This is a genomic window from Granulicella sp. dw_53 (genome assembly GCF_018449545.1).
Taxonomy (GTDB): domain Bacteria; phylum Acidobacteriota; class Terriglobia; order Terriglobales; family Acidobacteriaceae; genus Edaphobacter.
In genome coordinates this window covers 57,672-115,342 of record NZ_JAAVUR010000006.1, presented here as the reverse complement: position 1 = coordinate 115,342, position 57,671 = coordinate 57,672, and the positions used below count along the sequence as shown (strand labels likewise).

Sequence of the window (57,671 nt, the reverse complement as noted above, 5' to 3'; positions counted from 1 at the left end):
GCGATACCCCCGCCGCACGCGAATCTGCCAGTCCATGCTCGCGATCCGGTCCTTCACCACATTGATCGCCCGCCGCACCACCGGCGTCTCCGCCAGCCTGCGCAGATTCGCCGGAGTAGGCTTCGGCAGCGCACTCTGCCCCATCCGCCCCGCCGGATTGTAAGGACTCAGGATCGAAGGCAACATCGCCGTCTTCCGTTCCCCCTTGGTCGCATCGCCATCCCCCGCCGCAGCCTCAACCCCCACAACCCGCCGCCAAACATCCCGCACCTTCGCCTGCATCCCCATCCCTCACCCCCCAAAAAATCCTTAGCCCAAATAAAAAAAGGCACAGCCAAAAGGCCGCGCCAACCGTCTCGATCTAACCCCTAACCCCTAACCCCTAACCCCTAACCCCTCTATACCCTCAACTCAGCTCTGGCCGTCTCCGCCATCCTGGCCAGATCGTTCACCGTCATCACCCGAATCTCCTGCCGCTCCATCGCCTCCACGCCAAACCGGTACCGCTCCGTCGCCTCATCCGCATCCTCTTCCGCATCCTTGCCAAACGACACCAGCCGGAGAGGTTCCACCACCGCCGTCAGCTCCAGCCTCGCTCTCTCCACCCGCGCCACCCCATCCCGCAGCTGCGGAGCCGAGTAGGCCAGGACCTTCGCCGTCTCCACATCCCCCTCCAGCGACACCGCCTGGAACATCCGGATCAGCCCGTCTGCACCCGCCTGCTCCACACCCACCCGGTACCCGCAATCGATCCGCATCGGATCGCCGGCCCGCGTATACGTCGCCGCCGCGATTCGCTTCCGCATCAGCCCCCAAACCCCGGCCCGCTCGAACTCCGTCCGCATCGCCCCCGCGATCGCCGCCCTTCCCGTACGCTTGCGCTCTACCTTCACCTTCAGCGGCTCCACGTACATCCGCATCAACTGCTCCATCTCCGCCGCCATGCTCTCCGCCAGGCAGGCCTTCACCGGAGTCACCTGCAGCGCATTCGAGAGCGTGTCGGAGAGCAGCTCCATCACCAGCTTCGTCTCGCCCGTATCCGAGCGCAGCCGCGCCGCAATCTCTCCCTCCAGCGACTCCAGTAGCCCCACATCCGCGTCGGCGTCCATGCACCGCACCCGGCTCCAGTCGCGCGTAAACCGCACTGCCGCCGCGCCGCCAGCCGACGGCCCAGCCTTGCGCAGCACCACCCCGATATTCGTAAACTCGCCCTTCACCACATCCGGCACATACCGGATCAGGAAGAACTCGCACGCCAGCCGCTCCATCAAGCCCCTCACCCTACATTACAAATTTACCCGCCTCACCCAGCTTCGCAAACTCCTCTTGTACCCCCACCGTCTCCCTCCGCACCCACATCGGTAACGGCCTCCGGTCCGAGTCGCGAAACATCCCAATCAGCTCTCGCACCCGCTGCCGCCGCATCAACATCTGCTCCACCAGCCGCTCCAGCGTCGCCGTATCCCCGCCGTACCACTCCGGCGGAACCTCCTCGGCGATCTCCCACAGCGTCCCCGCCTCCATCGCCTCGATCCGGCTCAACCACGGCTCGAAGCTCTCCCACCCCGTCACTCCCGCGTACACCGTGTTCCGTTGGTACACCCCGCGCAGCAGACTATCCGGAAACGTCCACTCCCCGCCATTGAAGCAGTACCCCTGGTCGATAAAGCTGGCCCGATACCTCCGCTCCCGTGGCCTCCTCTCGAAGACCGCCTGCCGCCCATTGCAGTTCCCCGCCCACTTATCGAGACACAGCATCCCGGCGAACTCCCCCAGGTTGCGCACCTCCTGCAACTGCGGCTCCGGCAGATAGTCCACCACCTGCCCCGGCATCAACCCACCCACAAACCTGCTGCCGAACTGCAGCCCCGCCCGGTACCGCTCCCGCCCATTGCGTGGCAGCTCGACGTGCATCTCGGGCGAGTTCGCCACCAGCCACTCCGTCACCTCCACCACATCGCTCGCCGGCACCGTCAACCCCACCGCCGCCGCCAGCCGCGTCGCGATCAGCTCATTCGCCAGCACCCGCAGATGCTGCGGATTGTTCTGAAACTTCACCACCCAAAGATTCCCATCCGCCCCCAGCATCAACTGGCTCTGCGCCCCACCCCGCATCCGACGAATCGCCTGCACCGCCAAAACCGCCAAAACCAACCTCGCCTTAGCAGAATACGTGACGCCAAATTCCTCCCCGCCAAAACCGCGGGTGCCCCATCCTTTTTGCAGTCTCACCGCAAATAGGGTGGGGTATCGTGCGAAGCACGACCGCCTTCCTCACCCGACCCCAACCGTCCCGGGTGCCCCATCCTATCCGGCAGCCTCATCGTCGGATAGGGTGGGACGTACAACGCCAGCTCTTGGTTCTCCTCGCCCAACCAAACCAAACTTACCTCCGCCGCACCAACCACTCTGCCCGAACCGCCTGCGCGACCGCCATAGCCATCAGACAATCGTCATGTGCACCATTCGCCGCCCCTGTCCTTCCTCCCGCATGACTCACAAAGCTCCGGCACTCCGCCAGCAGCCTCTTGCTGGCGAAGATCCAGGGCGACTCCACCAGCAAAGCCCCAATCCGGCTTACCATCCCCGGCTTGTTCCCCGCCGTCGTCAACCACCCCGCCATACCACCCTGAGCCCACACTCGCGAGTACCGCTCCACCGCATCCAGATATGCCAGCACAGCAGCCCCATGATTGTTCCGTTCCACCGCAATCAAGCTCTCCCGCCCCATGCCATACTCGCGCCCCAGCTCCGCTGCCACCCGAGCCAGCTCCAGCACCGGAAGCCGCTGCTGCAGCTCCGCGCACTGCAACCCCGTCCTCAGCTCGATCACCTGCACTGCCGCGAAGTCGCATCCGCACCGACGCCCAGCAAGCCGCAGCCATGGAGCCTCTCCTCCAGCCCGGAGCGATCGTCGTCCTCGATCGCCACTACAACTCCCTCGCCCCCTACCGCGCCCACCAACCCAACCTCTACGCCGTCCGCTCCGGAGCCTCGCTCGTCATGCGCTTCATCGAGCTGGACGAAGGCAACCTCATCCTCCGTCCCTACTCCATGACCTTTCCCGTCCAGCTCCTTCCTCTCGCCGCGCAAGAGTCCCCCTCCGACTACATCGTCGGTCGCGTCTGCATGGTCTTCTCCGAGTTCTAGAAACTTCACCGTTGCTTCAACCACAACAACCCAGCTTCAGAGAAGCCGGACGGATACGTCTGCATTTTTTTTGTCTTACCTGAGTCCTTCTTAGGTCGCCATCTGAAGCGAAGAAAAAAACAACGCCAGAATTCTTCATAACTCCACGAAGGCTTGAAATTCCTAAGAAAAGACTTACTCGCAGTAGTTACATCAAGCCAACCCGAGTAACTCCCCCGCGACTTACATCTTGCAAAATATTGCAACTGAGCTACCAAAAACATAAGTCGTTTACCGTAAATGACGACTTATAGACAGTAAATTAACCTTCCTTGCCTTCAACGCCAAACGATATAGCTCATCACGAGATTGACAAGGACCTGTCTCTGTTGAACGGACGTCGTAACTACGTTGCTCTGGCGATCGCGACTTACAAAGTCGCCACATCGCGAGACACACTGGCTCCGATGCACCCCCTCAGCAACACTTACACGTCCCTTATCGATTTGCCCAGGTAGCTATGGGATCTAGATTAGAAAAGAGATCGTCGCGATGAAGAAGCTGGTCATGTTGTCCGTACTCTGTCTCTCCGCCTCAATCGCATTCGCCGAGGCACCCACAAACGCCTCCTCCGCTCCCACCAACGATGCAACCGAAACCGTAGCTACGCTGACTCCACCAGCCACCGACAGCTTCATGCAAGTCAAGGGACTAACCGGCGTAGACTCACCTCCTCAGAACGTAGACATCGGAGCCTGGGTCAACGCCGTCATCGCCACCCTCCCCACCGTGACGCAGAACGGACAGACCTGGAAGCGTGGTTCCGTCACCATCCCTTACTACAACGCGGCAGGGAACTACGACTTCAGCACCACCATCGTGCTCGACTCGCCCTACGTCAATCTGCACTGCGAACCCGGCGTCATCTTGACCTACACCGGCTCTGGAGACGCCATTCGCATTCGCCCCAGCGCGCTGGTCTCAGGGGCTGCGCAGACCCAGCCTAACCAAGGGCCCTCCGTCGACAACTGCTCCATCTACAGCACCTCGGCGACCGCCATCAGCGGCATCCACGCCGGCGACATCGCCAAGGTTCACCTCACCAACGTCGCAATCAACAACTTCAACGGCACACCCACCTCCTCCTCCTTCTGGTTCGACAACACCGCCGGCTTCACGGAAGGCCTGGCCCTCGTCGACATCACCTCCGGCAATAGCTCCATCGCCATGCGCTTCACCAACAGCGCCGGCACATCCTTCAGCAACAGCTTCGGATACACCTCCATCCGCGGCTTTCGCGCCGGCATCAGAACCAATCAAGTCGGCTTCTCCGTCGAAGACAACACCTTCCTCTACCACAGCTACATCGACGGAATTCTTGAGACCTCCGACGCCAGCGGCACAGTCATGTCCATCAGCGGCACCGGCAAAGTCGGCGGCAACCAAGGCGACGACGTACTGTTCATCCGCGCCGAGTGCGTGAACGGCTCCGGCTCCTGCACCGGCGCAACCCTGCTCAAGATGGGAGCCACCACCCAATTCACCGCCAACGGATTCATGAACGCACTCGGCGTCACCATGAAGACCAGCATCGCTACCGGCGCAATCTTCCACTGGCAAGGCACCACGCAGTTGAACAACACCGGCACCCGAACCGAATGGGCGCTCGACGGCAATCAACGCCTCGTCTGGGGCACCACCACCCGGGCACTCATCTCCCCCAGCAACCTCCGCGTCGACGGAAGCACCTACGTCTTAGGATGGTCGGTCAACCCCACCGCCAACGCCAACTTCCTTGGCATGTCTCCATGCGGAGGAGGAATCATGAAGCTGTGCATCGGCAACGGAACCTACGCGGACTCCTCCGCTCCTCTAAAAGCAGGGCAGATCGCAGCTACCCAATTCATCGGCAACTCCATCATCCCCACCCTCGCCCCAGGGCCCGGAGCAGGCACATTTCCCACCGGAGTCGCACTCACCCCCGGAAGCACCAACGTCTCCGGCACAGTGCTCTTCACAACCGGAGCAGCGCCCGCAGCCTCCTCCGCCACGATGTCGGTCCTCTTCGCAACTCCTTTGGCACAAGCCCCCAACGTCTGCATCCCCACCGCTCAAAATCAAGCAACCGCAACCGCACTGAACAACCTGATCATTACCTCGCCCGCCACCACCGGCTTCGTCATCTCCACCGGCCCAGTACCCCTGGCAGACTCCACCACCTACCAACTCGGATACGCCTGCTTCTAACGCAATCCTTAGGGCTGTCACTTCTCCTCGCTGTGGGTACCCGAATCTCCGGGGTGCCCGCAGCGCTTTGTTGTTGCCATTAATCTTGTCTTGTTCGTTTACACCGCCGTCCTGAGCGCAGCGAAGGCGAACGTATTTTTGTTTTCGCTCTGCCCTTACCGTCGATCTCGTCATTAGCTGTTGTTGTTGTCGCAGTGGCAGTTGTTTGTTGTTTGTTGTTTGTTGTTTGTTTTACGCCGTCATCCTGAACGCAGTGAAGGACCCCTGTATTTGTATTTCGCTCGAAGCGCCACACCACTACACGTTTTTGGAAATGCGAAAGCACCAACGGAAATACCACCGCGCCCGCCGTGTTAATTCATGACGAGAGAACTCATGAGGCCAAACACAACACGACAGACCGCACAGGGAAGTCAGCGATGACCACCGCTGCCATGCCTTCCATCCCCGCACCACACCCCATACGCCGAGCCAGTCCGCGCCAAGACCGCCTCTTCTTCGGAGGTATGGCGATCCTGCTCACCGCCTCCGTCGTGCTTGGATTCGCAAAGAGCTACTTCCTCGCCGGCACTATCCGCGCTCCTCTACCCAGCAAGATGATTCACATCCACGGAGCCATCTTCTCGCTATGGTTCGTCCTGCTCATGGTCCAGACCTTCCTCATCCCGGCAGGACGCCTGCGTTGGCACCAGCGCTTCGGTCTCTATAGCTACTATGTGGCCGTGCTCGTAGTTGTCTTCGGCATCCTCGCCGCAACCGACTCCCTCCGCCGCGGCGGCAGAATCGGCTCCAACGATCCCAACGTCTCCTTCGCCATCTCCTTGATGGACATGGTCTCCTTCTCGATCCTCATCGTGGCCTCCTACCTGGCCCGCCGCCGCCCCGAATCGCACAAGCGCCTGGTCCTCTTCGCCACGCTGAGCATCATGGACGCCGCACTCGACCGCTGGCCCTACGAGGCAGTCGGCTTAACCTTCGCAGCCCATAGCTGGGCCTACCTGGCCTTCCTCTTACTGCCCGTAACCTACGACCTCATCTCCCTCCGCCGAATCCACCGCTCCACCCTCTGGGCCGCCCCCCTCATCTACGCCCTCAACCAACTAAGAATCCCCATCGGCCGAACTCCCCTCTGGACAGCCCTCTCAAACGTCATAGCCGGCCAACACCAACTCCCATAGCCCATAACGTCCGGCCTCACAATCTCGTAACCCACGAAGCAGCACAATCCGGGGCAGCACAATCCGGGTGCCCCACCCTTTTTGCAGTCTCATCGCAAATAGGGTGGGGTATCGGGCAAACCGGGGTCCCCGACGAGCGTTTTTTGCTCGTTGGGGTGGAAAGCCCGACCGCACTCCTATCCCAACCTCCAAAGCCCAACCGTCCTCCTCACCCAGCCCCAACCGCCCGGGTGCCCCATCCTTCGCGCCTTTGTCTCTAGCGAAGGGTGGGATGTAAACCCCAACCCAGCCAAGTACCCACCTTCGACAGTCTCCTCATCGCTAAGCCGAGCACCCAACAAAATCTGTCAACCCCCCACCAACAACTTACACCTCCTCCAAAACCAGCAAACCCAAAAGAAACAGACACATACGAACCAAAAATATCCCCTAACCAAATGGCACTTTAGTTAACCTCAAACCAATAAAATAGATCTTAGAAACAGAAAAATAACAATCAAAGCATCGAAAGGCTAACCCCTTTTCCTGCACATATTTGGCCACAACCCGATTGTTTAGAGGAATTTAGCAAGGGTCCAGCCCCGCAACCCGCTGCTAACAAACCGCTTACACGCGGCATAGGGGGGGTGGGGGTAGCCCCGGCCAAATAGACCCTTGGTAAACTGGGGAGATGCTCTCCAAGCTCTACGCGAAGTGGATGTTCTCCTGGGAGACCGCGCTCACCACCCGGGACACCAACCGCATCGTCCGCCCCCTCGAATGGGGCTTCGACTGGCTCAGCGACTTCAGCCACGACGGTCCAGACGACCTTCAGACAATGGTCGAACTCAACCGCCAGATCGTCGCCTGCTCCGACGACTTCTTCGGCTATAAGACGCCGACGGACTTCCGCCTGGAGATGCGCCACCCGCAGCTCTTTCCCACCAACGTCCGGCCCGAGACCCTCGCCCAGGACGCTGAGCTGAAGCTCCAGGCCGCCATCGGCGAGCTCGAAGAGGCCGAGTTCCTCCGCTTCACCTCGCCTGTCGCCACTCCCTACCCGGAGAACGACGTCGTCAACGCCCGCTGGTACCCCGCTCCGGCGGAGAAACAAGCAGGCAAGCCGAAGCAGGCCATCATCGTCATGCCGCAGTGGAACGCAGACGCCTTCAGCCACAACGCGCTCTGCACGCTCTTCAACCGCTTCGGCATCTCCGCCCTGCGCCTATCGAAGCCTTACCACGACATTCGTCGCCCAGCCGAGCTGGAGCGCTCCGACTACGCGGTCAGCTCCAACATCGGCCGCACCACCGCAGCCTGTCGCCAGGCGGTCGTCGACATCCGCAGTTGCCTCGACTGGCTCGAATCGCAAGGCTACGAGCAGTTCGGCATCCTCGGCACCAGCCTGGGAAGCTGCTACGCCTTCATCGCCGCGGCTCACGACGCCCGCCTCAAGGTCTGCGCCTTCAACCACGCCTCGACCTGGTTCGGCGACGTCGTCTGGACCGGCCAAAGCACGCGCCACGTCCGCGCCGCCTTCGAGCAGGCAGGCCTCAACCGCGACCAGATCCGCGAGGTCTTCACCGGCATCAGCCCCATGTCCTACATGGAACGATTTGCCGCGAACCCGAAGCGGGTCCTGGTCGTCCACGCGACCTACGACCTGACCTTCCTGCGCGAGTTCTCCCTCGACGTCCTCGCCAACTTCGATCGTCACAAAGTCGACTACGTCTCCAAGGTCCTGCCTTGCGGCCACTACACCACCGGCGAAACGCCCTACAAATATATGGACGGCTGGTACCTTGGATCGTTCGTCTACGAATCCTTCAAGCGCCTCGCCCAGCAAGCCGTTGGCAAGGCCCCAGTTGCATCCACAGCCTGAGGATAAAATAAGCAAATGCCTATTGACCTGAATGCGACTCTAGCCGCCTCCGATCCCGAAACTGCCGCCCAGATTACCAACGAAATCGCACGCCAGCACGAAGGCCTGGAGATGATCGCCTCCGAGAACTTCGTCAGCCGCGCCGTCCTCGAGGCAGCCGGAACCGTATTCACCAACAAGTACGCCGAAGGCTACCCCGGCAAGCGCTACTACGGCGGATGCGAGTTCGCCGACGTCATCGAGACCCTCGCCCGCGACCGCGCCAAGCGCATCTTCGGAGCCGAACACGTCAACGTCCAGCCGCACTCCGGCTCGCAGGCCAACGCCGCGGCTTACATGGCGCTGCTGACGCCCGGCGATTGCATCCTCGGCCTAGACCTCGCCCACGGCGGTCACCTGACCCACGGCCATAAGCTCAACTTCTCCGGCAAGCTCTACCGCGTCGTCGGCTATCAGGTCCGCAAGGACACCGAGACCATCGACTACGACGAGCTGGAAGCGACCGCCGTCCGCGAGAAGCCGAAGATGATCATCGGCGGCGGCAGCGCCTATCCGCGCCAGTTCGACTTCGAGCGCATGCGCGCCATCGCCGACAAGGTCGGAGCCTACTTTCTGGTCGACATGGCCCACTTCGCCGGCCTGGTAGCCGGTGGAGTGCATCCTTCGCCAGTCCCGCACGCGCACGTAGTCACGACCACCACGCACAAGACACTGCGCGGACCACGCAGCGGAATGATCCTCTCCCGCCAGGAGTTCGCCGCCGGAATCGACCGCAGCGTATTTCCCGGCCAGCAGGGCGGTCCCTTGATGCACATCGTCGCAGCCAAGGCAGTCGCCTTCAAAGAGGCTCTGGAACCCGAGTTCGCCACATATGCCGCACAGGTAGTTACAAATGCCAAGGTGCTCGCGGAGGCGCTTGCCGCGAAGGGCTATCGCATCATCTCCGGCGGCACCGATACGCACCTGATGCTTGTGGACGTCTTCGAGAAGGGAATTCTCGGATCCGAAGCCGAGCATGCTCTTGGCTCCGCTGGCATTACCGTGAACAAGAATGCGATTCCTTACGACCAGAACCCTCCGATGAAGCCCAGCGGAATCCGGATCGGAACGCCTGCATTGACGACGCGGGGAATGAAAGAGCCAGAGATGAAGCTGGTCGCCGGATGGATCGCTCAGGCACTCGAGAATCACACCAATACAGGAAAGCTGGAGCAGATTCGGCATGAAGTAGCGGAGCTGGCCGAGCGCTTTCCGCTATACGAGTTTCTTCGCCAGGGCTGATGCGGTATCCGTCCGGAAGCGCGACTTCCGGACGGTAATTTCCTGTAGTTAGCATGGAAACGAACTTCGGAGATTCTCCAATTGAGGTCGTCTCCATGTAAGGTGGGTGGGGAAGGATCGGCTATGAATCTCAGCCTTTCCTGGACTTCCATCGGGCTATCATGACACCACGGATACCGCAGAGAAGGACAATTCCGTCAAAATGGTGAGGATTTTGAGCTGTCGTACTTGACGGTCTGGCTATTCGGAGATGCAATAGCAAGTCTCCGGTTCCAACCGAACTCGAGCGTGGAGAAGAGCAGATGACGATGGCAGTATTGACATGGCTTATCGCGATTCCGCTTTTAGGCGTGGTAACAGGACTCCGCACGTTTACATCGATCATGGTGTTGTGTTGGTTCGCCTACCGAGGCGATCTCCCGGTGGATGGAACATGGACTGCGTGGACGGGACATCTCGTTACGGCGGTGATCTTCTCTGTGCTGGCCGTGGGTGAGTATATCGGTGACAAGCTGCCGCGAGCCCAGAACCGCACGGCTCCCGCACCTTTGGTGGCGCGGGTGGTGGTCGGAGGCTTGATCGGCGCAATCGCCGCGACCTCGCTGGACGGATCCCTCTTCGAAGGCATCTTTTTAGGCGCGGCGGGCGCATTGATGGGAGCGTTCGCAGGCTACCTGATACGCCGGGACCTAGTGGAGAAGCTGGGTTGCAAGGACTGGCACGTAGCGGTAGCAGAAGACATCTTCGCGGTCGTATGCGCCGTCCTGGCAATGGGCGTTGTAACGGGATAGACGGCATTACGGACCGTTCAGTAGATAACGCTACAAAGCACATCGAAGCGGATGAAGTTTAGCAACCAGACTACGTTGCTAAACCTCATTCTGAGGTCCACTCAGATGCGCATGGGCATAAGGATGTAGCGGTACTTTACGTCCTCGTTGGCGTCTTCCGGACGCATCTGGCCGGCAGACTGGGCGTCTTTGAACTCCAGCCGCACCTCGCCTGTATTGCCGATCGCCTTCAGGAAGTCGATCAGGTACTGGCTGTTGAAGCCGACTACTAGCGGGTCGTAGTTGTACGGTGTCTCAATGGTGTCCTCAGACTCGCCCGCATCGGTCGATGAGGAAGAGAGCTTCAACTCGTTTTGCTCCAGCCGGATCTTGATCGCGCCCGAACGCTCGTCCGCGAACTGCGCGACACGCTGGATGCAGCCCATCAGATCCTCGCTGCGGACGATAACGAACTTAGTGTTGTCGCGTGGCAGGACGGCCTCGTAGTTGGGGAACTGGCCGGTTAGCTTGCGACTGGTCAATACCCTTCCACCGATCTTGAAGAACAGCGTCTGGTCGTCGTCGGCAAACTCCAGGGTCTCGGAGTCTGTATTGCTCAGCAGGCCGGAGAGCTCGCTCAACGCCTTGCGAGGGATCAAGGTCTTCTTCTCGCCCGAGACGCCTTCCAGGGTCTCACCCAGCTTCTCGATGTGCGCCAGGCGATGTCCGTCGGTCGCGACCATGGCCATGCTCTCGGCCTTCAGCACCAGCAAGGCGCCGTTCAGCGTATAGCGGGACTCCTCGTTGGAGATGGCGAAGATGGTCTTCGAGACCATGTTCTTGAGCGACGGCACGGAGATCTTGAAGGCGCCGGAGGCAGGGAACTCGGCGACCTGCGGAAAGTTGGCCCGCGCCATTCCAACCATCTTGGTGTTCGAGCGGCCCGCGCGAATCTGCACCCAGTGGTTGTCCATCAGCTTGATGGAGATGTCGCCCTCGGGCAGCAGCTTGATGTAGTCATACAGCTTGCGCGCCGGAATCGTGCACGCGCCGGGCTTCTTGACCTTGGCCGCGCAGCTCGTCTTGAGGCTCTGGTCCAGATCGGTCGCCGTGATGGTCAGCTTGTCGTCAGCGGCCTCGAAGAGGAAGTTCGACAGAATCGGGATCGTGGTCTTGCGTTCCACGACCGACTGAGCCGCCGTCAGCTCCCGCAGCAGCTCTGCGCGCGAGACGGTGATCTCAAGGTTTCCGGTTGGTGCCGCGGTCGTCTCGGGCTCTTGAGTAGCGCTGGTGGTCGCAATCGTCACTGTCGTCTCTCCGTTTGGGGGTTGCTGAAGGGTAGCTGGCCAAACTGTACACCGAATCGAGCCGATTCTGCACGTTGACGCTCTACTGCTTGTTCGATTCTAGGGGGAAGCGGTCTGCAGCGCGATAGTTTTCTTTGTGGAAAGCAAGGGTGCTTGTGTGTGACGCACGTAGGGTCTCCGGACAGGCAAAAATGGAAACGAGCCGCGTACTGCTTCTAAGAAACTAGATTTAAAAGAACTAAAATACTAGTAGTAGTACTCGTTGTCGCTTGAAAAGTGGATTTCTCTCCTATCTCATAGCAAATATTTAGGTTAGTACGCTATCCAGATTTAGAAAAACGAGCCGCGCAGAACGCAAGCAGAGGAAGACTGGCCGCGCTTCTCGAACGAACGATCCAGTTCTCCGAGTTCTTCACAATGCGTTCCGCGCCTTTCTGAGAAGACCAGGTGCGGAACGTGTATATCGAGTTGAAGTGCCACAAAAGGAATGTGTTTAGCGCGTCCACTTTTTTCACACAGTTGTCGAAACCCGGAGGATAATCGGGAGGTATTTCCGAGGCCCATTTTCATGAACGTCTCCATCTTCGGGGCCACCGGAGCGACTGGCAAGTTGTTAACCGAGCGCTGTCTGAGCGCCGGGTACACGGTCAGAATTCTCGCCCGGGATCCCCGCAGCTTCTCCCTTGCAGGCTATGTTGAAGCCATTACTGGCGACGCCCGTGATCTAACCGCAGTAAGACAGACGATTCGCGGAAGCGATCTGGTTCTCAGCGCCCTGGGTGCAAAGTCCTGGAAGCGGGAAGATCTGCTGGAGACTGCGGTTCCACTCATCATCACTGCGATGCAGGAGCAGAAGGTCCGCCGCATCATCGTCGTTGGCTCCGCCGGCGCGGTATCCACGTCTCTGGACAAGCAGCCCGCTTACCGCCGCTGGATCGCCGAGAACATCCTGTACAAGACCGCGCTGAAGTGGCCTGTAACGTCGCAGCGCGCCCAGTACAAGGCGCTCTCGGCCAGCAACCTGGACTGGACCATGGTGATGCCTCCCATGCTTCGCGATAGCGCCCCCCGCCGCAGCTACCGGATCGACGGCGAGGCGCTCCCACGCAACGGCGTAGGTATCTCTCGCGCGGAGTTGGCCGATTTTATGATGCTTCAGGTCAACGGCGCGGAGTGGGTGCGCCGGGGAGTTTATATCTCCTGGTAAGAAACAAAAACTCCTGCCGGTCAGGCAGGAGTTTGTTCGAAACAGGCTTCTTCTTACGGAATTTAGCTCAAAGTCTCCATGAGCTTGTTGAGTGTGCGGTTGAGATCTTTATCCGCTCGACGCTGTTCGTCGATCTTCGAGATGGAGTGCATGACGGTCGTGTGATGCTTGCCCCCGAACTGGCGTCCGATCTCAGGAAGCGAGGCTTCGGTGAGCTGCTTGGCGAGATACATCGCGATCTGACGAGGCACCACGATCTGGCGGGAGTTGTTCTTCTGCTTGAGTTCGGCGACCCGCATGCCAAACTGCTCGGCTACGGTCCGCTGGATGGTCTCGATGGTGATCTTGCGTACTTGCGTGTCGATGAACTGCTTGAGGCACTGTTGTGTGACCGCGAGCGTGATCTCGACCCCGTGCATGCTGCACCAGGCGATGAGCCGCACCAGAGCGCCTTCGAGCTCACGTACGTTGGTGCGTACGTTGGAGGCGATGAAGAGCGCAACATCGGTAGGGAGCTGCGTCTGTTCGGACTCCGCCTTCTTCTGGAGGATGGCGACCTTGGTCTCCAGATCGGGCGGTTGGATGTCGGCGATGAGTCCCCACTCAAAGCGCGAGCGCAGGCGATCCTCGAAGTCGGCGAGCTCTTTGGGAGGCCGGTCGGAGGCAATGACGATCTGCTTCATGCTCTCGTGGAGCGCGTTGAAGGTGTGAAAGAACTCCTCCTGGGTGCGCTCCTTGCCTGCGAGAAACTGAATGTCGTCGATGAGCAGAACGTCCACGTTGCGGAACTTATCGCGGAAGCTGGTCATCTTGTCATAACGGACCGAGTTGATCATCTCGTTCGTAAACTTCTCGCCCGAGACGTAGCAGATGGAGGCGTGGGGCTGACGGCGTTTCACATCGTGGCCGATCGCGTGCATCAGATGGGTCTTGCCCATTCCGACTCCGCCATAGAGGAAGAGAGGGTTGTAGGCCTTGGACGGACGCTCAGCGACGGCCTGCGCGGCGGCCATGGCGAACTGGTTTCCGCTGCCGATGACGAAGGCGTCGAACATGTACTTCGGGTTGAGCTGCGATGCGGCGCTCCAGTCGAAGCGGGATTGCTCCGGCATCGGGCCTTGAATCGACTGGCTGCTGAGACTGGGACGGCTAAGCTTCGAGCTGGGGTTTGGGGCGTTGGGACTGTGGCTTGGAAGCGGGGCAAATCCACCGTCTTCGCGGAGCTTTGGAGTGGTTGGATCCTGTTGCGGCGTGGTGAAGGTGACGGTTTCGATATCGAGGCCGAGGTTGTCGATGGCCTCCTGGATGAGGTCTGCGTAACGATCGCCTACATGCTGGAAGTCTGCAGAGGGAATACGCACGTAGAGCGTCTTCCCCGCAAGGTGCGAGAACCGCGTTGGCTTCAACCAGGTTTCATATGATTGCCGGTTGATCTTTTTTTCAAGAGCAGCGAGGATACGCACCCAATAATTCAATACGGCCGTTGCCGTCGGAACGAATGACATTCTTTAGTTTCCTTGTCTTTTTTCCCTGTCCCAACCCAAACTGTGTGCACTTTGTAAAACCCGCGGCGAAAGGAGCGCGGTGAAAAGCAATGGACATCCTTCCCCGCCATCAGGCGAGTGAAGATGATGCTGTGTTGCCAGAGGTCCCTCCGCCGGGGCTGAACCATTTCAGCGGCTTTGCGGAGAGGAGTTTGTTCAATATGCGGCAGAGTGCGGAGCAGCTGGACCTGCAGAAAAACGTCTTACTAAACGGGTTCGATAGTAGCACGGAAAACCAACCCCTTTTCAAGCTATCAGACCATAAAAAAGAAGTTGCACCATTCCCGGTGAAAGCCAAAAACATCGGTTGGATGCCCAACATTCGGCAACCCGCAGCCGGGTGGATTCTTTGCCGGAAGCGCAAACCTCGCGTATACTCAGAGATTGTTGCAACAGCCCAAAGATTGATCCGCGTAGATCGCCATTTTCCTAGGCCTCGCGATCAGCAAAAGTTCAGGAGTTCAGTGACATGCCGAAGCGTACCTTTCAACCCAACCGCCGCCACCGTGCGAAGACCCATGGGTTTCTTACCCGCATGAAGACCAAGTCCGGCGCCGCCGTACTGAGCCGCCGCCGCGCGAAGGGCCGTCACAAGATCGCCGTCAGCGCAGGCTTCCGCGACTAGTTCGCCGCATTGCGTTAGTTTCACTCTGATCTAACAAGGGCGACCGGATTTCCTCAGCCGGTCGCCTTGTTGTGTTTGCCTTTGCAAATGGTCGTCGATCTGCCCTATGTCTCCCACCTCCAATTCGGCTCTGCGACTGCGCAAGCATGCTGACTACCAGCGGGTCTACACCTCCAGCCGTAAGCAGTTTGCGAAGCAGATGAGCTTTTTCTACTCGTTGCGGCCTGCCGAAGGTCCGGATGGAAAGGCACAGCGGTGCGATACGACTGGGCCGCGGATTGGGCTGACGGTCGGCAAGGTGATGGGGAAGGCCGTGGACCGCAATCGCATCAAGCGCCGCATGCGCGAGTGCATACGTCGCAACGCAGGGCTGATTACCGCGCCGGTCGATGTGATCCTCCATCCGCGGCGTCTGGTGATCGAGCTGGAGTTTGCCAAGCTCGAACGCGAGGTCGCTCAGGTCTTTCGGGGAATCCAGGCAGCGATCGCGAAGGACGCATCGCGGCCGGAGAGCCGGTAACCCGCGATGAAGGATGCTCTGCTGCGGTTCGCCTTCGGATTCTACGGCCGGATCGTCTCGCCGATCCTGCATAGCTTTGGGCGATCGCGCTGTATCTATCTGCCGACTTGCTCGGAGTATGCGTTTGTGGCGATGCAGCGCTTTGGCGTGCTGCGCGGCGGCGCGATGGCGCTGCGGCGGCTGGGACGCTGCCATCCGCTGGCCGAAGGAGGCTTCGATCCGGTTCCGGAGCGCTGAGGCGCTCCTTGATACCTTTGCGAAGCATTCGCCGCGCTTGCAGCGCACTTTTCACAGAGCGCATTTATCATGGAAGTGACGCTACTTCGTCGAACTGGCGGTACTTCGTCCGCTTCAACGTGGTTGTCTCCTCGGAGCCGACCAGCGTCTTTAGTTGTGAAACGATCTCAATCGGCATCTAGATAGGAAGTCTCTCTTGGCAGAGTTTAAGAACCCCGGTCAACAAGGCGGGCAGGATAATAAGTCGCTTCTGGTCATGGCTCTGGTCATGATCACGGTCTTCTTCGGTCTTCAGTTCTACCGTTCGAAGAAGAATCCGCAGACGGCGTTGCCCAGCTCTACCCAGAGTGCTCCGGCCTCCACCACCAATCAGGCATCCGCGCCGCCGCCGAGCGCGGCTCCCGCGGCTGGGGCTGCTGTCGCCTCGCAAGCGGTTCCGGTCGTCAAGGGTACGGCGGAGTCGACCACGGTGGTCGAGAACGAGCTGTACCGCATCGAGTTCTCCAACCGCGGAGCGCAGGTAGTGAACTGGCAGCTCAAGCGGTTCACCGACAGCGACGGCAAGCCCTTGAACCTGGTTCATACGCAGGCAGCGCAGCAGTTGGGCTATCCACTTTCGCTCTATACGTACGACGCCACGCTGACGACCGCACTTCGCCAGGCGCTGTATGTTCCGTCGGCGACGGGTTCGCTGGCAGCTCCTGCTTCGCTGACGTTTACCTTCTCGGACGGCGCTACGCAGGTGACCAAGACGTTCTCCTTCGATGAGACCTACGTGCTGAAGGTCGACGTTCAGGTCACGCGCAATGGCGCTCCGGTGCGGGCGCTGCTGAGCTGGCCGGGCGGATTCGGTGACCAGAACAATGCGGAGGCCTACAACGGCGCTCAGATCGACCTGATGCGTGACGCCAAGGTGGATCATCTGGCGTTCAAGAAAGTCGCGGGCGGCGATACGCTGAACGGACCGATCGACTGGGCCGGCGCGAGCGATCCCTACTTTGCGGCGGTGTTTCTACCTGAGTCGCCGAACTCGGCGACGGTGGTGACGCTGCACAACGAGCTTGACGTCGCGAAGACGATACGCCGGACCGGTCTGGGCTCCGGATCGCCTGCCAAAGGCTCCGTGATGGTGCCGATTCTGGGAACGGCGCTGGGCGACGTCAGCGGACATACGGTGACGCGTATCTATGCCGGACCGAAGGCTGTGAGCGTGTTGAAGGCAATTCACGCCACCAATACCGATGTCACGCTGGAGCCGCTGGTGGAGTTCGGCTTCTTCGGCTACATCGGAAAGTACCTGTTCCTTGCGCTGCAGTTCATCCATGCGCACATCGCTCCGAACTGGGGCTGGTCGATCGTGATTCTGACGGTGCTGATCAACCTGCTGATTCTTCCGCTGCGGGTGAAGACCATGCAGAGCGGGTTGAAGATGCAGCGGATTCAGCCGCAGATGGATGCCATCAAAGAGAAGTACAAGAAGTACAAGGTGACCGATCCGAAGCGCAACGAGATGAACGCCGAGATCGTGAAGCTGCAGAAGGACAATGGCGTGAACATGTTCGGAGGCTGTATTCCGACGCTGATTCAGCTTCCTCTGCTATTCGCGTTCTTCGGAATGCTGCCGAAGGTAGTCGAACTTCGCCATGCGCACTGGTTCTGGCTGCCTGATCTTACGGCCGCGGATCCTTACCATATCCTTCCGATCGTCATGGTGATCAGCCAGTTCCTGGTGCAGTTCTATACGCCTTCACCGGGCGTCGATCCGCAGCAGCAGAAGATGATGGCGTTCATGATGCCAGCGTTCTCGGGCTACATGACCTGGAACTATGCCTCTGGACTGGCGCTTTACTGGTCGGTAGGAAACCTGATCGGCATCATCCAACAAGCGGTGATGAACCGCACGAGCCTGGGCCGCGAGATGCGTGAGATAGCGGCGAAACGCGCGCGGCGCAAGGCTGGAACGCCACCGACCTTGCAGGGACGAAGATAAAACGAGCTGATTGGTAATATCAATCTCGTGATGAATATATCGGCCACGGAAAAAGAGACGGTCAGCGGTGTGCTCCAGACGATCATCGGTTGCGCGGGGTTTCAGCTTAGTTTCACTGTCTCGGGGGACGTGGTTTCCGAGGGTTCAGATGGTTCCGGGGAGGATGGAGCTGCCGTTCCATCCGTCGCTAAGGACCGGATCTACGTCGAGTTTTCCGGAGCCGATACTCCGCTACTGACTGCCCGCAACGGGGAGCTGCTTCACGCGCTGGAGCATATCGCGGCGAAGGCGCTGCAGTTGGAGCCTGAGGATCACGACCGCATCTCCTTCGATGCCGACTCTTACAAGGCGAATCGCGACCGAGCGGTGAGCAGGGCCGCGGAGGAGGCGATCGAGGTGGTGCGGCGTACTGGCCGACCGTACTCGTTTCCGCCGATGACCTCGCGGGAGCGCCGGTTGCTGCATCTTGCGCTCAGCGGTTCGGGGCTTCCGACGGCTTCCAGCGGCGAGATTCCGCGCCGGTTCGTGGTTCTCTACCCGGAGGGGCATGATGTGAACACCACGCCAACTGCTCCTGCTCCGGTGCCGGTTCCTGACCGCGCTCATGCTATTCGCAACTCTTTCCGGCGGCGGTAGGGAGTCGAGGTCCCTGCGGTCTGATACTGAAGCCCCAGGTGTGTGGCTTCCCTGGTGGACCCCCTCCCCCCCTGTTTTGCGCAAAATCCTGATTTGGAGAGGCTTCGCTTTGGACTTCCGGACCGGTTTGGAAAGAACGTGGTGCTCTCTCCGCGCTGAGCGGAGCAGGAACTGATTTGATCTCTACTTCTATTTTAACGAGTGGGACATAACTAAAGTGCCACATGGAAGTCAATGATTTGCAAGTGGTTAGGCTGCTTTGGGGCTTGACAAGGGATTTTGCCGGGGATTTTTAGTGGCGTGGCTGTAAAGCCTGACTGGAGTTGGTTTAGGCGCGCCGCTAGTCGGCGTAGGCTGGTTTCGCTTTTTCCGCGAACGGCGGTGTGATGGCCTGATAGACGCGGCGATCGATCTCGGGTTGACCGTCGAGGTATCGGTGCCACTCTTCGGACTCCGCGACGCTCTTGATCATGGCGTTTCTCTGCTTGAGGAGACGGACCAGTCTTTTTCGGATGAAGAATCGAAAGGCGAGGCGCGCGGTGAAGCCTTTGGGGAGGGTGAACTCGATCTCGTCGCGGATGCGGGTGCCGTCGTTCATGGGGGCGAAGTGATGGTCGTGCTGGTAGGTCTGAAACCAACCCGCGGTAAGGACTTCGCGAAAGTAGATAAAGGGACGCCATGCGGAGACGAGGCTCTCGCTGGTTTTACCGCGGCCCTGCCATGTGATGCGGGAGCCGGGACCGATCAGCCCTTCGGTTACTCCGGCGATGGCTGCTTCGCCGGTCGCTGCCTTGTGGAGGTCGACGCTGAGGGAGAGTTGGAAGCATCGCTCTACGGGCGCATCCACCAGTGTCATCGAACGGATCTTTCCCATAGGCCCTGCTTCTACCTCGATACCGCTGATCTCACTAAGAGAGATTCTCTTTATGACCGGCTCGTACTGGCTCGATCGAAGATGTTGTTGATACGTTCAACAAGTTTAGATGCAAGAGGTTGCTCTTTGCCTCCGGTTCAGCCAGGCACATGGATTGGACGTGCCAAAAGCGGAAGTGCATCTATGAAAAAAGAGCTGCAGGTAAAAAGAAGAGACGCAGTTGTGCCGTATCTATTGCAGCGGCTCGGGTAGGTACTGCCTCCACTCTTCGCTCTCCGCGACCTGTTTGAGGGTTTGCAGACGGCGACGCAGGAGTTGGGTGATGTAGGGGACCATGATGTGTTTTGCTACCTGAGCCCCGGCCCACCCCAGAGGAAGCGAGAACTGGATGGTGTCGTGCAGGCGGGTTTGTCCGGCGACCTGTATGAAGGTGTGATCGTGCTGGAAGTGTTGGAAGCTGCCGCGGCCCATGGTGTCCTGAAAGTGGTTGGGGCGATCGTAGGCGGTGATGAGAGTCTGGTGTCTGTGCGGAAGACCGAACTTCCAGCCGTGCCAGAGGAGCTGGTCGTTGGGTTGGATGAGGCCGCTGAGCCTGCCGGAGAGAGGGCGCATCCGCAAGGTCTTCGCGACGAGGTCGATGCTGGTGGAGAGAAGAAAACAGCGATCCAGCGGCGCGTCGACGAGGGTGGAGTCGCTGATGGTATAGAGCAAGGGCGCCCGCCGTTCTTAACCGCCGCGCCTGATGGCGGACGATGATCTTCCCATCGCGAGGTCTATGGATGTGGATCTGTGAGTCTAGATGGCTATAAGGGCGGGGAGGTTTCCTGCTGGGCCTTTTCGTGGCAGGAGCGGCAGAGCAGTTGGGTGTTGGCCTCGGTGTAGCCTTCTATGGCGAGGAGGCGATGCAGCTCCGCGCCCTTTACGGGCAGGGGCGTGGCGCACTGGAAGCAGAGGCCGCGCTGAAACTTTCGCTTGAGCTCTTTGAGCTTGCGGCGTTGCGTGGGGGTTCCGCGCTCGTCGAACTCCAGGCGCTTAAGGATGTATCGCCTGAGCTGGAAGCGAAGGTCCGGGTCTTCGCCGGCGATTTGGTTGAGCTGCGTTCGTACCTGCTCGAGGATCTGAATCGCTTTGGCACGATCATCGTCACTCAGAGCAGGCATGATGTCTCCTGGGGCTGTTGGCTTGCGTGGAGCTGGCAGGTTTGTGTAAAGAAAAACGCTGTTTTCTTTACACAACAGAATTTGTGGTCAAGTTTCTTTACACAAACCTGCCGCTTCCACAGGAAGCCATTCCTATTCTTTAGAGCTCGACCGGGTTAAGTCCAACTGCTTTGGAGGCCTGTAGTCCGGTGGCGCGGGCGATGAACTCTTCCACGGTTACGCTGCCCTCGTCGCCCTTGCCGCGGGTGCGTACGCTGACGGCGTCGCCTGCGGCTTCTTTATCGCCCATGATGAGGACGAAGGGGACCTTCTGCAAGGTGAACTCGCGGATCTTGGCGTTCATCTTCTCGTTGCGGGCGTCTAGCTCGACGCGGAGGCCTGCGTCTTCGAGTCTGGCCTTTACCTTCTCGGCGTACTCGAGGTGCTTCTCGGAGATGGGAACCAAGCCGACCTGTACGGGCGCGAGCCAGAGAGGGAACGCGCCGGCGTAGTGCTCGATGAGCACGCCGAAGAAGCGCTCCACCGAGCCGAAGAGGGCGCGGTGGACCATGACGGGCTGATGGAGTTCGCCGTCTTCGCCCTTGTATTCGAGCTCGAAGCGCTTGGGCAGGTTGAAGTCGAACTGCACGGTGGAGAGCTGCCACATGCGGCCGAGGACGTCGACGAGCTTGATGTCGATCTTGGGGCCGTAGAAGGCGGCTTCGCCGGGGATGGTCTTGTAGGGGATGCTCTTGCGGTCGAGCGCGTTCTTGAGGCCGCTGATGGCGAGGTCCCAGTCGGCGGCGCTGCCGGTGTAGCTCTTCGGGTCGTTGGGGTCCCAGGTGGAGAGCTCGACCTTGAACTCTTCGAAGCCGAAGGTCTCGAGGACGCTCTGGGCGAACTCGACGCAGGCTACGACCTCATCCTCGATCTGCGAGGGAGTGCAGAAGATGTGGGCGTCGTCCTGGGTGAAGCCGCGGACGCGCAGCAGGCCGTGCATGGTGCCGGAGCGCTCGTAGCGGTAGACGTTGCCGAGCTCTGCGTAGCGGACGGGCAGGTCGCGGTAGCTGCGCGGGGAGTTCTTGTAGATGAGGATGTGGCCGGGGCAGTTCATGGGCTTGAGGCGGTACTCTGCGTCGTCGAGCTCCATGGGCGGGTACATGTTCTGCGAGTAGAAGCCCTCGTGGCCGGAGATCTTCCAGAGGTCGCGGCGCATGATGTGCGGGGTGTAGACCATATTGTAACCACGACGGATACACTCCTCGCGCATCCAATCTTCCATGGTCTTGCGGATGAGGCCGCCCTTGGGGTGCCAGAAGATGAGGCCGGAGCCGGCGACCTCCTGGATGGAGAAGAGGTCGAGCTGCTTGCCGAGGACGCGGTGGTCGCGGGCCTTGATCTCTTCGAGACGCTTGAAGTGGGCGTCGAGGTCCTTGGTGTTGAAGAAGGCGGTGCCGTAGATGCGCTGGAGTTGCTGGTTGTTCTCGTCTCCGAGCCAGTAGGCTCCGGCGACGGAGGTGATCTTGAAGGCCTTGACCCAGTTGGTGGAGGGGACGTGCGGGCCGCGGCAGAAGTCGACGAAGTTGCCGTTGCGGTAGACGGAGATGTCGTCGCCGGGCTGTGTGAACTTCTCGATGAAGTAGACCTTCATGAACTCGCCCTGGGCGGAGTAGTCGGTGAGGCCCTTGTCGCGTGATTCTTCGACGCGCACAAACTTCTCGTTTCGCGCGACGACCTCGGCCATGCGGGCTTCGATGGCGGCGAGGTCTTCGTCGCTGAAGGGTGTCTCGCGGTAGACGTCGTAGAAGAAGCCGGAGTCGGTGGCGGGGCCGTGGCCGAGCTTGGTCTCGGGGAAGAGCTCCAGGATGGCGGTGGCCATGACGTGGGCGGCGGAGTGGCGAACGACGCGCAAGGCGGCTTCGTCGTTCTCCTTGAGGAGCTCGAGGGAGACGTCTTCGGTGAGGGGAGAGGAGAGGTCGACCAGGCGCTCTCCGGCATGTGCGGCTCCGTACATAGCAGCCTCGGAGGCGACCTCTTCCGTGCCAGTAGTCTCAGGATTCGCATTCAGCGGGCGCACCCGGGCTACGACGACCGCTGCGGCGAGCCGGGGGGAGATGCTCGTTGCAACGTCGTGTGGTGTTGTACCGCGCGGAACCTCGCGCACTGAACCGTCGGGAAGCTGAATCCTAATCAAGTGTTAACTCCTATCGTGATCTACAAGCATATTTCCTTTGGCAACGACGCACCAACTGCGTGCCACCTTCGTGGCAGCCTGGTACCACGGATGGGCGTTGGAGGCAGCTTGGTAGCGGCCCATAATGGGAGGGACAACGAGTTAAAGTATTGAAAAATTTACGAGTCTAGATTTACGAGTCCAGCGATGGAACATAAGGACCACGAAATATAAGGAGCAGTCTATGGCTATGCAGGTCTTACTTCGGAAGTCGGATGAACGGGAAGATATTAAGTGCGGTGTCTGCGGGCAGGGCTTTCGGCTGTATTGGGAGCGCACCTCGCTGGAGGAGCAGGTGATCATGCGGGAGGCTGTGCTGGAGGCGCTGAGCAAGCAGCATGGGAGCGATTTCACCTCTGAGGTGCATCCTACGGCTCCGTTTACGGTTCCGGAGTGGTCGGGTTCTCCGCAGTTCTCGGGTGCCGCGATGCTTGGCGGGCTCTCGGGTTTTCACCGGATCGCGGATCCAAAATTAGATTCATAGGGGCTTGATTCGTAACGTATGATCTAAGTTCACTTAGTGCGTACCCGCAGGATTTGTTCCGGGGTAAGCACAATATTTTTGCAGCATTCACAGCCTTATCCTTCGCGGTGCTTACCCTTGGGGAAGCAGAAGCAGCGTGCCATGCCACTCCGGCATCTACCTAGAGACGCAAATCATGCGCTTAACGGAAGGAGATACCAATGCAAGTTGTGTGCCAACCCTCCCAAAGTTCGTCCGACGTCCGCTGTCCCGTATGCGGAGAAGGCTTTCTTCTTTATTGGGAGCGCACTAGCCGGACCGAGCGGCACGAGACCCTCGGGAAGATCCAGCAGGCTCTCAGTGACCACCACAAGACCGAAGCCGAGGGGAAAGCACACCCGGTAGCGGCGTTCAATATTCCCAGTTGGAGCGGACTTGCCCGGTTTTCGGGCGCTGCCCTGCTCGGCGGACTTCCCGATATAGCGCGCTAAAGTTTTGCAGAACCGGGGTGAGGCGGAAAATGTCTCCCCCGGGCTCTGGAGTTTGCTGCACAATGGATGCTTCTGACGACTCAACTCAGGAGCATCGCGGTGCAAACTCGTCCTTCCCCGTCTCATGGCGGTCGTCCAATCCTCGCCCTTGCAGCCTTCCTGATTCTTTGCTTTGCGGTCGCCGCGGTGGGCGCGGCTTCGGCGGCGCACTCGATCCCTACGTGGTATGCGGGGCTGGTCAAGCCGCAGTTCAATCCTCCGAACTGGATCTTCGCTCCGGTCTGGACGATTCTCTATACGGTGATGGCGATTGCGGCGTGGCTGGTGTGGCGGACTCCGCGGCGAGCGGGGCGCAGGGGCTCGCTGCAATCGATTGAGGATACGCAGGGCTCGGCCCGGCTGGATGCGCTGGTGGTCTTCGGCATTCAGCTTTTCTTCAATTTTCTGTGGACGCCGATCTTCTTTCACTATCACCGGCTGCTGGTGGCGGTGGTGGTGATTCTGGCGCTGTGGATCGCGATTGTGGCGACGATGGTGCTGTTCTGGCGGGTACGTCCCCTGGCAGGGGCGCTGATGCTTCCGTATCTGGGGTGGGTATCGTTCGCGATCGCTCTGAACCTGGCGCTGCTACGCCGGAACTAGAGGCTTTGGGCATTGGGGCAGAAAAATAGGACCGCGCCAGCCCGGCAACGGTCCATTGGTGAGTTGCAAAGAAAACTACGCCGTTTCGTGGAGGGTCGAAGTAGCACGTCCAGCAGGCACGTTCGCCTTCAGCCAGGCATTAGCGCGCCAGCGCCCGAAGAACGGAGCTACCAGAATCATGGAAAAAGCAATTGCCATTGCTACATGCATATTAATCTCCTCTTTCCGTTGCGGCCTGATGGCTTGCAATTCGGAAGCACCACGTTGAAGTACACCTTAGGCCCGATGTCTCCATCGGCGATGTATTCAATATCTCCTGCTTTGAAATGCGCCGCTATCCCACTTCCGTCTGAGGCATAGCACCTTTTGGTCAGAGCGGGGCCCCTTGGTGGTACAGCCTCCCGACGGAATGCTGCATCGCCTAAAATGTGGGTATGTCTTTGTCTTACGCAGTAGCTGTTGACCATTTGAACGCCCGCGGGCTGGAGTTGGCGCCTCCTCCTCAGTCTTCACCGGATGCCCCTCCCCGACCCCGTCCCAAGTTCGATCTCGACCATATGCGCGTTCTGGCTGCGGCCCTGGGTGATCCTCAGCGCAGCTTTCCATCGGTGTTGATTGCCGGAACTAACGGCAAGGGCTCCACTTGCGCTACGCTGGCGAGCATTCTGGCTGCGGCGGGCTATCGTACGGCGCTGTATACCTCACCGCATCTGGCAAGGATCAATGAGCGGATCCAGATCAGCTCCGCGGTCGATCCCACGGAGTATGCCTCAGCGGACGTTCCGGCGAGTGCAGGCCCCGGGGAGATGCACACCATCCCGGATGAGGACTTTGCGCGGCTGTACTTTCAGGTGGATCATGCTGGACGGGAGCTGGTGGAAGCAGGCAAGCTCCCCCAGGAGCCCAGCTACTTCGAGACGGTGACTGCACTGGCCTTCTGCTACTTCGCGGAGAGCAAGGTGGATATTGCGGTTCTGGAGGTTGGGCTGGGCGGGCGTTTGGACGCTACCAATATCGTCGATCCGCTGCTCTCGATCATTACGGATATCGCTCTCGACCATATGGACTTCCTGGGAACGACCATTGCGGAGATTACTCGGGAGAAGGCCGGTATCCTGCGGCCCAATGGCACGCTCATCACGCTGCCGCAGCATCCGGAGGCGAACCAGGCTATTGGAGAGGTGGCTGCCACGCTCAACCTGCGGGCCATCAGCGCCGCGGATCTTACTCCGCCGACTCCCCAGCATGTTTTCGCTGGTAGTGGAGGCGAGGGCGGGGCTTCGTTGCCTGCGAACCGCTATACCTTGTCGGTCGATCATCAGCCCTTGCGGGTCGATTCGCCGCTGCCGGGACAGCATCAGCAACGCAATATCGCGTTGGCGATCGCGGCGGCGCTTGAGTTACGTAACGGTTCTGGTGACAAATCAAACGGTTCAGGTAACAAGCATAGTTACAATATAAGCAACGCCGCGATTGAAGCGGGGATTCGCAATACTCGCTGGCCGGGTAGGCTGGAGCTGATTGCTGGTACGCCTGAGATTCTGCTGGATGTGGCTCATAATCCGGCGGGCGCTTGGACGCTGCGGGCGGCGATCGCGCAACTGCCGGAGGAGCGGCCACGCACTCTGATCTTTAGCTGTCTTCGCGACAAATCGCTGACGGAGATGGCGCGGATTCTGCTGCCGCTCTTCGATTCCTCTTCGGACGGCTCTCCGTCGCGGCCGCAGGATCATGTGATCTTCGCTCCGATCGATAGTCCGCGCGCCTCGTCGGTGGAGGACCTGATGGCTGCTGCCCATGCTCTGGGTATTCCTGCGCATGCTGCGCCGCATGTGGCGGCCGCGCTCGCCCAGGCCCGGCAGGTGACTCCACCAGATGGTCTAATCATTGCTACCGGCTCCGTGTATCTGATTGGTGAACTCCGCGAGCTGGCTCTCCAGACATGACCCTTAGCCCAAATCCCGCAGAGGTGGACGAGGTAAGGCAGGAAGAGGCGCCAAGAGGTAAGCGTCGCCGGAAGAAGCCGGCGATTCGCTGGCTTACCTACTTCCTGCTGCTTCCTCTCGTCTCCCTGGCCACCATTGCGTTTGGTTGTGTGTCGCTGGTGTGTGGCCTGTGGGATCGGTCGGGACGCCAACAGCATGCGATTGCTCACGTCTGGGCGAAGGTTCTCGTGATGCTGAGTCTCTCGCGGGTTGAGCTGATTGGGAGAGAGAAGCTGCATCTGCATGAGGTGGCGGTCTACGCCTCCAACCATCTGAGCTACTACGACACGCCGGTGCTGTTTGCGACGTTGCCGTTCCAGTTCCGGATTATGGCGAAGCAATCGCTTTGGAAGATTCCTTTCATTGGCTGGTATCTTCACCGTTCGGGCCAGGTGGCGGTGGATCAGTCGAGCTCCCGGTCTGCTGTTACCAGCCTTAGCCGCGGGGTTGCAGCCCTGAAGGCGGGTCTGCCGCTGGTGATCTTCCCAGAGGGTGGACGGGCCGCCGATGGACAGACGCAGGCCTTTCTCTCTGGATGCGCATTTATGGCGATCAAGGCGGGAGTTCCGCTGGTTCCTCTCACCTTGGTTGGGACCTATGAGTTGCTGCCCATCCATACGCTCTACCTGAACCCTTGTCCGTTGAAGATTGTGGTGGGAGATCCGATCTCCACGGCTGGCATGACGACGCGGGACGCCGATGCGCTGACTCAGAGGCTGTTTGAGACCATTCGGGAGACGTACAGAGAGCATCACGACGGTTCCGCTCGATAGTCTTGCCGCGCTCAGGCCGTATCATAGAGTGTCTATGAAGCCACGAATCGCCATTCCCGTTCCCCACTCCACCGATCTTGAGTACAGCGAACGCTCCTGGCCGCAGTATGCGGCGGCGGTCGAACACGCTGGGGGCGAAGCCGTGAAGATACCCCTGGGCCTTGCGCAGGATACGATCGCGAACCTCATCAATACCTGCCAGGGAGTTCTGCTGCCCGGTAGCGGAGCGGATGTGAATCCGCAGAAGTTTGGCCAGGAACCGATTGAGGAGTGCGCTCCGGCGGACGCCTCGCGCGAAGCGGTGGATGAACTTTTGCTGCAGGACGCCCATAATCTCTACAAACCTCTGCTGGGTATCTGCTTTGGGGTGCAGTCCTTGAACGTCTGGCGCGGTGGCACGCTGGTGCAGCACCTCAGTATCCTGCCGGTGAATCATCCTGCGGGAAAGGCTGTCGCTGTGGCGCATTCGGTGGCGATTGCGCCGGATTCGCTGCTTGGCTCGATCGTCGATCGGCAGGAGGCTCCGGATCGGGATGGTTTTCTCCGGCTTCCGGTCAACTCCAGCCATCACCAGGCGATCGCCATTTCCGGAGACGGCCTTCGTGTCTCGGCTCGTTGTCCGCAGGATGCCGTGATTGAGGCAGTGGAGGGTGGACAGGCCTCGGAAGGGGCGACTGCACACTTCGTCCTCGGGGTGCAGTGGCACCCGGAGCGTAGCTACGATATCAGCCCTACCTCTGCGGCGATCTTCCAGCGCCTGATTGCCGAGGCTGCCGTCTGGGTCCCCCGGCCGATTCATACCTCCGTGGCCTGACGCATGGCTACGCTTTCTGAAGCAACGATTGCGGACCTGCTCGCTCCTTACCTGGGCGATGCGGGGACACCTCTTCTGTACGCCCAACTGTCGGGATACCTTGATCTGCTGCTGAAGTGGAATGCCCGGACGAATCTGACGGCGATCCGCGACCCAGAGGAGATCGTCCAGAGGCACTTCGGGGAGAGTCTCTTCGCTGGGCGACACCTTGGATCTTGTGCCACGCTTTTGGACTTCGGTTCTGGCGCTGGCTTTCCGGGCCTACCGATTCAACTGCTCCGACCCGAGATTGTCGTGACTTTGGCGGAATCTCAGAATAAAAAAGTCAGTTTCCTGCGAGAGATGGTGCGGACGCTTGCTCTAAAGACTGAGGTTTGGGGGGATCGGGTGGAGAGTATGCCTTCGGAGCGCCGGTTCGATGTTGTTTGTCTGCGGGCTGTAGACAACATGGAGGTTGCCTTACCGGCAGCTACGGCAAGGGTGGCTGCCGGAGGTGAACGGGCGCTTCTTACTACGGAATTTCTGGCTCCTGAGGGCGGAAGAATCTTAAAATTGCCTCGATCGGCATCCGGGGTACTTCATCTGCAGATGTTCCACGTGGAACAGTCGATTTAAGCCGACAAGATGCTCCATGTGGAACATTTGCAAAAAGATTTCCACACGGAACGATAGCTAAGTGTCTAGTTCACGGTGCAATTAGCGCATTCCACAAATATTCCACAGGGTGGATGGCTTCTCCACAAGGCACGGCCCATTGCCTCCTTTCTCGACTCCAAATACCCTTGGTCCTATTGCAATGATCACCATTCACCCTACAAATAAGCCGATCCAACCGTCGCAGCCTCTCAAGGGCTCGCCTGCCGAGATATCTGAGAAACCTGCGGTTGCTTCGGTCGTTCCTGCCAAGGTCATTGCCGTGGTGAATCAAAAGGGTGGAGTAGGAAAGACGACCACGGCGATCAATCTTGCCGCGGCGCTCGCCCTGGAGGGCCTCGCTACGTTGCTGATCGACTGCGATCCCCAGGCCAACACCACCGGGGGCCTGGGCTTTGCGAGGGACGAGAACCGCATCTCCATCTACGATGTCCTGCTCGGGCATAATCCGGCCTCCGAGGCTACCGTTGCCACCGAGGTGCCGTTGCTTTCGCTGATTCCGGGAAGCAAGAACCTTATCGGGGCGAACCTGGAGCTGGTCAGCCAGGAGCGCCGGGAGTTTCGGCTTCGCGATGCTTTGGTGCCTATAAGGTCGAACTATCCTTTTATCCTGCTGGACTGCCCACCAGCGCTCGACCTGCTTACACTCAACTCGCTGGTGGCTGCGGATGGGTTGCTGGTTCCGATGCAGGCGGAGTACTTCGCGCTGGAAGGGATCTCGGAGCTGATGTCTACGCTCGACCGGGTCGCCCAGGCTTTCAATCCGGGTTTGGCGCTCGAAGGGGTTCTTTTGACCATGTACGACGATCGAACGAATCTTTCGCAGCAGGTCACTGAGAATCTGCGGGGCTTCTTCGCCGATAAGCTACTCAAGACGACCATTCCGCGCAATATCCGCCTGGCGGAGGCGCCTAGCCACGGTAAGCCGGTTGCGATCTACGATCCTCGCTCTCGAGGGGCTGAATCTTACCGGGAGCTGGCTCTCGAGCTTTTAGGGCGAAACAAGATTGAAAGTCCGGAGCAGAAGAAACGCCAGGCCGCGGAGGCAGAGGCGGCGAAGAGCGCTCCTGAGAAGAAGAAGGTCCGCTTCTGGCCTTACACGAAGTAAAGGGTCCCGTCCCTACATTTGCACCATACCCACATTCAGATCGCAGAAAGTACATCCCTATGGCCCAGCCTTCGCAATCCAATCACGATCCCAAACGTCGCGCTCTAGGCAAGGGCCTGGAGTCGCTTCTTCCTCAACGTCCGGCTCCTCCTGCGCCAGCCCCGGCGACTCCTCCGCCGGATACTTCGGGGAAGCCGCTTGAGATTCCGCTCGACCAGATCGTGCGCAATCCTTTCCAGACACGGTCGCACTTCGATGAGGCGCAGCTGCAGGAGTTGGCGCAGTCGATCGCTGCGTCGGGAGTCGTGCAACCGATCGTCGTAAAACGGCTGGGCGAGAACAGCTTTCAGCTCATCACCGGCGAGCGGCGCTGGCTGGCTTCACGCAAGGCGGGGAAAGAGACGATTCCGGCGATCGTTCGGCAAGTGTCTGATGAGCAGGCACTTGAGATGACCATCGTAGAGAATCTTCAACGTGCGGATCTCAATCCGATGGAGCAAGCGCGGGCCTATCAACGTCTGAGCCAGGAGTTCAAGATGACTCAGGAGCAGATGGCGACGCGGACCGGGAAAGAGCGCGCTTCGGTGTCTAACTTCCTTCGTTTGTTGCGTTTACCGGAGGGCGTGCAGTTGCGGGTGGAGGCGGGTGAGTTGTCGTTTGGGCACGCGCGCACGCTGCTGGCACTGGACAATGCCGAGGCTATTACTGCGGCGGCGCAGAAGGTGTTGGCTCTGTCCTTCTCGGTTCGGCAGACGGAGAGCTATGTTCAGGGGCTGCTGAATCCGGAGAAGAAGGCGGCGAAGGCGGATAAGTCCACGCTCGACGAGCAGGATCCTAACGTCAAGGAGGCTCAGAACCGTCTGCAGCGGACTTTGGGGCTCAAGGTTCGTATCGAGGATAAGAAGGGCAAAGGCCGAGTGATTATCGAGTACTCCGGATTGGAAGATTTCGATCACATTCTTAGCACGCTGGGCGAAGACTAGAGCTGTCGCAGCAATACTCGAAAGGATCTTCGCGCTTCGCGCTGCCATGAAAGCTACGGCTCTTGAGTTTCGATTTCGCTTTCTGATTCATGTGATCGTGTATGTGATTGCATTTTTTTCGCCGTGGAACTATGTGTTTCATCTCGATACGATCCGTACCTGGCAGTTGCTGGCGGCGACGGTGGCGCGGCAGGGGTGGTTGAGCTTCAGCACGGCTACGATTGCGGTGCTGGTGCTGGGTATTGTCTTTGCGTTTGCGGCGGCGGGGCTGCGGACGTGGGGAACTGCTTTTCTCGGTACGGCGGTGGTGCAGGACCGGGGCTTGCGGGCGGACGAGGTGATGGCGGCGGGACCTTACCGGTTTGTGCGGAATCCGCTGTACCTGGGGACGATATTGCATACGCTGGCGCTGGCGTTGCTGATGCCGCCGAGTGGCGCGGTGTTTTGCATCGTGGTGGTTTGGATTCTGGAGCTTCGGCTGATAGGGGCTGAAGAGGCGTTTCTTACAGCGAGGCAGGGAGAGAGCTATCTTGCCTATCAGCGGGCGGTTCCGAGGCTGCTTCCTGCGCTTGCGGCGCGGGTTCCTGCTTCGGCGGTGCAGCCGCGGTGGAGCTTTGCTTTGCTTGGCGAGCTGTACTTCTGGGGTGTTGCTGTTTCGTTCGCGGTTGCGGGATGGCGGTACAACGCTCAGTTGATCTTGCAGGGCGTCATTATCTCGCTAGGGGTCTACCTGATCTCGCTCGCTTTCAATCCCAAGAAGTAAACCCGCTGCGCTCCGGCTTTGCCAGGGCACAACGGGCTATTTTTCTGTTCTCGCGTGCGGCGTTAGGGCCTTGTGCGCGAGGATCTGTTAGTACCGGGAGGGCTACTGCCGGCGAGACGAGGTTGCGGCGGAAGCCGCGCGATCGCCTGTGGTGAAGACTACTTCTTTACAGGAGCGATGGTGTCCTTCGCTACCTTGGCAACGCGGAACTTGACCACGGTCTTGGCCTTGATCTTGATGGTCTCGCCTGTCTGAGGATTGCGACCGAGACGAGCCTTGCGCTCTGCCTTGACGAGCTTGCCGATTCCGGGGATGGTGAACTCGCCGTTCTTCTTGGTCTCTTTGACTGCTGTCTCAGCGAGCAGTTCGAGGAAAGCCGCGGTCTGCTTGTTGGTGAGCTCGAGCTTCTCGGCCAGTACACGGACGAGCGCTGTCTTTGTCATTCCCTTTGCCATTATGTTTCTCCTTCGTTCTTCTCAAGATGTATGCGGATTCGTTCTTCACACCGCGAGTAATTTCCAGTTGCGAAATCCCCAATGTTCATGCGGGTGTGGAGACCCTACCGCAATTTACCTTCAACCTTTCCGAAGGCTTTGTCAACGTCAATTCAAGGCTTTCCACCGTTTTTTTGCGGTTTTCTTCGGGTTTGTCCGGTTTTTGGTTCATTTTCACGGAAATGTAGTGGCAATCCTTAGAAAAGCGGCTGTTTTGGCTTGCCGAGAAGAGGCCGGTTGAGCAGCGCGACGACTGGGGCGGCGAGGCGGAAACGAGCCACGATCTCCTTTACCAGGGCTGGTGAGGTGGCGGTTTCGACGGGCAGGGTGGCTGCGATTCCCCATTGGCGGCAAAGGAGCAGGTCCATGGCGGGATCGTCGGGGTTGAAGCCTTTGGGAGGGCGAGTGAGGCGGAGGCCTTCGAACTCCTGAAGCTTGGCGCGGAGTTTCTTGCCAGCGAGGAGTGCGCGCAGCTCCTGGTGGTGATCGACGAGGTAGCGGCGGATGGCGAGGAGCTGTTCGCGCTCCGGCATGTAGACGCCTGCGGCGATGGTGACGTCGGTGGTGCTGAGGCTGAAGTAGAAGCCGCCGCCGGAGGTCTTCTCCAGGCCGGCGCGGGCCCACCAGGCGGAGACGCGGGACTTGTAGGGGCTCTTGTCGGCGCTGAAGCGGACGTCGCGGTAGATGCGCATCATGCACTTCTGGGGCGGGTGGACGTTTTCGGGGGCGAAGTCGAGCATGGCCTGGTTGATGGCGTCGATGACGCTGAGCATAGGGGCCTTGAGTTCGGCCTCGTAGATGGGCTTGCGGGGCTCGAACCATTCGCGGTCGTTGTTGCGCTTGAGGCCGCGGAGGAACTTGAGCGATTTGTCGGAGAAGTGCGGTGTGGCCATAGCATCCTAACTCTGGTTTGAGGGGGTTACCCCCCCCTGGGGGTATTTGGGCGCAAGCCGTTTCTTATGTTCGGCTTACGGGTGATAGTCCCTCGTATGTGGCTGATTTCATGCGAGTTGTGTCCAAATTCTTCAGCCAGCTTGAGTTACGGTCTTCCTTCGTTTTTTAAATAGAAAGCCCCGGCCTTTCGGCGGGGCTTTTTGTCTCTAGTTCTATTTTATGGGATTGGGCGAAACTAACGTGCCACTTTTATTTCTTTTGTTTTGATGGGCTTGGGTGGTTTTGGGGGTTGACATGTGATTTTGCTGAGGTTTTTGGGAGAACAAAAGCAAAGGCAACAACAACGGCGATAGATCTGTCGTTTCGGCTTCGCCTTCACTCGGGCCTTCGGCAGAGCGGTTACGCCTTCGGCGTGGCTTTGGCACGCGTTTACGTGTGCCCTTCTGACTCCGGGAATAGTAGTAGAGTTTGCGATGGAAGCGAGAGGCTGTTGCGTAGGTAGTGGGTCAAAGTTGGTGAATTTCTGCTGCGGAAGAATAACCAATTACAATCCAGCCGGTTTAGACGCGATGCATTCGATATCGCCATCGGCCAACGAGATTTTAAACGGGTACCTGGATTGGTTTGGCGCCTCCAGTTTTACCCGTGAAAATCCCATCTGCTTTCAAACATTCTTCGCCTGAGATCCAGATACCTGCGGCCCTGAATGGATCATTTACGCGTATTGAATTTATATCGACCCCACCCCGCTTTAAGAGGAAGAGCGTGCGGACTAATTCGGCGGAGCGTGATTTGTAGTGGCCAGTCTTATTGGTGAGGCCAATCACTTTTCCTTTATTGACCGCGATCTCGCCTGCTGCCTGAACTGGCGCCGCTGACAAAAAGCTTGAGTGGTGAAATTGACCCGTACGGTGGGAGCCTCCGTAGAAGGTATTGTCCATCCCAATGACGAAAATTGCCCAACCGGGTCCGGCTGTACCCGTCCCCATATTTCCGGTGTGAAAGAGGTCGCCTGAGGCGTTTCTGAATACACCTTGTTCCAAGGTAATTACATAATCGTTGCGTTCCGTCTCGTTGCAGTATTTGACGCGCTGGGGTTGGCGTAAACGTGTGATCAAAAATGAGGGGACATGGCCGCCGGTGTTGAAGTAGACCTTAAAAGGGTCTTCTTCGCTTTGCGGTATTAAAACCTGCTCCATCCATGTTTCGAACTTTAATCCTGTCTGCGCCTCTCTGTACTGATTGAAGGCAGGTTCAAAAGGGAAGGCAGATACGTGCGAAGGGGTTGCTCTTTCGATGAGGAAGGCGGGATCCACGCTCCTTCCAACCCGTCGGCTGTTCATTTCCAGGTTTGATCTTTCTTTGAGGATTTGCCAGTTTTCACGCGGTTGTCTTATCACTCGATCTGCGAATACGGCTTCAATCACGTTCCCTATTCGCCGATGTACGGCGTTCAGCAACTCCAGGATGTGCGGACGTGATGCTCGACGCCGGCTAAGGTTTGCCATCACCCAAGCGATGCATTCTTTCCTTAGAGCACGGAGTGGAGCTAGTGCCGCTTGGGTGGATTGATCTCGATACGGTTGAACATTCTGAAGAAGACGCAAGATATTTGTGATGTTTGCATCGTGTTTCTTGATTACACCGGAGATGCCCGTTCGACCAATGAGAACCTTAAAATCGTGGCTTGTGGGGATATCGTTGATCGCAGGCACGGGGGTGTCTCCTAATCTGGTTGTTCGTCCGTTGCTCGAATCTGAAAGATTGACCATCGGACCAATTCCCATGAAGCGTGCATAATACGGTCGTCTCTCTAAAAGAGATTCATTGGGATGAAACCCGGAGGCAGCGTCTTTTATTCCCCAAGCGGACTACAGGTATTCGAAGACACAAATGTACCGAAGCTGTTCACAGCTTATGGTCTCTCTGACCGGTCGGTACGATTAGGCTGGGATCAAGGCGCGGGTTGGTTATCCACCTAACTGGTCGGCTTGATTGAGTCTGATGGGGAAAGATCTTTTCCCGGTAGCGGGTGCCGCTATACTGCGTGTGTGAAGAGAGTCCTTCAAGGGTTGTCGGGAGTTTTGCTGATAGCGGTGGCTTTGAGCCTTTTGCTCTTGCTGCTTGCTCCTCATGGCGTTCACCATGAGGGCGCTGTCTTGTTCTACTTCGCCCTTGTACCTGTCTTTCTTTTTGGGTTGGTGGTTCTGCGTGAGATTGCTGCGTTCTGGTTCTCTGCTGGCTATCTGCCTCTCAATCCATCTATCAGTCGCCCCATGCTCTTCCAGCTTCCTCCACCTTCTAAAAGCTAGCTGCTGTCTCTGATCTAACGATCCTGAAGGCTACGGCTTTCGAGGGATCGTTGTGTTGTCAGGCTCTAGCCGATGTTTTGAGGCGAGGCGTGGTCTGTATCTTTTGGTGCAGCTGTATCTGTTTTGTTTTTTTGTAGCGTGTGTCTTCGTCTTTCAACGTCGTCGATGGCGACGGAGGAGACGCGGTGGAGATAGAGATCCTGGTTTCTGTCCGAGTTCGACGTCGTTGGGGAATGCGCTCCATCAGCTTCAAAGTATTGTGGAGCCGCCTGCGAAACATGTGATTACCGAGATGTTGGAAGAAGATGTCGATGGTCAGGATGCGGGCGATCAGAAGGATCCGAGAAAGCACTTACTGAGACAGGCTGCGCGGATCAGGAAGGGTGAACCGCTGGAGCAGCTTACTGCGATCGTGAGCAGGAGGCGATGAGGCCTGGATATGCGGGCTCTGCATACTAATCGGCTTCCATCGCTTCTTTGCGCGGTTCTCTTTGTGCGTCTAGATTCGGCTGGCGGGGCCGCTGAAGGGGGCGCTGGTGGCTCCGCCGTCTACGATGACCTCGGTGCCTTGCATGTAGGAGGCGTCGCTGGATGCGAGGAAGAGGACTGCCTGTGCGATCTCTGAGGCGTCCGCCCAGCGGGCGAGGGGGATGCGGCCGGTGATTCGATCTGCTACTTCGCCGGCGAGTTCTGGCGTGATCGGGAGGATGGCTCCAGAGACGACGGTGTTGACGCGGATTGCGCGGGGCGAGAGTTCTCCGACGAGGGTGCGGGCGATTGCCCTGATGCCTGCCTTGCCCGCTGCGAATGCGGAGTAGCCTGGGTGGCCTAGCGTGGCTACCGACGATCCGTGGAGGATGATCGAGGCCTGATCGCGCAGGAGTGGAAGGGCCGACTGCACGATGAAGAAGACGCTGGTGAGGTTGATGTTGAGGACCTGTTCGAAGAGCTCTTCGGTGGTCTCTCCGAGGGCTGTCTTTTGGCCGCTGCTGGTGTTGGCGAAGACGATGTCGAGCTTGCCTAGGTGCTCGGCGACGGCTTTGAAGAGTTCCTTGCGTTCGCTGGACCTTGTTATGTCTGATTGCAGGGCGAGTGCATTGGGGCCAAGTTGTTGGGCGGCTGCGTCGAGTGTCAGCCGGTCTTTTCCGGTGATGATGACCTTTGCGCCCTCGTCGATAAAGAGCCGAGCGGTTGCCAGACCGACGCCGCGGTCGCCTCCTGTGATCAATGCGTTCTTGTTCTGCAGCTTCATTTATCTTCTCCGATACGGTGTCGAGCTAAAGCATGATGCTTATCATGTTTGCTGTGTAGTAGACACCTGCGTGGAGAGGTTTATTCCCTATGGCTTTATGTCTGTTTCTCTATCTCTATTTTTTTTAATTTTGCGTAGGGCCAACAACTGATGGCCCTACGCAGAGACCGTTGCTATGTCTTGGAGCTGGATTTGTTTTTCTTTTTAGAAGACTTTCAAATTAACCTCGATGTTCAGTTGAACCAGGACCGGTTTATCGTCCTGCATGGCCGGCTTGAACTTGTATTGCTTTACTGCTTCGATGGCCTTCTCGTCGAGGCCCTTGTCGATTCCGCGAAGCACATGCACATGGCTGGGCTTGCCTTGTTCGTCGACCCATAGGTTGAGCAGTACGGGGCCGCTTATCTTTTCCTGCTTGGCGGACTCTGTGTACTCGGGTATTGGCGCGTAGAGGATCGTTGGAGCGGAGACGCCGTTGCCGATCCTTCTAGGAACTGTGCTGGTGTTTTGTGCAGGATCTGTTGAGGCCGTTGGTTGCGTGTCTCTAGCTGGGCTGCTGTAGGCCACTTTGCGAATGATGGGCCTATGTGTCATTTGAGTCTGAACTGTTAGTGGTTCGTTTGGACTGGATGCGTTGGAGAGGCTTTTTCCCGAGGCTGTCTGAGACTGCAATTGGTAGTTGCCGCAGTTGCAGAGATCGACGAACCTTACTTCGATGTTCTGGCCGACGCCGATGAGTGAGCGGTAGTGCCAGGCCTCGGCGGGCTTGCCGGAGAACTCGGGTGCGCCGGCGGGGTAGGCGTCGATGGTGTCGGGTGTTCCGTAGACGATGTAGATTCGGCCGCGATCGGTCTTCCATCCGTCGACCGTGGTTGCAAAGTGCTGGTTCGCGTAGGCGATGCGGCGGTAGTGCTCTTCCCGGTAGGAGAGCTTGGAGTCGCCGAGTGTGGGGTCGCGGCGCAGCCAGAACTGCTCGATGAAGTGATCGCGCTCTGCGTTGCTGGTGAGCTGGATGAAGGCGGCGCGCTCGGCGGGGGAGATGATCCAGAGGACGTCTTCGTCGAGCCATGCGAGATACTGGCCGGTGGGAGTGTGCCCATTGGTTGTGGGTATCTCCTGTAGCTGTGGGCCGGGTTGTGCGCGGGCTACCGTGCCGATGCCAAGGCCTACGACGAGAACTGTGGCGCTGAGGAGTACGAGGGCTGTGGGTTGAGAGACTGCGGGAGTTTGTTTCGATCCGAGGATGCGTCTGATTCTCATTGCGAGTATTCCTCCATTTGCTCCTAGTGCGACTGCGGGTGAGGGTGAACGCTGCTCTTCGAGGAAGGACAGCGCCTTGGCGTAGGTGAGGGCGTCGCCGCCGATGCGCACGGCGAGGTCGTCGCAGCAGTGTTCGCGCTCTTTGCGAATCTGCTTCGAGACCCACCAGACGGCGGGGTGATAGAAGAGCAGGGCTTCTACGATGAATTGCAGGATGCCTACGAGGTAGTCGTGGCGGCGGATGTGGGCGAGCTCGTGAGCGAGGATGGCTTCGACCTGAATGGTGGATAGGCCTGCGAGGCAGCTAAGAGGCAGAAGGACGATGGGACGCAGCCAGCCAATGACGGTAGGGACTTGTACGAGTGTGGAGTGCATCAGAATGACGGAGCGGGTGACTTCGAGGCGGCGGGCGAGTTGATGGAAGGTGCGATGCAGTTCGAGGGAGGGTGTTTGTGTTGCGGCGGACTTCATTCGATTGGCGACGATCAATCCGATGCTCAGGCGCGCTAGGAGGAGGACCACGCCGGCGAACCAGATGGGGAGTAGCCTGGGCATGGATTGATCGAGGACTCGGGCGATGTGGTTGAGTAAGGGTTCTGAGGGACCGGAGCCGTCGTGAAGGTTGGTGAGAGGGCTGTTCGGGACGAGGGTGATTCTTGTTGCGTAAGGCGTGTTGTGCGAGGTGATGAGGTGCGCGAAGGTTAGCAGGGGAAGTGCAGTCATGAGGGCCAAAGCACAGCAGGCGGCTACGTAGCGCGTTTGAGGTGAGCGATTGCTTAGTAGAGTGAGAAGGCACCACAGTATGGTCGCGACGAGCGCTCCCTGCCAGCAGAAGTGAAGTAGCGTCCAGCCTAGGGCGTGGACGAGTTCCTGTGCGGAGAGGGGCGTGTGGGTTATCAGGCTTGTCGGGCTTATGAGGTTTATCATCGGGAGCCTTTCTCGAAGTCGTCGAGTATCTTCCGGATCTCGGCTAACTCTGTGGAGGAGACTTTTTGAGAGGAGAGCGCGCCGAGGACGAGGTTCTTGGTGGAGCCGTCGAAGGCTCGTTGAAGGAGGTTCTTCGCTAGCTGTTGCTGGGTCTGTTCTTTGGGGAGGCGGGCTTCATAGACGTGCGAGCGGAAGCGTTCGCTGCGCGCCAGCAGACCTTTCTCCGCCATGACCTGCATCTGCTTCAGCACGGTGGTGTAGCCGGTTTGTTTGCCGCTCAAGGCAGTATGCACCTCGCGAACGGTGGCGGGTCCGGTAGTCCAGAGGATATTGAGGACCTCGAGTTCGGCCTCGGTGGGAAGGGGGAGAGTGGGCTTCGGTTGTTCGCGTTTCTTCATGTGAAGAACAATAGTACGACTTGCGTCGTATGTTAACGATGATTGTCGTATTTCGGATAGGCCGCGCTGTGCTGCTGGTGTGTGGCTGGCTTAACGCATTCCATGGTGCAGGAGACGGAATACTTTCCTGGCTAAGGTGTTTAGTAAGGTGTTTAGTTCAGCGGAGTAGGTTGGCTTGGCGGTCTGCGGGTTTTGATGCGGGGTGCTGAGTTACCTGCTGTGAGAAGTTGTCGTGCGGAATGGTTGAGAGATACAGCCGCGCTACGGGCGGGAGATACGATGGCCGAGACTGAGATGGAAACTCCGGGGCTCTCTTTTGAGGGTCAAGCTTCAGAGGGTGTCGCTGAAAAGTTGTTGGATAAATCTTCGCCAGAGGATCGGTCTTCCGGCAATCTCAAGTGGAGCAGCCCGGCGGTGATTGGATTGTTTGCCGCGGCGTTGGGGCTCTTCGGCAACTTTACGGTGGCCTGGTATAACGATCGCAATACGCGCGAGCTGAATCGGGCCAAGATGCAGTCGGACCTGATTCAGCAGGCGGTGAATACGCATAGCTTGCAGCAGTCCTGCAGGAACTTACTGTTCTTTATCGATACGGCTCTGCTGGTCGACAGGAAGGGGAAGATTACGCAGGAGTGTCTATATCCGCTGCCGCAGACGGAGATTCCGTTTTCGGCGGCCGCGGCGAGTGCTGCAGCTGCGCCTGCGGTTAGTGTGGCGAGCGCTGCTTCGGGGGTGGCGGTTGCACAGAGTGTGACTGCTTCGACCGATATGGGGATCAAGGTGTCCAAGGCGCCCTCGGCGGATGGAGTGAGGTTTCAAGTCTCCTTCACGGTTCCGAGTGAACCGAACAGTGCGGTCTTCAATACGGTCAAGATCTACTGCACGCAGCTTGCTAACCGGGAGCGCGTTAAGAGCAAGATTTATCCCGAGCTGCAGGGGAACTGGAAGGCGGGGGACCGCGTCTCCTTTACGGTCGATGTGCCGAAGGCGTTGGCGAATACGACGACCGGATGGAACCTGACGTTCTGTGTGGGGACGGATGCTGCTTGTTACCCTAGCCCGAATCTTTTGATGTTCGCGTCTTGATGTCCGTGTGTTAAGGGTAGCTGCGGTTTGACAGAGGTTTTACGGGTGTAAGAGACGGACTCCTTCGGTACCTTGCGGAGTGCAGAGCCATACGGTGATGTATTCTCGGGGCGAGGTCTATCGATGGAACCTGTGAGTACGTTGCTGGTAGTGGTGCTGGTGATCTTCGGCGTTGTGGCGTTGGTGACGGTGCTGAAGACGCTGTTCACGGTGCGGACGGCGAGTGCCGGGGTGGTAGAGCGGTTCGGCAAGTTCAACCGGATTGTGCGGCCCGGTCTGCATGTGCTTGTGCCGTGGGCGGAGCGGGTGTTCATTGTGGATCTGCAGGTAAAGCAGGCGCAGTTCAGCGTGGAGACGAAGACGCGGGATAACGTGTTCGTGCAGATTCCGGTGAGCGTGCAGTACCAGGTTCTGGATGAGAAGATCTACGACGCCTTCTATAAGCTTTCGAGTCCGCAGAAGCAGATTGAGAGTTTCGTGTTCAATTCGATTTTGGGGCATGTGCCGAAGCTGACGCTGGATGAGACGTTCGAACAGCAGTCGGGGATCTCAATTAATGTGAAGACGGAGTTGGACACGATCATGTCGGGATTCGGGTTCAATATTCTGACGGCGCTGGTGACGGACATCATTCCGGATGTGAAGGTGAAGGCGGCGATGAACGACATCAACGCGGCGCAGCGGGCACAGGTGGCGGCGCAGGCTAGAGGGGAGGCGGAGAAGACGCTGAAGGTGAAGCAGGCCGAGGCAGAGGCGGAGAGTAAGGCTCTGCAGGGTAAGGGAATTGCGGCGGAGCGGCAGGCAATTATCGATGGGCTGCGGAGCTCGATCGAGCACTTTCGCGAGGCGGTGCCGGGTGCGACGGCGGAGGATGTGATGGCGCTGGTGCTGCTGACGCAGTACTTCGATACTTTGAAGGATATTGGAACGAAGTCAGGCACGAATACTTTGTTTCTGCCGAGCAATCCTGGGGCTGCGGGAGATTTTCTTACGCAGATACTGGCGGGATTGCGGGGTGGGGCGGGTCATGCGGGAGTTCCAATAGCGGCGGTGCCGCCGCGAGGGTGATGTATCTTCGAGGTACTTTGTAAATTTTCGGGATTCGTTGGAGATGAGTGTAATGGGGAAGTTGCTGAAGTGTTTTGTGGTGATGTTTGTTGGGGCTCTGGGTTGTTTGTCGGGTGGGGCGCAGGGTGCGGCTGGGCCGTTGAAGATCAAGGTGGTGGTCGTCACTACGTTTGAGCAGGGTGAGGATACGGGAGATGCGCCGGGGGAGTTTCAATATTGGGTAGAGCGGGAGAAGCTGACGGAGAAGTTGGATTTTCCTGGTGGCGTACGGGCGCTGCGGATGAATGCGGCACACGATGTGCTGGGTATTGTGACGGGAATGACGCTGGCGAATGCGGGGCCTTCGATTATGGCGCTGGGGTTGGATCCGCGGTTTGACCTGAGCCATGCGTACTGGCTGGTGGATGGGATTGCGGGTGTCGATCCGGCGGATGGGACGATTGGCACGGCGGCGTGGGCGAGCTATGTGGTGAACGATGTGAGCCGGCAGGTGGATTCGACGGAGAAGCCGGCGGGATGGCCGTATGGCTTGTTCGTGATTGGAGCGAAGGGGCCGAACGAGATTCCGGCGAAGCCAATGACGGACAATAGCTATCCGCTGAATGCGGGGTTGGCTGGCTGGGCGTATGGTCTGACGAAGGATTTGAAGCTGCCTGATAATGCCGCGATGAAAGCAGACAGGGAGCAGTGGGTGGGTTTTCCGAATGCTATGAAGGCTCCGGTGGTGATTCGAGGGGATAGTTTTACCGCGGATACGTATTGGCATGGGAAGGTGATGACGCAGTATGCGAACGACTGGGTGACGTTGTGGACGAAGGGGAAGGGCAACTTCACGATGTCGAATATGGAGGACTCGGGGATTGCGGAGGCGTTGAAGCGGCTGCAGAGGATGCACCGTGTGGACTATCAGCGGTTGATGGTGGTGCGGGTGGGGTCGAACTACAGCATGCAGGCTCCGGGGATGACGGCGGTGGAGAGTGTGACTGCGCCGTATGTTCAATCGACGGCGTTTGAGACGGAGTGGGTGGTGGGGAATGTGGTGGTGCGGGAGCTGGTCACGCATTGGGACCGGTATGAAGGTAGTGTTCCGGGACGGTAGTAGTAGGCTGGATTAATGGCCGAGATGTTGTTGGATGAGGACACGATTGTAGCGGTCTCTACGCCGCCAGGGCGGGGTGGGATTGGGATTGTGCGGCTGTCGGGTGCATTGGCTCGGGGGATTGCGGAGGTGTTGGTCACGCTGACGCGGCCAATGGTTGCGGGGCGGGCGCGGTTCGGCAGGCTGGTGGATCGAGTGAGTGGGCAGGTGTTGGATGAGGCGGTGGTGACTTACTTTGCCGCGCCGCACTCCTATACGACTGAGGATGTGGTGGAGATTGCGGTGCATGGCTCACCGGCGCTGCTGGAGTATGTGGTGCGGGAGTGCTGCGCGGGTGGCGCACGGCTGGCGGAGCCGGGGGAGTTTACGCAGCGGGCGTTTTTGCGGGGACGGCTGGACCTGACGCAGGCGGAGGCGGTGGATGACCTAATCCAATCGCAGACGCTGGAGCAGGCGCGGGTGGCGGCGCAGCAGTTGGGTGGTGCGTTGTCGCGGGTGGTGGGGCCGGTGAAGGAGAGGCTGGTGGGACTGATTGCCGGGCTAGAGGCGGGGATCGACTTTGCGGAGGATGACATCGATGTGATGCCCGCAGATGAAATTGTGGCGCGGGTGGATGAGGTGGTTGCGCCGCTGGAGGATCTGGCGCGGAGTTTTTCGTACGGGCGTGTGGTGCGGGAGGGGTTCTCGCTGGCGATTGTGGGACGACCGAATGCGGGGAAGTCGTCGCTGTTTAACCGGCTGGTGGAGCGGGAGCGCGCGATTGTAACGGCGAGGCCGGGGACGACGCGGGACCTGGTGACGGAGAGGATTTCGCTGGAGGGGATTCCGGTGGAGCTGATCGATACGGCTGGGTTGCGGGTGGCGGTGGAGGAGGCGGAGGCGCTGGGGATTGCGAAGTCGCGTGAGGCGATGGCGGATGCGGATGTAGTGCTGGTGGTGGTGGATGCGAGCGAGGGGATTGGGAGCGAGGAAGAGAGTTTGATCGAGGGGCTTGGTGAGCGGGCGCATCTTGTGGTTTGGAATAAGAGCGATCTGGCTCCGATGTCTGCGGGGCTAGAGGGTGTTGCCACCTCGGCGTTGACGGGTGAGGGGATTGCAGAGTTACGGCAGGCCATTTTGGGAGTGGTGACGGGTGGCGCGATAGCTAGTTCGCAGGGGATGATTACGAATCTGCGACAACAGCAGGCAGTGGTGGCGGCGATCGCTGCGTTGATGCGGGCGCGAGGGGCAGTGGCGGGGGATGTTCCGCATGAGATGGCGCTGCTGGATCTTTATGAGGGATTGCAGGCGCTGGACTCGTTGACGGGGGCTACGAGCAGCGACGATATTCTGCATTTGATCTTTAGTAAGTTCTGCATCGGAAAGTAAGAGCGGTTCCTCGCTTTGCCGAGAAAATCTAAATCATCGTATCTATGATGGGGAGAGTTGCCGGGGGAGGAGAGCGGAGACTAGCGAAACAGACTAATTTAATCCCGGATAGCTTCCTCGTCTTGCATCGTACGGACAAAATGACGGATCAAAATAGACCAGAGGCATTGCATTGAACACAGTGGTTTTTATAACCGCCGTTTTCCCTGAGTCGCCTTCAGTGTTGCTTATATCGAAGTCCCCAATATTGATCAAGCCGACCTTCACCTCCCAAATCCATACGGTATTGCCTCGGGTCTTTCTTGCGTAGGTACCGGCTCTATCGCCCAGAACATAGCGGATGGTAATGTAAGTCCCCGCTTTCGGTAGGTGACCCTTGGGCTTGTTTGTTTCTAAAGCCATCTTCAACTCAAGGTTTTTGGCAGGATCACGTAGTGGTAGGAGATCTGGATAATGATGCGGTTTGTTTCGTGCATACAGGCCTTCAGAAGTTTCCGCAATCGCTCCACCCACCATATTGCCGACCATAGAAGATAGGTTCGCGAGTTCTACTAGCCCCCCAATTGGAGGAGATCCGTTTGCGACTAGCTCTGAGTCGATGGTATCCAGCATGGTGTAACAGCCATGAATTGCTTTCAAGAGCATCGCGCCCGAAAGACCTGTATGCAGCTCCAGGAGTTCGAGATTCCGAAGACATTCGGGCTTTTCAATCCGAACGAAAAGGTCTCTAAAAGCTTCTTCTTCCCGGAGCTTCCCGGTTTGTATCAGCTCTGCTTTTAGAAGTAAGTCCGAGAGATCCAAGTCGAACGATTTGGCGATTTGCACGGCGACGCTCAGCGTGGGTTGACGCTCCATTCGTTCGATCAGGCCAAGATGTGTTCTATGGATACCAGCTCGATCTGCAACTTCCTCGAGAGTCAATCCCTGCTTAACCCTGAGAGTCCGCAACAAACGCAATAGTACATCAACAATTGGGTGTCTGGGCTCGTCCATTTGAGATCTGTGACTAATGCTAGAAGAAAGAGCACACCGAAAGATACGAGACTATAGTCTCCACCGGCGGTGCTAAAATTCGCTTAGCTTAGGAGATGGTATGTATAACGTTCTTGATCTTTTTTGCGGGACCGGAGGGTTTTCTTATGGCTTTGAATCAGCGGCACTTGGATTCAAAACATGTTTAGGTGTCGATGTACTCCCCGTTGCTGGAAAGACGTTTCAGGCCAACCATCCCGATGCTCTTATGCTGACGGGCGATATACGCAGATTGAGGCGAATTGAAGTTTCGGAGAAGCTGAAGCTTAAGAAGGGGCAAATAGATGTGATTTTGGGTGGCCCTCCATGCCAAGGATTTTCTTCAATTCGGCCCTTCAGATCTTCTATCGAAGATGATCCGAGAAACAGCCTCTTTGAAGAATACGCTTCGTTCGTCAATTACTTCAGACCGACCGTCTTTGTTCTTGAAAACGTCGTGGGCTTGGCGACACATCGATCCGGTAACACCGTAGAGAGCATGGAAGCTTGTTTTCGCTCTCTAGGATATGAGACGGAGTGGCGCATCTTGAATGCAGCGCACTATGGTGTTCCGCAGAAGCGAGAGCGCTTGATAATGATCGGCGCGCAAAAGGGAATAAAAATCAGGTTTCCTAACCCTACGCACTCATCTTGCGGGGCAACGATCGGGCACAAGGATCGATCTCGTCTACACTCCCCTATGCAACCGAATCTGTTTAATGCCAAAGCTGCCGCACTAGAGAAGGCGGTCTCTGTGCTAGAGGCCATTTCGGATCTGCCTGCCATAGCGGCGGGAGAATCAGCTGTGGGATACCGCGATGTCCAAAACGGCTATCAACTTAGTCGACGGGGCAGATCGGCTCAGGTCAGTCTTCATTCCGCGACGGCTCACACACCCAAGATGTTAGAAATAATCCGTCATTCTGGGAAGAACATCAGCTCGATTCCGTCCCATCTAATTTCGAGTGGTTTTAGCTCCTGCTATTCGCGTCTTGATGGAGATGAACCAGCCGTGACGATTACAGTGAATTTCGTCCATCCTGCTTCCAATCGCTGCATTCATCCGATTCAAGATCGAGCTCTGACACCTCGTGAAGGAGCGAGATTACAGTCTTTCGATGACACTTTCTTTTTTTCGGGGAATCGTACACAGGTAGTAAAGCAGATAGGCAATGCTGTACCGCCACTGCTCGGTCGGGCGATTGCAGAATCTGTCGCAACGATGCTCTGAGCTGCATCTGCCTAGGGGGAATTTCTTTTGTGCCTTCAGGATTCTCAGGCAATTCATTAGAAATGCACTTCCAGTCCGGGTGGGAGAAGGCAAGGTAGGGCGATTCCTCGCTTCGCCGAGGGATCCAAGGAAGAGGGGGATGTTTGCCCAGGACAGCGGCATCCAGAAGCTTACGGCGGCAGTCTCTAAGTGTTGATCGACTACAACATCCATGCCGCTTGTAAGTCTTGCGATGCTTCTAAGTGTGGCTGTTGTTGGCAGCTCGCTCGATCGTTTTCTCGATCAGGGCTCTATAGGCTTCTGACTACTTTCCGACAAGATACTCGAACTGGAAGTCATGGCGAAGAGGATTCGCGAATGGCTCGCGGTAATTTTCGATTGCTTTCCCTGGCTTTCATGCAGATCGCACGGGGCTCGAAATAAACGAGCTTAAGATTGATTTCGCAGAGGTTGTCGAGGGCTTATGGGCAGCTTTGGGATATTTGCGACCTAAACCTGGTTTTGGGTGGGCGAGTCTTTATTCATCGTGCAGCAATGACATATTGGTGGCGCTTCTGACGCGACCTGTGTGACTTTGAGATATTTCCCTTGGTCTAGACCGCCTCAATACAGGGTGGAATTTATTTTGTTGACAGTGTGAGTGCCCAACCCTATATAGTTTCGCCCGCGTAGTAAAGAAGCGCAAAGCAGAACTGAATCGTGCCGACCTTCAAGAGAGCACGTTCACGGGCGCTGTATACCGAAGAACTATTTGAATTTCAGGGGGTCGTAAATGAAGCGGGTACTTATCATTGCACTTGTCTTATTCGTATCGTCCGTAGGTCTGGCTTTTGGCCAGGCTGTGGACAGTCAGCAGATTTCTGGCGTGGTCACCGATCCATCGGGTGCTGCGGTCCCCCAAGCGGAGGTGACCGCGACCAATGAGGCGACTCGCGTCACTCGCACGGTGCACTCCAACGACGATGGCAACTATACCGTCTTGAACCTGCCGGTCGGTGTGTACACGGTCACGACGGTGATGCAGGGTTTCAAGAAATCGATCCTCAGCGGCGTGAACGTCGATGTGGGCGGTAAGCCTGCTGTTCCGGTGCAGCTTGAGGTCGGGCAGGTGACCGAGTCGATCGCGGTGAAAGCCGATACAGTGCTGATTCAGACGACGACAGCGGAGATCGGCGGCGTGATCACAAGCACAGAGGCCACGCAGATCCAGTTGAACGGCCGCAATTATGTTCAGCTGTTGACGCTGCAGCCTGGCGTCTCGCAGACGGTGGCTAGTGGTTTCGCCATCTTCGGCACGTACGGCGTCAATGGCAACTCGCAGTCGGTCAACGGTATTCGTACCGATTCGGCGAACTACTTCATCGATGGCGTCGACAACAAGGACAACGGCGGCGGCGGCAACAACTTCGTCAACATCTCGCCGGACTCGTTGCAGCAGTTTCGTAACGTTGCCTCCAGCTACGATGCCAGCTACGGCGGTACTTCGGGCGCGACTGTCTCGGTCGCGATCAAGAGCGGCGGTCACGACTTCCATGGCAGCGCGTACGAGTACATCCGTAACGATGCCGTTCAGGCTTATCCTTTCCGTGCGATCAGCTCTTTGAGCCAGGCTCCGATCAAAGCGCCGCTGCGGTACAACGACTTCGGGTACACCATCGGTGGTCCCATCTGGATTCCGGGTCTACTGAATCGGAACCGGGACAAGCTGTTCTTCTTTGCGGCCCAGGAGTACAAGCGTCTGCGTACGTCCACGGTTACAACCGTACCGGTCCCCACGCCGACGGCGATTGCGGCTGCGATCAATCCCGTTGACCCCTCCAGAAACTTAATCATTGGGCCGTCGACTGCAACAGGCCGTGCTTTGGCCGCGACGGTGCTGACGGACCCGAGTGGCAACTACCGCTACCTGAGCCTGGGGAACAACAACCAGTCGGAGTACCTGGTCAAGGTCGATTACAACCTGAACGAGAAGAACCAAATCAGCGGACACTTCGTTCACGACAACGTGCTGAACGTCGGCAATCCAACCAACTATGTCATCTATGACCGAACGATTCCGGGCCTTACATCCTCTCTGTCCTGGACACACACCTTCAACTCCAAGACAGTGAATGTTGCGACGGGATCCTACTCTGGAAACATTATTAATGAGGGTGGGAACATTCGGCCAAACTCCCAGTTCGCCAACAAGCCGATCAACCGTTCCGACTACGGCCTGACCTACGCCACTCTGTATAACGCTTCGCCCACCATTCCGCAGATCACGGTTACGGGGTATAGTATTCCGGGCGTGACTCCCCGGCAGTTCGATAACTCGCAGCGTATCTATGCGCTGAAGGATGACTTCTCCCGCATCCTGGGGAATCACTCTGTCAAGGCAGGTGCATATTTTTGGCGCGCCCGCAAGAACCAGACGGCGCCGCCGCAGCTGAATGGTGCGTTTACGTTCTCAGGGACAGCTCCCATTATAAATGGCGTTCCTACAACGATATCGGCACTCGAAAATCTGGTTCGCGGTAACTTCGCCAACTACACCGAAGGCAGCAACATTCCGCAAGTACAAGCCCGCTTCGTGCAGTTCGAGACGTATCTGCAGGATGACTGGACCGTGAGCCGCCGGCTGACCTTGAACCTGGGCCTTCGCTGGCAGTACATGCCTCCTATCTCCAGTTGGCCGAATAACACCGCCTTCTTCGACCCGAACTTCTACGATGCGACAAAGGCTGCGACCATCAACCCTACGACTGGCCTGATCACTGCTGCTCCGGCTCCATTCAACGGCCTTGTACTGCCGGGAACCGGCTTTTCCGATAAGGCGAAGCAAGTGGTTGCGCCGAGCGTGTACAACAATCCCCAGGTGCAGGCGCTGTTCCACGGCCTGCCCGGTGGCATCGTGAATACCGTTTACAACACCTTTGCTCCGCGCGTTGGATTTGCTTATGACCTGACCGGGAAGCAGCAGACTGTTGTACATGGCGGTTATGGCATGTCGTACGAGCGTGTCGAAGGCAACTACATCTACGGCGCGGTTTCTCAGTTGCCGTTCACCGCTGTGGCTTCGCTCGCCAGTGCCGGCAATGCGGATAACCTGGGCGCCATCGGCGTCAACAGCTCTGCGCCGACCAACATCTCCAACTCGGCGGATCACAATCTTGCACCGCCGCGGATTCACAACTACAGCGTTGGCGTACAGCATAAGCTGTTCGACAACACCTCGGTCGAGGTGAACTATGTGGGGTCACGTTCCACGAATCTCACCTATCGCAAGGATCTCAACCAGGGACCCGCGGGCATCGAGAATGCAAATCCTACTGTGGCCCGAAATGCTCTGCGCCCCTTCAAGGGCTACGGCGAGATCTACCAGTACACCAACGGTGCACACTCCAACTACAACTCGCTGCAGGCACGCTTGCAGACGCGCTTCAGCAAGGGCGGCCTCGTCACTCTGTCGTATACCTGGTCCAAGGCGTTGACCGATGGCTCTACCTTCGATTTCCAGCCGCAGGACAGCAACAACATCCATGGCGACTACGGTCCGGCGAACTACAACCAGCCGAAGATCTTCGTCGCCAGCTATGTCTATCCCATTCCGTTCTGGCAGCATGAGCACGAGTGGTATAAACAGGTCCTGGGTGGTTGGCAGCTCTCGGGAATTACCCGCATCGCGAACGGTCTGCCAATCAATGTGGTTCAACCCTCCGGCCTGTCGGTCGCTGGAAACCTGGTAACTACTTCCAACGTCGCGCAGCAACGTCCGAATCTGATTGGCAATCCATACGCTCATAACGGCAAGCAATATTTGAACGCTTCCGCCTTCGCAGCGCCGGCTCCAGGGACCTATGGCAACCTGGGTTACGACGCCATCAAGGGACCGCTGTTCAACAACTGGGATGCAGCGCTGCAGAAGAACATTGCGATTCATGAACAGATTGGACTGGAGTTCCGGGCCGAGATGTTCAACGTTCCAAACCATCTGTCGTTCTTCTCGGTCGGCTCTTCGAACGTCGCTACGCTGGGCGCTCCTCTTCCAGACGGAAGCTACCCGCCTTTAGGGAACAATTTCGGTCAGGTGACCACCACAACCGATCCTCGCACCATGGAGTTCGTGTTGCGGCTCCACTTCTAACCGATCGGGCGGACCTGATTCCATGGGTCCGCCCAATCGCTGTAGTTATCGCTTGAAGCCAGCTGCTACGTTCTGGTGGTACGAACGCGCTAGTTATCCGAGAGCCGGGTTTGGCAGATAGAGAAGAGGAACGCTGTGTCGACGAGCGCATGCCATAGCAGCCGTTTCGACTAACTTAAAATTGCCTTGGGATCCTTCATAGAAACCAGGTAGAGTGCCATTCATCCGCGTTTGTATGAAGGTTCCCAGCAATTGCAGCGGACCCGTCCTGCCACCAAAAGGCATCACCATATTCGGAATGCCGCAGACAATGATCTCGTTATACTCTGTCAACGCGTCGCCGACAAAGTTTTGCAATGCGGCCTGTGTCCCTTGGCGATTGATGATTTGAGTAGGCGTCAGCAATCCCCCGATGCGGAGGTTCTTGTCAATAATATGGTCGGACAAGGAGACGCCTGGTGCTTTTATGCTTCTATCTGTTCCAGCGTAGTTGTCGAACCATTGATCGGATGGCGACGTGGTGATGATATTTGTGGCGGGAACGCCGAGTATTAAACCATGATTGGAGAAGCTTGCTGGCTTGGTGTTGCTCAGCAAGCACATGCTAATGCACAACCATCTTGAGAGCGTGGGTATTGGTGCGTCCAGAACCTCCGACTGGTGGCGTACACCGTGGACTATAAATCTATAGAGCGGCGCTCCACCAGTTGTCCAGTCTCTAGGTCTCAGGTATGGGTTTAGTGTTGTCGGGTCAGTGAGATTATTGGGCGCCCAAGAGCTTCGATTTGTGTCAACGATGGCAGGAAACAGATGTTTAAACCCTTGTACCAGGAAGGGCACATCTACGTCTTTATATCTGTCGTACAGCCGGTTCCGTAAGGAAAGGGGGTGCTGTTTCATCAGGAATGAAGCGAGTAACACGGCCCTTAAGGCCATCCTCTGATTCTTATTGGACGCAGTGTGTACATTGTAATCACCCAAGGCCAACGCTCTTTCCAAGGCGTCTCTATCCTGGCGCAGGGCCAAGGCGTCGGTCAGAAGAACACCGTATTTCGGCCCTAGCGGAGATCCGATGAACCAAGGCTCTCTCAAACTGTCGATAACTGATTTGATGTGTGGCTTACGCATCCAGACTTACCTCAAATAAAGATGCAGATTGGTAGCTTCGCTTCTACCTAGTGGAGTGGTAAATAAATCGCTACAGCCGCGCCGACTTCCACATGCAGGTAGAAATCCAATCCTTCTTCGTAGACTTAACTCGCGAGAACAACTACTAGCGAGCGATTGAATAACAATGGGCAAGCGTTTTGATTCCACGACATCTTAAGCCAACAAGGTTTTTCGCCTCGAAGATTGATAACTCGTTCCGATGTATCAGGGTTGTGCTGTTGAGACGCAGCACCGGGTAGTTTTTTGAAGAGAAGAAGGTTTGCGTGGTTCTACCTTCCCGGCACTTATGTTCCGCAGAAGGTATGGTTGACGCGCTCTTCGGGGCGGGCTGGTTTGGTGTACCGCTCCAGATTTGGCCTGTCCTCGTAGGGACGCGACACTACGTCCAGTAAGTCTTCGAATGGCTGAAGATTTTGTTGCTCGACGGCGGCGTCGAGCGCTGCCTCTACCATGTGGTTGCGGGGGATGAAGGCAGGGTTTGCCATGCGCATTGTTGCGGCGCGTTGTGCCGAGGCGATGGGCTCTTCTTCCAAGCGTCTGCGCCATCCAGTGGCCCATGCATCATAGGCGCCTGGGTCGGAGAAGAGGGTGCGAACTTCTTTGTCTCCTTCTGGTCCTGCCGCTGCGCCGCAGAGGCGGCGGAAGGTTAAGGTGAAGTCGGCGCGGTTGGCGGCCATGCGATTCAGGAGGTCCTCTGCCAGTGCCGCATCTTCTTTGCGCTCGGTGACGAGGCCAAGTTTGCGGCGCAGACCGGCGAGGCGAGCTGCTTCGAATTGGGGAGTGAAGGCAGCGAGCGCTTCTTTGGCTGAGGCTAGTGCGGACGCTTCGTCGCCCAGTTCCTGCGCGAAGACGGGTAGCAATGTCTCGGCGAGGCGGGTCAGGTTCCAAAGCGCGACGCGGGGTTGGTTGCTATAGGCGTAGCGTTCTTGATGGTCGATCGAGCTGAAGACCGTGTTGGGATCGTAGTTCTCCATGAAGGCGCAAGGGCCGTAGTCGATGGTCTCGCCGGAGATGGAGGTGTTGTCGGTGTTCATCACGCCGTGAACGAAGCCAAGGAGCATCCATTGTGCGACCAGTGCCGCGTGCCGGGCGATCACGCCGTCCAGCAGAGCCCGGTATGGATGCTTCGTGTGTGCCGCGCCAGGGTAGTGGCGGGCGATGGCGTAGTCCGCGAGTATGCGCGTCCCTTCTACATCGTCCTGTGCGGAGAAGTACTGGAAGGTGCCCACGCGCAGGTGGCTCGCTGCGACACGGGTCAGAATGGCTCCGGGAAAGGCCTCTTCGCGCAGGACCTCTTCGCCGGTGGTGACCGCGGCCAGGGCACGCGTTGTTGGGACGCCGAGTGCCGCCATGGCCTCGCTTACGATGTACTCGCGCAGGACTGGACCAAGCGAGGCTCTGCCGTCGCCGCGGCGGGAGAAGGGGGTAGGGCCGGAGCCTTTGAGCTGGATGTCGTAGCGCAGGCCGTTAGATCCAACCACCTCTCCGAGCAGGTTGGCGCGGCCATCGCCGAGCTGAGGCACGAAGTACCCGAACTGATGTCCGGCGTAGGCCATGGCCAGAGGCTCGGACCCCTCGGCTAGGCGGTTGCCGGACAGGACCTGCACGCCCTCTGGGCTTGCAAGAGCTTCAGGATCCAGCCCCAGGGCTCGGGCTAGTTCTACATTTACCTTGATCAGGCGTGGGGTCGGGACGGCCGTCGGATTGAGGCGGGAGTAGAAGCGCTCCGGCAAGCGGGCGTAGGTGTTTTCGAAGTTGAAGCGGATTGGATGGGGGCCGGAGGTGATGGAAGACGTGCTCGCGGGAGCATGTGGGAAAGGCATGATCTATTCTACGTGTCTATCGTATGCATGGGTTAGATGCTTCGTTCCGGTTCGTAAGAGGCTGCTACTGAGCTGGTTATGCTGATAGCTTAAGGGCCATTCCGAGACGGAGGAATCGGAGTTGTTGGTCTGTGAGTTGCAGTTGCTCGCAGTAAGTAGGCGGACCGGATGGACTAAAAGCTATGACCACGGCCCTCTCGACCGTGGCCACAGCTTCAGGTCCAAGCCCGCTGTGTTTGACGAGTGACAGAAATGCTCTGTCGTCTTCGAAGATCGCCAAGGCTTCTTCTTGGGCTGAATCGATCGCGGCGGTAACTCTTAGCAGACCTTCATACGTTCTAGTAAAAGATAAGTTGTAATACACAATGGAAAGCCTCTCTTCCTTCGACCCCCTATGTCTGGAGCTAAGGATCGTATCTATATGCTGCCATCCCTCATACGCGGTTTTCCGCCCATGGATCGATGACGATCTTTGTGACGGTCTCTTTCTTATCTCTCCAAATCTTGTACATCTCCGGCGCCTGTTCCAACGTAATGCGGTGGGAGATGATGTAACTCGGATCGATCTGGCCTTTTTCTATCCGCTCCAGCAGAGGCCTCATATAGGTCTGCATGTTAGTCTGTCCCATCTTCATCGTGATGCCCTTTCCGAAGGCTGAGCCGAACGGTACCTTGTCCAGCAGGCCGCCGTATACGCCTGGGATGGAGAGCGTTCCACCTTTACGCACTGCCTGAATCGCCTGTCGCAGGACACTGGGTCTATCTGTCTCTAACATCAAGGCGGACTTCACCTTGTCGTAGACGCCTTGTAACTGGGATGAGTGTGCTTCTAATCCAACGGCATCGATGCATGAGTCGGGTCCGATACCGCCGGTGAGATCCTTCAAAGCGGTCAAGACACTTACATCCTCTTCGGAGTAATCGACTGTGATAGCGCCCAGGCTTCGAGCCATCTGCAGTCTTTCGGGAAACCGATCGATGGCAATCACCCTGGCCGCGCCGAGCATGAAGGCGCTCGCGATCGCAAACTGGCCTACCGGTCCGCAACCCCAGACGGCGACTGTGTCGCCTGGCTGGATCTGCGCATTCTCTGCCGCCATATATCCAGTTGGGAAGATATCGGATAGAAAGAGAACCTTCTCGTCTGGCAGATCACTCTCGATCTTGAGCGGTCCGACGTTGGCGAATGGAACGCGTGCGTATTGGGCCTGGCCACCAGCGTAACCACCCATCATGTGGGAGTAACCGAATAGTCCGGATCCGGAGTATCCGTAGGACGCCTCCGCGAGATGAGCGTTGGGGTTTGTATTGTCACACGCTGCCCAGAGCTTCTTCTTGCAGAAGAGACAGGAGCCGCATGCGATCGTAAAGGGCACAACAACACGGTCGCCACGGCGGAGGTTCGTCACATCTTTGCCGACTTCCTCGACGATTCCCATGAACTCATGACCCAACACATCCCCAGCTTCCATCGTGGGGATAAACCCGTCGTAAAGATGCAAGTCAGAGCCACAGATCGCAGTGCGGGTGATCTTGATGATTGCATCGTGAGGATTCAAGAGCTGTGGATCCGGTACTGTGAGAGTCTCGACCTTACTTGTTCCCATCCAACATACAGCTTTCATAGTTCCTCCGAGTTCTTGTTCAGGTAGGGCCGCTCGATTAGAGACTGTTCGTTCCGGAAGGAGTTGGAACTGTTTCTCCGTAAGTCGATGCTTTGAGTTTTCCGATCATGCCGCGGTCGTAGTTAGGTTGACCTTGGATGGTTGGTATCTCCCCTGTCTCAGCGAGTGCTTTGAAGTGGCGCAGATTCTCGATGACTGCCTGCTTGGGGTTTCGTCCGACGATGGTCTCCCATGCGCTGGTTAGTTTCCCCATACGGAACTCCTGCAAGACCGTCACCATGGTGCCGTGACCTCCCGGAGCTACTTCAAAGATGACTTCGCCTGCGGTGTCCGCGTCGCCACCGATGGAATGCCACGCGATACGCTTTCCAGGCTCATCTGCCAGTATCTCGGCGTCCCACTCGATTGTCTTGCCGTCCGATTCCATGGCCCAATGCGAAGTGCGTTCCCCGGTCGCTATGACCTGAGTTATCTGCTCCTGCCAGGAGGGTGCGGCTTCAACGTTTCGCCATAGTTCGTACAGGTTCTGGGGTTCTGCCTGGATCAGTGCGGAGGTCCTGATCCATATCTTTCCGTCTTTGTCCTCCGGCGGCGGTAAGTAACGCCCATCCAGGATCATGCCGGCTGCCCCGGTCGACGGCAGTTCCTCGGCGTTCGGCTTTTCGTTCAGCATAGTCGCCATGCTAATTCTCCTCGCATCTTCTCTGTGAGTGTCTATAAGTTGGATTCGTCTTTTTATTGATGTCTATCGACGTTCTGGAATAGACGCCGAAAGTCGTTCGCGCGTGGTCTGCGAAGAACAATGAAGTGCGCGTCGTATATAAGCTATCGTTGGCGTCTTAGGCAGATCTTGCTCGATGTTGGCAAGACTACAATTTTGACTAGTTTTTGTAAGTTAGTAAGTCAGGTGGCTTATCTAGTAACAAATAGAGCTAAATAGAAATGAGAGGTGCATTATGAATACAACGCTTCCTGAGCCTGTACCGTCTGAGAGGATCTAGGTTGAGATCAAGAATCGCCGGAACGAGTACTAGTCACGCTCAAAGTACTTAGGCCGCGACGTTCGGTACTGAGCATCACATAAGTGCAGTTACTCGGGCTTGAAGCGATACTTATCTATTTTGAGATTCCGGATCTTGTAGTCGAGGGTCGATGCCGGCATATTCAGCCTGATTGCGGCGCCTGAAGGTCCTGATACTCGACCTTCGCTCGCAGCCAAGGCGGCTTCGATGAGCTCTTTTTCGCTGAGGTCTGTGGGGATCTGAATTACAGGGTGATCTGTTTGTGGGGCCGGATCGGAGTTGCTATCGAGCCAGCTTTCATCGACTGTGAAGTCTTCCGTCTCACAGATAATTACCGAGCGCTCGATCACATTCTGTAGTTCACGGATGTTTCCCGGCCAGGAGTAAGACATCAACCGGTCCATGGTCGTCTTTCTTATCCTGCGAATCTTTTTTCCTGCCTTCCTCGCAAAACGATCGATAAAGGATTCGACCAGCATGGGGATGTCTTCCTTGCGCTCGCGCAGTGGAGGAAGCTCAATTGGAAATACGTTGAGGCGATAGAAGAAGTCGCTGCGAAATGTGCCATCGGCAATAGCGGCCTGTAAGTCGCGGTTGGTGGCGGTGATCACTCTTACATCGGTTCGAATGAGCCTATTTCCGCCGACCCGTTCAAATTCCCGCTCTTGCAGAACTCGCAGAAGCGCAATCTGCGTCTCCAATGGAAGTTCACCAATCTCATCGAGAAAGACCGTGCCTCCATCGGCCAGTTCAAAGCGTCCAAGGCGCCGTTGTTGAGCGCCGGTGAAGGCGCCCTTTTCATGGCCAAACAACTCCGATGCGATCAGTGCCTGGGGAATCGCCGCGCAGTTTACGCTTACAAAGGGACGCTGAGAGCGAAGCGAGGCCTTATGGATGGCGCGCGCGATGAGCTCTTTACCGGTACCGGTCTCGCCCGTGATAAGGACTGTCGAGTCGGTGGGCGCAACCTTGGAGACACGGTTGAGTACGGTCTCCAACGCGGGAGAGGAGCCGACGATCTCTTCGAACATGGAGGATTGTTCGATCTCTTCTTTGAGAGCTATGTTCTCTCTGTAGAGTTCATCCTTAAGCTCCTTGATCTCTTCGAAGGCTATCTGGAGTGCTTCTTCTGCTCGTCTGCGGTCTTCAATATCGGCGTTGCTTCCATACCATCCCACAATATTTCCCGTGTCATCGCGCAACGGAAAGAGGCGGACCAAGAAGCAGCGATACACTCCGTCGGCACGGCGAATGCGGGCCTCAAACTCATAGGACGTTCCGGTGGCAAGACCCTGACGCCGGATCTCAGCCGCTCCCGCAACGTCATCGGGATGAATTGCAGCAAGCCAGCCTTTTCCAAGTGCCTGACCGTCCAGCAGGCCGGTATATTCCTGCCAGCGTCGATTGATGAACTTAACAGAGCCATCCGCTGAATTGCTCCAAACCATCGCGGGGATAGTGTCGATCGCAAGACGCAGACGGTCCTCCGATGCCTGCAGGTCGGTATAGAGCCGTGCGTTTTCTATGGAGATAGCAGCCTGCGAGGTCAAGAGTTTCAGGACTTCAATCCGATCCGGAGTGAATGCATAGGATGTGGTGGAGCTCTCCAGATGCAATATACCCACGACCATGGCTTGTTTGATCAGTGGCAGACAGAGGATGGAGCGTACGCGCCTTTGCGCGATATAGCTGTCGGAGGAGAAGAGGTTCGCGGCTAATGCGTCATCCAGGATCACGGTCTCCTGAGTTCGAACGACATACTTCAGGATGGATTCGGGGAGGTCTGAAGACGTCACGGCTTTTCCGACCAGACGGACGGTGATTCCCTCCCTGCTGGTCGTAGCCTCTGCTTCGATCCGCCGTGTATCGCCTTGCGGAATGATCAGGAGGGCTCGTTCCGCGCCGGCGTGTTCGACCACACTCCTCATGAGTGTCTGGATCAGTTTCTCGAGGACGATCTCGCCGGATAGCGCCTGGGAGACTTTGATGACGGTTGCGAGATCCAAGTGTTCGACTGGCGTTCCGATCGTCGACGTAGCATCCAGCGCCGT

General features: G+C 57.8%; 51 protein-coding genes (2 of these 51 cut by a window edge). 28 read left to right on the top strand and 23 right to left on the bottom strand.

Annotated elements, in window-relative coordinates; translation table 11 throughout:
* The 4 genes from HB393_RS10985 to HB393_RS10970 all read right to left on the bottom strand — a co-directional run.
* Positions 1–288, bottom strand: the beginning of a protein-coding gene (locus HB393_RS10985; protein WP_213805218.1) for a phage portal protein. It extends 963 nt beyond the left edge of the window; the window shows 288 of its 1,251 coding nt (coding positions 1–288); the start codon lies at positions 286–288; its stop codon lies off the left edge, out of view.
* Between the two features lie 110 nt (positions 289–398).
* Positions 399–1,268, bottom strand: coding sequence for a DUF3037 domain-containing protein (locus HB393_RS10980; protein WP_345945149.1), 870 nt, complete (start codon positions 1,266–1,268; stop codon positions 399–401).
* A gap of 13 nt (positions 1,269–1,281) precedes the next feature.
* A complete protein-coding gene (locus tag HB393_RS10975; protein ID WP_213805217.1) occupies positions 1,282–2,148 on the bottom strand; it encodes a HipA family kinase in 867 nt (288 codons plus the stop codon).
* A 238-nt stretch (positions 2,149–2,386) separates the two neighbouring features.
* The gene (locus tag HB393_RS10970) at positions 2,387–2,839 is read right to left on the bottom strand and encodes a hypothetical protein (RefSeq protein ID WP_213805216.1); all 453 of its coding nucleotides are present in this window, start codon (positions 2,837–2,839) and stop codon (positions 2,387–2,389) included.
* 44 nt (positions 2,840–2,883) lie between these two features.
* On the opposite strand from HB393_RS10970, the gene HB393_RS10965 reads away from it, so the two are divergent.
* The 6 genes from HB393_RS10965 (at position 2,884) to HB393_RS10940 (ending at position 10,487) form a co-directional block, all read left to right on the top strand.
* Entirely contained in the window at positions 2,884–3,150 is a 267-nt protein-coding gene (locus tag HB393_RS10965) for a hypothetical protein (protein ID WP_213805215.1), read from the top strand.
* Between the two features lie 531 nt (positions 3,151–3,681).
* Positions 3,682–5,376 carry a hypothetical protein gene (locus HB393_RS10960; protein WP_213805214.1) on the top strand — a complete coding sequence of 565 codons (1,695 nt, stop codon included), beginning with the start codon at positions 3,682–3,684 and terminating at the stop codon, positions 5,374–5,376.
* A gap of 419 nt (positions 5,377–5,795) precedes the next feature.
* Entirely contained in the window at positions 5,796–6,554 is a 759-nt protein-coding gene (locus HB393_RS10955) for a hypothetical protein (RefSeq protein ID WP_213805213.1), read from the top strand.
* Between the two features lie 670 nt (positions 6,555–7,224).
* Positions 7,225–8,415: an alpha/beta hydrolase family protein gene (locus HB393_RS10950; RefSeq protein ID WP_213805212.1), complete on the top strand. Its 1,191-nt coding sequence runs from the start codon at positions 7,225–7,227 to the stop codon at positions 8,413–8,415.
* A gap of 15 nt (positions 8,416–8,430) precedes the next feature.
* Complete coding sequence (gene glyA, locus HB393_RS10945) at positions 8,431–9,696, top strand: serine hydroxymethyltransferase (protein ID WP_213805211.1); 1,266 nt, start codon at positions 8,431–8,433, stop codon at positions 9,694–9,696.
* A 302-nt stretch (positions 9,697–9,998) separates the two neighbouring features.
* Complete coding sequence (locus HB393_RS10940) at positions 9,999–10,487, top strand: DUF4126 family protein (protein WP_213805210.1); 489 nt, start codon at positions 9,999–10,001, stop codon at positions 10,485–10,487.
* A gap of 101 nt (positions 10,488–10,588) precedes the next feature.
* On the opposite strand, the gene dnaN is transcribed toward HB393_RS10940, so the two are convergent.
* Positions 10,589–11,767, bottom strand: a complete 1,179-nt coding sequence (dnaN, locus tag HB393_RS10935; RefSeq protein WP_213805426.1) for a DNA polymerase III subunit beta — start codon at positions 11,765–11,767, stop codon at positions 10,589–10,591.
* Positions 11,768–12,341: 574 nt separating this feature from the next.
* Here dnaN and HB393_RS10930 point away from each other — a divergent pair.
* Positions 12,342–12,980, top strand: a complete 639-nt coding sequence (locus tag HB393_RS10930) for an NAD(P)H-binding protein (protein WP_213805209.1) — start codon at positions 12,342–12,344, stop codon at positions 12,978–12,980.
* Between the two features lie 62 nt (positions 12,981–13,042).
* Here HB393_RS10930 and dnaA read toward each other — a convergent pair whose 3' ends face one another.
* Entirely contained in the window at positions 13,043–14,485 is a 1,443-nt protein-coding gene (gene dnaA / locus HB393_RS10925; RefSeq protein WP_213805208.1) for a chromosomal replication initiator protein DnaA, read from the bottom strand.
* A gap of 508 nt (positions 14,486–14,993) precedes the next feature.
* On the opposite strand from dnaA, the gene rpmH reads away from it, so the two are divergent.
* From rpmH to HB393_RS10900, 5 genes are all read left to right on the top strand, one after another.
* A complete protein-coding gene (gene rpmH, locus HB393_RS10920) occupies positions 14,994–15,149 on the top strand; it encodes a 50S ribosomal protein L34 (RefSeq protein ID WP_213805207.1) in 156 nt (51 codons plus the stop codon).
* Between the two features lie 106 nt (positions 15,150–15,255).
* The gene (rnpA, locus tag HB393_RS10915; protein WP_213805206.1) at positions 15,256–15,669 is read left to right on the top strand and encodes a ribonuclease P protein component; all 414 of its coding nucleotides are present in this window, start codon (positions 15,256–15,258) and stop codon (positions 15,667–15,669) included.
* Between the two features lie 6 nt (positions 15,670–15,675).
* Positions 15,676–15,906 carry a membrane protein insertion efficiency factor YidD gene (gene yidD / locus HB393_RS10910; protein WP_213805205.1) on the top strand — a complete coding sequence of 77 codons (231 nt, stop codon included), beginning with the start codon at positions 15,676–15,678 and terminating at the stop codon, positions 15,904–15,906.
* 196 nt (positions 15,907–16,102) lie between these two features.
* Positions 16,103–17,896 carry a membrane protein insertase YidC gene (gene yidC, locus HB393_RS10905; RefSeq protein ID WP_213805204.1) on the top strand — a complete coding sequence of 598 codons (1,794 nt, stop codon included), beginning with the start codon at positions 16,103–16,105 and terminating at the stop codon, positions 17,894–17,896.
* 30 nt (positions 17,897–17,926) lie between these two features.
* Positions 17,927–18,532, top strand: coding sequence for a R3H domain-containing nucleic acid-binding protein (locus tag HB393_RS10900; RefSeq protein ID WP_213805425.1), 606 nt, complete (start codon positions 17,927–17,929; stop codon positions 18,530–18,532).
* Positions 18,533–18,872: 340 nt separating this feature from the next.
* On the opposite strand, the gene HB393_RS10895 is transcribed toward HB393_RS10900, so the two are convergent.
* The 4 genes from HB393_RS10895 to thrS all read right to left on the bottom strand — a co-directional run bounded on the left by HB393_RS10895 (position 18,873) and on the right by thrS (position 22,739).
* Positions 18,873–19,406, bottom strand: a complete 534-nt coding sequence (locus HB393_RS10895; RefSeq protein WP_213805203.1) for a cell division protein — start codon at positions 19,404–19,406, stop codon at positions 18,873–18,875.
* 231 nt (positions 19,407–19,637) lie between these two features.
* Complete coding sequence (locus HB393_RS10890; RefSeq protein ID WP_213805202.1) at positions 19,638–20,117, bottom strand: SRPBCC family protein; 480 nt, start codon at positions 20,115–20,117, stop codon at positions 19,638–19,640.
* Positions 20,118–20,209: 92 nt separating this feature from the next.
* Complete coding sequence (locus tag HB393_RS10885; RefSeq protein ID WP_213805201.1) at positions 20,210–20,566, bottom strand: hypothetical protein; 357 nt, start codon at positions 20,564–20,566, stop codon at positions 20,210–20,212.
* A gap of 139 nt (positions 20,567–20,705) precedes the next feature.
* Entirely contained in the window at positions 20,706–22,739 is a 2,034-nt protein-coding gene (gene thrS, locus HB393_RS10880) for a threonine--tRNA ligase (RefSeq protein WP_213805200.1), read from the bottom strand.
* Between the two features lie 223 nt (positions 22,740–22,962).
* Here thrS and HB393_RS10875 point away from each other — a divergent pair, with 223 nt between their 5' ends.
* The 3 genes from HB393_RS10875 (at position 22,963) to HB393_RS10865 (ending at position 24,374) form a co-directional block, all read left to right on the top strand.
* Positions 22,963–23,262, top strand: coding sequence for a hypothetical protein (locus tag HB393_RS10875; protein ID WP_213805199.1), 300 nt, complete (start codon positions 22,963–22,965; stop codon positions 23,260–23,262).
* Between the two features lie 200 nt (positions 23,263–23,462).
* Positions 23,463–23,732: a hypothetical protein gene (locus tag HB393_RS10870; RefSeq protein ID WP_213805198.1), complete on the top strand. Its 270-nt coding sequence runs from the start codon at positions 23,463–23,465 to the stop codon at positions 23,730–23,732.
* Between the two features lie 99 nt (positions 23,733–23,831).
* Positions 23,832–24,374 carry a TspO/MBR family protein gene (locus HB393_RS10865; RefSeq protein ID WP_213805197.1) on the top strand — a complete coding sequence of 181 codons (543 nt, stop codon included), beginning with the start codon at positions 23,832–23,834 and terminating at the stop codon, positions 24,372–24,374.
* Between the two features lie 75 nt (positions 24,375–24,449).
* On the opposite strand, the gene HB393_RS25175 is transcribed toward HB393_RS10865, so the two are convergent.
* The gene (locus tag HB393_RS25175) at positions 24,450–24,584 is read right to left on the bottom strand and encodes a hypothetical protein (RefSeq protein ID WP_255550985.1); all 135 of its coding nucleotides are present in this window, start codon (positions 24,582–24,584) and stop codon (positions 24,450–24,452) included.
* Between the two features lie 224 nt (positions 24,585–24,808).
* Here HB393_RS25175 and HB393_RS10860 point away from each other — a divergent pair, with 224 nt between their 5' ends.
* From HB393_RS10860 to HB393_RS10830, 7 genes are all read left to right on the top strand, one after another.
* Positions 24,809–26,320, top strand: coding sequence for a folylpolyglutamate synthase/dihydrofolate synthase family protein (locus HB393_RS10860; protein ID WP_213805196.1), 1,512 nt, complete (start codon positions 24,809–24,811; stop codon positions 26,318–26,320).
* Positions 26,317–27,132, top strand: a complete 816-nt coding sequence (locus HB393_RS10855; protein ID WP_213805195.1) for a lysophospholipid acyltransferase family protein — start codon at positions 26,317–26,319, stop codon at positions 27,130–27,132. The genes HB393_RS10860 and HB393_RS10855 overlap by 4 nt, the downstream gene beginning before the upstream one ends.
* 34 nt (positions 27,133–27,166) lie before the next feature.
* The gene (locus HB393_RS10850) at positions 27,167–27,946 is read left to right on the top strand and encodes a gamma-glutamyl-gamma-aminobutyrate hydrolase family protein (protein WP_213805194.1); all 780 of its coding nucleotides are present in this window, start codon (positions 27,167–27,169) and stop codon (positions 27,944–27,946) included.
* Positions 27,947–27,949: 3 nt separating this feature from the next.
* The gene (gene rsmG, locus HB393_RS10845) at positions 27,950–28,561 is read left to right on the top strand and encodes a 16S rRNA (guanine(527)-N(7))-methyltransferase RsmG (protein WP_213805193.1); all 612 of its coding nucleotides are present in this window, start codon (positions 27,950–27,952) and stop codon (positions 28,559–28,561) included.
* 181 nt (positions 28,562–28,742) lie between these two features.
* Positions 28,743–29,708, top strand: a complete 966-nt coding sequence (locus HB393_RS10840) for a ParA family protein (RefSeq protein WP_213805192.1) — start codon at positions 28,743–28,745, stop codon at positions 29,706–29,708.
* A gap of 59 nt (positions 29,709–29,767) precedes the next feature.
* Positions 29,768–30,691, top strand: coding sequence for a ParB/RepB/Spo0J family partition protein (locus tag HB393_RS10835; RefSeq protein WP_213805191.1), 924 nt, complete (start codon positions 29,768–29,770; stop codon positions 30,689–30,691).
* A gap of 46 nt (positions 30,692–30,737) precedes the next feature.
* Entirely contained in the window at positions 30,738–31,454 is a 717-nt protein-coding gene (locus HB393_RS10830) for an isoprenylcysteine carboxylmethyltransferase family protein (RefSeq protein ID WP_213805190.1), read from the top strand.
* 158 nt (positions 31,455–31,612) lie between these two features.
* On the opposite strand, the gene HB393_RS10825 is transcribed toward HB393_RS10830, so the two are convergent.
* The 6 genes from HB393_RS10825 to HB393_RS10800 form a co-directional block, all read right to left on the bottom strand.
* Positions 31,613–31,909, bottom strand: a complete 297-nt coding sequence (locus HB393_RS10825; protein ID WP_213805189.1) for an HU family DNA-binding protein — start codon at positions 31,907–31,909, stop codon at positions 31,613–31,615.
* A 236-nt stretch (positions 31,910–32,145) separates the two neighbouring features.
* Positions 32,146–32,841, bottom strand: coding sequence for a DUF2461 domain-containing protein (locus HB393_RS10820; RefSeq protein ID WP_213805188.1), 696 nt, complete (start codon positions 32,839–32,841; stop codon positions 32,146–32,148).
* Between the two features lie 603 nt (positions 32,842–33,444).
* On the bottom strand, positions 33,445–34,557 hold the full coding sequence (locus HB393_RS10815) for a hypothetical protein (RefSeq protein WP_213805187.1): 1,113 nt from the start codon (positions 34,555–34,557) through the stop codon (positions 33,445–33,447).
* A gap of 1,096 nt (positions 34,558–35,653) precedes the next feature.
* Entirely contained in the window at positions 35,654–36,406 is a 753-nt protein-coding gene (locus tag HB393_RS10810) for an SDR family oxidoreductase (RefSeq protein ID WP_213805186.1), read from the bottom strand.
* 204 nt (positions 36,407–36,610) lie between these two features.
* Positions 36,611–38,593: a TonB family protein gene (locus HB393_RS10805; RefSeq protein ID WP_213805185.1), complete on the bottom strand. Its 1,983-nt coding sequence runs from the start codon at positions 38,591–38,593 to the stop codon at positions 36,611–36,613.
* Positions 38,590–38,991 (bottom strand): BlaI/MecI/CopY family transcriptional regulator, encoded by a 402-nt coding sequence (locus HB393_RS10800; RefSeq protein ID WP_213805184.1) that lies wholly within the window; start codon positions 38,989–38,991, stop codon positions 38,590–38,592. Before HB393_RS10800 ends, HB393_RS10805 begins: the two co-directional genes overlap by 4 nt.
* Positions 38,992–39,270: 279 nt before the next feature.
* Here HB393_RS10800 and HB393_RS10795 point away from each other — a divergent pair, with 279 nt between their 5' ends.
* From HB393_RS10795 to mnmE, 4 genes are all read left to right on the top strand, one after another.
* A complete protein-coding gene (locus HB393_RS10795) occupies positions 39,271–40,077 on the top strand; it encodes a hypothetical protein (RefSeq protein ID WP_213805183.1) in 807 nt (268 codons plus the stop codon).
* A 123-nt stretch (positions 40,078–40,200) separates the two neighbouring features.
* Positions 40,201–41,145, top strand: coding sequence for an SPFH domain-containing protein (locus HB393_RS10790; RefSeq protein WP_213805182.1), 945 nt, complete (start codon positions 40,201–40,203; stop codon positions 41,143–41,145).
* A 52-nt stretch (positions 41,146–41,197) separates the two neighbouring features.
* On the top strand, positions 41,198–42,244 hold the full coding sequence (locus HB393_RS10785) for a purine nucleoside permease (RefSeq protein WP_213805181.1): 1,047 nt from the start codon (positions 41,198–41,200) through the stop codon (positions 42,242–42,244).
* Positions 42,245–42,259: 15 nt separating this feature from the next.
* Positions 42,260–43,612 carry a tRNA uridine-5-carboxymethylaminomethyl(34) synthesis GTPase MnmE gene (gene mnmE, locus HB393_RS10780; protein WP_345945147.1) on the top strand — a complete coding sequence of 451 codons (1,353 nt, stop codon included), beginning with the start codon at positions 42,260–42,262 and terminating at the stop codon, positions 43,610–43,612.
* 93 nt (positions 43,613–43,705) lie between these two features.
* Here the strand turns inward: mnmE and HB393_RS10775 are convergent, their stop codons facing one another.
* Positions 43,706–44,605 carry a helix-turn-helix transcriptional regulator gene (locus tag HB393_RS10775; RefSeq protein ID WP_213805180.1) on the bottom strand — a complete coding sequence of 300 codons (900 nt, stop codon included), beginning with the start codon at positions 44,603–44,605 and terminating at the stop codon, positions 43,706–43,708.
* A 100-nt stretch (positions 44,606–44,705) separates the two neighbouring features.
* Here HB393_RS10775 and HB393_RS10770 point away from each other — a divergent pair, with 100 nt between their 5' ends.
* The gene (locus HB393_RS10770) at positions 44,706–45,854 is read left to right on the top strand and encodes a DNA cytosine methyltransferase (protein ID WP_213805179.1); all 1,149 of its coding nucleotides are present in this window, start codon (positions 44,706–44,708) and stop codon (positions 45,852–45,854) included.
* A 772-nt stretch (positions 45,855–46,626) separates the two neighbouring features.
* Positions 46,627–49,980 (top strand): carboxypeptidase-like regulatory domain-containing protein, encoded by a 3,354-nt coding sequence (locus tag HB393_RS10765; protein ID WP_213805178.1) that lies wholly within the window; start codon positions 46,627–46,629, stop codon positions 49,978–49,980.
* A 93-nt stretch (positions 49,981–50,073) separates the two neighbouring features.
* On the opposite strand, the gene HB393_RS10760 is transcribed toward HB393_RS10765, so the two are convergent.
* From HB393_RS10760 to HB393_RS10740, 5 genes are all read right to left on the bottom strand, one after another.
* Positions 50,074–50,577 carry a hypothetical protein gene (locus tag HB393_RS10760; protein ID WP_213805177.1) on the bottom strand — a complete coding sequence of 168 codons (504 nt, stop codon included), beginning with the start codon at positions 50,575–50,577 and terminating at the stop codon, positions 50,074–50,076.
* A gap of 857 nt (positions 50,578–51,434) precedes the next feature.
* Complete coding sequence (locus HB393_RS10755) at positions 51,435–52,973, bottom strand: protein adenylyltransferase SelO (protein WP_213805176.1); 1,539 nt, start codon at positions 52,971–52,973, stop codon at positions 51,435–51,437.
* 434 nt (positions 52,974–53,407) lie between these two features.
* Positions 53,408–54,598, bottom strand: a complete 1,191-nt coding sequence (locus tag HB393_RS10750) for a zinc-dependent alcohol dehydrogenase (protein ID WP_213805175.1) — start codon at positions 54,596–54,598, stop codon at positions 53,408–53,410.
* Between the two features lie 37 nt (positions 54,599–54,635).
* Positions 54,636–55,280 carry an SRPBCC family protein gene (locus tag HB393_RS10745; protein ID WP_213805174.1) on the bottom strand — a complete coding sequence of 215 codons (645 nt, stop codon included), beginning with the start codon at positions 55,278–55,280 and terminating at the stop codon, positions 54,636–54,638.
* A gap of 408 nt (positions 55,281–55,688) precedes the next feature.
* A protein-coding gene (locus HB393_RS10740; RefSeq protein WP_213805173.1) for a sigma 54-interacting transcriptional regulator crosses the window boundary here: on the bottom strand, positions 55,689–57,671 show its 3' portion. The gene runs 3,831 nt beyond the window's last position; 1,983 of the gene's 5,814 nt are visible here — the last part of the coding sequence; its start codon lies beyond the right edge, outside the window; its stop codon occupies positions 55,689–55,691.

Bases quoted from the DNA above. Each gene is read 5' to 3' on its own strand.
- HB393_RS10980 (WP_345945149.1), bottom strand. From the start codon at position 1,268: ATGGAGCGGCTGGCGTGCGAGTTCTTCCTGATCCGGTATGTGCCGGAT.
- HB393_RS10965 (WP_213805215.1), top strand. From the start codon at position 2,884: ATGGAGCCTCTCCTCCAGCCCGGAGCGATCGTCGTCCTCGATCGCCAC.
- HB393_RS10960 (WP_213805214.1), top strand. From the start codon at position 3,682: ATGAAGAAGCTGGTCATGTTGTCCGTACTCTGTCTCTCCGCCTCAATC.
- HB393_RS10955 (WP_213805213.1), top strand. From the start codon at position 5,796: ATGACCACCGCTGCCATGCCTTCCATCCCCGCACCACACCCCATACGC.
- HB393_RS10950 (WP_213805212.1), top strand. From the start codon at position 7,225: ATGCTCTCCAAGCTCTACGCGAAGTGGATGTTCTCCTGGGAGACCGCG.
- glyA (WP_213805211.1), top strand. From the start codon at position 8,431: ATGCCTATTGACCTGAATGCGACTCTAGCCGCCTCCGATCCCGAAACT.
- HB393_RS10940 (WP_213805210.1), top strand. From the start codon at position 9,999: ATGACGATGGCAGTATTGACATGGCTTATCGCGATTCCGCTTTTAGGC.
- HB393_RS10930 (WP_213805209.1), top strand. From the start codon at position 12,342: ATGAACGTCTCCATCTTCGGGGCCACCGGAGCGACTGGCAAGTTGTTA.
- dnaA (WP_213805208.1), bottom strand. From the start codon at position 14,485: ATGTCATTCGTTCCGACGGCAACGGCCGTATTGAATTATTGGGTGCGT.
- rpmH (WP_213805207.1), top strand. From the start codon at position 14,994: ATGCCGAAGCGTACCTTTCAACCCAACCGCCGCCACCGTGCGAAGACC.
- rnpA (WP_213805206.1), top strand. From the start codon at position 15,256: ATGTCTCCCACCTCCAATTCGGCTCTGCGACTGCGCAAGCATGCTGAC.
- yidD (WP_213805205.1), top strand. From the start codon at position 15,676: ATGAAGGATGCTCTGCTGCGGTTCGCCTTCGGATTCTACGGCCGGATC.
- HB393_RS10900 (WP_213805425.1), top strand. From the start codon at position 17,927: ATGAATATATCGGCCACGGAAAAAGAGACGGTCAGCGGTGTGCTCCAG.
- HB393_RS10895 (WP_213805203.1), bottom strand. From the start codon at position 19,406: ATGGGAAAGATCCGTTCGATGACACTGGTGGATGCGCCCGTAGAGCGA.
- HB393_RS10885 (WP_213805201.1), bottom strand. From the start codon at position 20,566: ATGCCTGCTCTGAGTGACGATGATCGTGCCAAAGCGATTCAGATCCTC.
- HB393_RS10875 (WP_213805199.1), top strand. From the start codon at position 22,963: ATGGCTATGCAGGTCTTACTTCGGAAGTCGGATGAACGGGAAGATATT.
- HB393_RS10870 (WP_213805198.1), top strand. From the start codon at position 23,463: ATGCAAGTTGTGTGCCAACCCTCCCAAAGTTCGTCCGACGTCCGCTGT.
- HB393_RS25175 (WP_255550985.1), bottom strand. From the start codon at position 24,584: ATGCATGTAGCAATGGCAATTGCTTTTTCCATGATTCTGGTAGCTCCG.
- HB393_RS10860 (WP_213805196.1), top strand. From the start codon at position 24,809: ATGTCTTTGTCTTACGCAGTAGCTGTTGACCATTTGAACGCCCGCGGG.
- HB393_RS10855 (WP_213805195.1), top strand. From the start codon at position 26,317: ATGACCCTTAGCCCAAATCCCGCAGAGGTGGACGAGGTAAGGCAGGAA.
- HB393_RS10850 (WP_213805194.1), top strand. From the start codon at position 27,167: ATGAAGCCACGAATCGCCATTCCCGTTCCCCACTCCACCGATCTTGAG.
- rsmG (WP_213805193.1), top strand. From the start codon at position 27,950: ATGGCTACGCTTTCTGAAGCAACGATTGCGGACCTGCTCGCTCCTTAC.
- HB393_RS10840 (WP_213805192.1), top strand. From the start codon at position 28,743: ATGATCACCATTCACCCTACAAATAAGCCGATCCAACCGTCGCAGCCT.
- HB393_RS10835 (WP_213805191.1), top strand. From the start codon at position 29,768: ATGGCCCAGCCTTCGCAATCCAATCACGATCCCAAACGTCGCGCTCTA.
- HB393_RS10830 (WP_213805190.1), top strand. From the start codon at position 30,738: ATGAAAGCTACGGCTCTTGAGTTTCGATTTCGCTTTCTGATTCATGTG.
- HB393_RS10825 (WP_213805189.1), bottom strand. From the start codon at position 31,909: ATGGCAAAGGGAATGACAAAGACAGCGCTCGTCCGTGTACTGGCCGAG.
- HB393_RS10820 (WP_213805188.1), bottom strand. From the start codon at position 32,841: ATGGCCACACCGCACTTCTCCGACAAATCGCTCAAGTTCCTCCGCGGC.
- HB393_RS10810 (WP_213805186.1), bottom strand. From the start codon at position 36,406: ATGAAGCTGCAGAACAAGAACGCATTGATCACAGGAGGCGACCGCGGC.
- HB393_RS10805 (WP_213805185.1), bottom strand. From the start codon at position 38,593: ATGATAAACCTCATAAGCCCGACAAGCCTGATAACCCACACGCCCCTC.
- HB393_RS10800 (WP_213805184.1), bottom strand. From the start codon at position 38,991: ATGAAGAAACGCGAACAACCGAAGCCCACTCTCCCCCTTCCCACCGAG.
- HB393_RS10795 (WP_213805183.1), top strand. From the start codon at position 39,271: ATGGCCGAGACTGAGATGGAAACTCCGGGGCTCTCTTTTGAGGGTCAA.
- HB393_RS10790 (WP_213805182.1), top strand. From the start codon at position 40,201: ATGGAACCTGTGAGTACGTTGCTGGTAGTGGTGCTGGTGATCTTCGGC.
- HB393_RS10785 (WP_213805181.1), top strand. From the start codon at position 41,198: ATGGGGAAGTTGCTGAAGTGTTTTGTGGTGATGTTTGTTGGGGCTCTG.
- mnmE (WP_345945147.1), top strand. From the start codon at position 42,260: ATGGCCGAGATGTTGTTGGATGAGGACACGATTGTAGCGGTCTCTACG.
- HB393_RS10775 (WP_213805180.1), bottom strand. From the start codon at position 44,605: ATGGACGAGCCCAGACACCCAATTGTTGATGTACTATTGCGTTTGTTG.
- HB393_RS10770 (WP_213805179.1), top strand. From the start codon at position 44,706: ATGTATAACGTTCTTGATCTTTTTTGCGGGACCGGAGGGTTTTCTTAT.
- HB393_RS10765 (WP_213805178.1), top strand. From the start codon at position 46,627: ATGAAGCGGGTACTTATCATTGCACTTGTCTTATTCGTATCGTCCGTA.
- HB393_RS10755 (WP_213805176.1), bottom strand. From the start codon at position 52,973: ATGCCTTTCCCACATGCTCCCGCGAGCACGTCTTCCATCACCTCCGGC.
- HB393_RS10750 (WP_213805175.1), bottom strand. From the start codon at position 54,598: ATGAAAGCTGTATGTTGGATGGGAACAAGTAAGGTCGAGACTCTCACA.
- HB393_RS10745 (WP_213805174.1), bottom strand. From the start codon at position 55,280: ATGGCGACTATGCTGAACGAAAAGCCGAACGCCGAGGAACTGCCGTCG.